The sequence below is a fragment of the Deltaproteobacteria bacterium genome, from assembly GCA_016875395.1.
Taxonomy (GTDB): Bacteria; Myxococcota_A; UBA9160; order UBA9160; family UBA6930; genus VGRF01.
Genome location: VGRF01000021.1, coordinates 1 through 52,654 on the forward strand (window position 1 = coordinate 1; position 52,654 = coordinate 52,654).

66 protein-coding genes, 1 tRNA gene and 2 pseudogenes (1 of these 69 cut by a window edge) are annotated in these 52,654 nt (G+C 70.2%); 41 read left to right on the plus strand and 28 right to left on the minus strand.

Annotated features, from left to right (window positions below):
- Positions 1-89: 89 nt before the first annotated feature.
- Both FJ091_15305 and FJ091_15310 read right to left on the minus strand, forming a co-directional pair.
- Complete coding sequence (locus FJ091_15305; protein ID MBM4384720.1) at positions 90-764, minus strand: ATP-binding protein; 675 nt, start codon at positions 762-764, stop codon at positions 90-92.
- Positions 765-766: 2 nt separating this feature from the next.
- Positions 767-1,849: a DNA cytosine methyltransferase gene (locus FJ091_15310; protein MBM4384721.1), complete on the minus strand. Its 1,083-nt coding sequence runs from the start codon at positions 1,847-1,849 to the stop codon at positions 767-769.
- A gap of 53 nt (positions 1,850-1,902) precedes the next feature.
- On the opposite strand from FJ091_15310, the gene hisH reads away from it, so the two are divergent.
- The 8 genes from hisH to FJ091_15350 all read left to right on the plus strand — a co-directional run bounded on the left by hisH (position 1,903) and on the right by FJ091_15350 (position 10,011).
- On the plus strand, positions 1,903-2,532 hold the full coding sequence (hisH, locus tag FJ091_15315) for an imidazole glycerol phosphate synthase subunit HisH (protein MBM4384722.1): 630 nt from the start codon (positions 1,903-1,905) through the stop codon (positions 2,530-2,532).
- Complete coding sequence (locus tag FJ091_15320; protein MBM4384723.1) at positions 2,529-3,155, plus strand: hypothetical protein; 627 nt, start codon at positions 2,529-2,531, stop codon at positions 3,153-3,155. Before hisH ends, FJ091_15320 begins: the two co-directional genes overlap by 4 nt.
- Positions 3,152-3,880 carry a 1-(5-phosphoribosyl)-5-[(5-phosphoribosylamino)methylideneamino]imidazole-4-carboxamide isomerase gene (gene hisA, locus FJ091_15325; GenBank protein ID MBM4384724.1) on the plus strand — a complete coding sequence of 243 codons (729 nt, stop codon included), beginning with the start codon at positions 3,152-3,154 and terminating at the stop codon, positions 3,878-3,880. The genes FJ091_15320 and hisA overlap by 4 nt, the downstream gene beginning before the upstream one ends.
- Positions 3,871-4,731, plus strand: a complete 861-nt coding sequence (gene hisF, locus FJ091_15330) for an imidazole glycerol phosphate synthase subunit HisF (protein MBM4384725.1) — start codon at positions 3,871-3,873, stop codon at positions 4,729-4,731. The genes hisA and hisF overlap by 10 nt, the downstream gene beginning before the upstream one ends.
- A gap of 292 nt (positions 4,732-5,023) precedes the next feature.
- On the plus strand, positions 5,024-5,221 hold the full coding sequence (locus FJ091_15335) for a 30S ribosomal protein S21 (protein ID MBM4384726.1): 198 nt from the start codon (positions 5,024-5,026) through the stop codon (positions 5,219-5,221).
- Positions 5,222-5,260: 39 nt separating this feature from the next.
- Entirely contained in the window at positions 5,261-7,036 is a 1,776-nt protein-coding gene (dnaG, locus tag FJ091_15340) for a DNA primase (protein MBM4384727.1), read from the plus strand.
- A gap of 62 nt (positions 7,037-7,098) precedes the next feature.
- Complete coding sequence (rpoD, locus tag FJ091_15345) at positions 7,099-8,949, plus strand: RNA polymerase sigma factor RpoD (GenBank protein ID MBM4384728.1); 1,851 nt, start codon at positions 7,099-7,101, stop codon at positions 8,947-8,949.
- A 420-nt stretch (positions 8,950-9,369) separates the two neighbouring features.
- Positions 9,370-10,011 carry a transglycosylase domain-containing protein gene (locus tag FJ091_15350; GenBank protein ID MBM4384729.1) on the plus strand — a complete coding sequence of 214 codons (642 nt, stop codon included), beginning with the start codon at positions 9,370-9,372 and terminating at the stop codon, positions 10,009-10,011.
- A 21-nt stretch (positions 10,012-10,032) separates the two neighbouring features.
- On the opposite strand, the gene FJ091_15355 is transcribed toward FJ091_15350, so the two are convergent.
- Both FJ091_15355 and FJ091_15360 read right to left on the minus strand, forming a co-directional pair.
- Positions 10,033-11,190, minus strand: a complete 1,158-nt coding sequence (locus FJ091_15355) for a phosphoribosylaminoimidazolecarboxamide formyltransferase (GenBank protein ID MBM4384730.1) — start codon at positions 11,188-11,190, stop codon at positions 10,033-10,035.
- 108 nt (positions 11,191-11,298) lie between these two features.
- A complete protein-coding gene (locus tag FJ091_15360; protein MBM4384731.1) occupies positions 11,299-12,654 on the minus strand; it encodes an FAD-dependent oxidoreductase in 1,356 nt (451 codons plus the stop codon).
- Positions 12,655-12,749: 95 nt separating this feature from the next.
- On the opposite strand from FJ091_15360, the gene FJ091_15365 reads away from it, so the two are divergent.
- Together FJ091_15365 and creD are read left to right on the plus strand one after the other, a co-directional pair.
- Entirely contained in the window at positions 12,750-14,441 is a 1,692-nt protein-coding gene (locus FJ091_15365; protein ID MBM4384732.1) for a hypothetical protein, read from the plus strand.
- Between the two features lie 114 nt (positions 14,442-14,555).
- Positions 14,556-15,968, plus strand: a complete 1,413-nt coding sequence (creD, locus tag FJ091_15370) for a cell envelope integrity protein CreD (GenBank protein ID MBM4384733.1) — start codon at positions 14,556-14,558, stop codon at positions 15,966-15,968.
- Positions 15,969-16,226: 258 nt separating this feature from the next.
- Here creD and FJ091_15375 read toward each other — a convergent pair whose 3' ends face one another.
- The 3 genes from FJ091_15375 to FJ091_15385 all read right to left on the minus strand — a co-directional run bounded on the left by FJ091_15375 (position 16,227) and on the right by FJ091_15385 (position 19,367).
- Positions 16,227-17,105 carry a hypothetical protein gene (locus tag FJ091_15375; GenBank protein ID MBM4384734.1) on the minus strand — a complete coding sequence of 293 codons (879 nt, stop codon included), beginning with the start codon at positions 17,103-17,105 and terminating at the stop codon, positions 16,227-16,229.
- A gap of 42 nt (positions 17,106-17,147) precedes the next feature.
- Positions 17,148-19,034: an amidohydrolase family protein gene (locus tag FJ091_15380; protein MBM4384735.1), complete on the minus strand. Its 1,887-nt coding sequence runs from the start codon at positions 19,032-19,034 to the stop codon at positions 17,148-17,150.
- 96 nt (positions 19,035-19,130) lie between these two features.
- On the minus strand, positions 19,131-19,367 hold the full coding sequence (locus tag FJ091_15385; protein ID MBM4384736.1) for a hypothetical protein: 237 nt from the start codon (positions 19,365-19,367) through the stop codon (positions 19,131-19,133).
- A gap of 66 nt (positions 19,368-19,433) precedes the next feature.
- Between FJ091_15385 and FJ091_15390 the strand changes: the two genes are divergently transcribed.
- The 6 genes and pseudogenes from FJ091_15390 to FJ091_15415 all read left to right on the plus strand — a co-directional run bounded on the left by FJ091_15390 (position 19,434) and on the right by FJ091_15415 (position 25,060).
- Complete coding sequence (locus tag FJ091_15390) at positions 19,434-20,084, plus strand: cyclase family protein (protein ID MBM4384737.1); 651 nt, start codon at positions 19,434-19,436, stop codon at positions 20,082-20,084.
- 62 nt (positions 20,085-20,146) lie between these two features.
- Positions 20,147-21,521 (plus strand): annotated as a pseudogene (locus FJ091_15395) (efflux transporter outer membrane subunit).
- Entirely contained in the window at positions 21,518-22,750 is a 1,233-nt protein-coding gene (locus FJ091_15400) for an efflux RND transporter periplasmic adaptor subunit (GenBank protein ID MBM4384738.1), read from the plus strand. The pseudogene FJ091_15395 and the gene FJ091_15400 overlap by 4 nt, the downstream one beginning before the upstream one ends.
- Positions 22,747-23,436: an ABC transporter ATP-binding protein gene (locus FJ091_15405; protein MBM4384739.1), complete on the plus strand. Its 690-nt coding sequence runs from the start codon at positions 22,747-22,749 to the stop codon at positions 23,434-23,436. Before FJ091_15400 ends, FJ091_15405 begins: the two co-directional genes overlap by 4 nt.
- A gap of 109 nt (positions 23,437-23,545) precedes the next feature.
- The gene (locus FJ091_15410) at positions 23,546-24,754 is read left to right on the plus strand and encodes an ABC transporter permease (GenBank protein ID MBM4384740.1); all 1,209 of its coding nucleotides are present in this window, start codon (positions 23,546-23,548) and stop codon (positions 24,752-24,754) included.
- A gap of 233 nt (positions 24,755-24,987) precedes the next feature.
- Positions 24,988-25,060, plus strand: a tRNA-Ile gene (locus tag FJ091_15415).
- A gap of 230 nt (positions 25,061-25,290) precedes the next feature.
- Here FJ091_15415 and FJ091_15420 read toward each other — a convergent pair.
- Together FJ091_15420 and FJ091_15425 are read right to left on the minus strand one after the other, a co-directional pair.
- Positions 25,291-25,890, minus strand: coding sequence for a hypothetical protein (locus FJ091_15420; protein MBM4384741.1), 600 nt, complete (start codon positions 25,888-25,890; stop codon positions 25,291-25,293).
- A 176-nt stretch (positions 25,891-26,066) separates the two neighbouring features.
- On the minus strand, positions 26,067-26,429 hold the full coding sequence (locus FJ091_15425; protein ID MBM4384742.1) for a hypothetical protein: 363 nt from the start codon (positions 26,427-26,429) through the stop codon (positions 26,067-26,069).
- A 217-nt stretch (positions 26,430-26,646) separates the two neighbouring features.
- On the opposite strand from FJ091_15425, the gene FJ091_15430 reads away from it, so the two are divergent.
- Together FJ091_15430 and FJ091_15435 are read left to right on the plus strand one after the other, a co-directional pair.
- Complete coding sequence (locus FJ091_15430; GenBank protein ID MBM4384743.1) at positions 26,647-27,198, plus strand: nucleoside 2-deoxyribosyltransferase; 552 nt, start codon at positions 26,647-26,649, stop codon at positions 27,196-27,198.
- Between the two features lie 280 nt (positions 27,199-27,478).
- On the plus strand, positions 27,479-27,679 hold the full coding sequence (locus FJ091_15435; protein MBM4384744.1) for a hypothetical protein: 201 nt from the start codon (positions 27,479-27,481) through the stop codon (positions 27,677-27,679).
- Positions 27,680-27,682: 3 nt separating this feature from the next.
- Here the strand turns inward: FJ091_15435 and FJ091_15440 are convergent, their stop codons facing one another.
- The 7 genes from FJ091_15440 to FJ091_15470 are packed head-to-tail and all read right to left on the minus strand — an operon-like array spanning position 27,683 to position 32,070.
- Positions 27,683-28,513: an AraC family transcriptional regulator gene (locus FJ091_15440; protein ID MBM4384745.1), complete on the minus strand. Its 831-nt coding sequence runs from the start codon at positions 28,511-28,513 to the stop codon at positions 27,683-27,685.
- A 60-nt stretch (positions 28,514-28,573) separates the two neighbouring features.
- Positions 28,574-28,984, minus strand: coding sequence for a hypothetical protein (locus FJ091_15445; GenBank protein ID MBM4384746.1), 411 nt, complete (start codon positions 28,982-28,984; stop codon positions 28,574-28,576).
- Positions 28,981-29,358 carry a hypothetical protein gene (locus FJ091_15450; GenBank protein ID MBM4384747.1) on the minus strand — a complete coding sequence of 126 codons (378 nt, stop codon included), beginning with the start codon at positions 29,356-29,358 and terminating at the stop codon, positions 28,981-28,983. The genes FJ091_15445 and FJ091_15450 overlap by 4 nt, the downstream gene beginning before the upstream one ends.
- 6 nt (positions 29,359-29,364) lie before the next feature.
- Entirely contained in the window at positions 29,365-30,114 is a 750-nt protein-coding gene (locus FJ091_15455) for a class I SAM-dependent methyltransferase (GenBank protein ID MBM4384748.1), read from the minus strand.
- A 25-nt stretch (positions 30,115-30,139) separates the two neighbouring features.
- Positions 30,140-30,847, minus strand: coding sequence for a hypothetical protein (locus FJ091_15460; GenBank protein MBM4384749.1), 708 nt, complete (start codon positions 30,845-30,847; stop codon positions 30,140-30,142).
- A gap of 12 nt (positions 30,848-30,859) precedes the next feature.
- A complete protein-coding gene (locus tag FJ091_15465) occupies positions 30,860-31,372 on the minus strand; it encodes an isoprenylcysteine carboxylmethyltransferase family protein (GenBank protein ID MBM4384750.1) in 513 nt (170 codons plus the stop codon).
- Positions 31,372-32,070: a hypothetical protein gene (locus FJ091_15470; GenBank protein ID MBM4384751.1), complete on the minus strand. Its 699-nt coding sequence runs from the start codon at positions 32,068-32,070 to the stop codon at positions 31,372-31,374. The genes FJ091_15465 and FJ091_15470 overlap by 1 nt, the downstream gene beginning before the upstream one ends.
- 152 nt (positions 32,071-32,222) lie before the next feature.
- On the opposite strand from FJ091_15470, the gene FJ091_15475 reads away from it, so the two are divergent.
- Complete coding sequence (locus FJ091_15475; protein ID MBM4384752.1) at positions 32,223-33,032, plus strand: hypothetical protein; 810 nt, start codon at positions 32,223-32,225, stop codon at positions 33,030-33,032.
- A 65-nt stretch (positions 33,033-33,097) separates the two neighbouring features.
- On the opposite strand, the gene FJ091_15480 is transcribed toward FJ091_15475, so the two are convergent.
- Together FJ091_15480 and FJ091_15485 are read right to left on the minus strand one after the other, a co-directional pair.
- Entirely contained in the window at positions 33,098-33,487 is a 390-nt protein-coding gene (locus tag FJ091_15480; GenBank protein ID MBM4384753.1) for a hypothetical protein, read from the minus strand.
- A gap of 23 nt (positions 33,488-33,510) precedes the next feature.
- Positions 33,511-34,125, minus strand: a complete 615-nt coding sequence (locus FJ091_15485) for a pyridoxamine 5'-phosphate oxidase family protein (protein MBM4384754.1) — start codon at positions 34,123-34,125, stop codon at positions 33,511-33,513.
- 89 nt (positions 34,126-34,214) lie between these two features.
- Between FJ091_15485 and FJ091_15490 the strand changes: the two genes are divergently transcribed.
- From FJ091_15490 to FJ091_15500, 3 genes and pseudogenes are all read left to right on the plus strand, one after another.
- A complete protein-coding gene (locus FJ091_15490; GenBank protein MBM4384755.1) occupies positions 34,215-34,580 on the plus strand; it encodes a VOC family protein in 366 nt (121 codons plus the stop codon).
- A gap of 3 nt (positions 34,581-34,583) precedes the next feature.
- Positions 34,584-35,282, plus strand: a pseudogene (locus FJ091_15495) (amino acid racemase).
- Entirely contained in the window at positions 35,279-35,773 is a 495-nt protein-coding gene (locus FJ091_15500; GenBank protein ID MBM4384756.1) for a GNAT family N-acetyltransferase, read from the plus strand. The pseudogene FJ091_15495 and the gene FJ091_15500 overlap by 4 nt, the downstream one beginning before the upstream one ends.
- Positions 35,774-35,776: 3 nt before the next feature.
- Here the strand turns inward: FJ091_15500 and FJ091_15505 are convergent, their stop codons facing one another.
- Entirely contained in the window at positions 35,777-37,030 is a 1,254-nt protein-coding gene (locus tag FJ091_15505) for a PD40 domain-containing protein (GenBank protein ID MBM4384757.1), read from the minus strand.
- Positions 37,031-37,127: 97 nt separating this feature from the next.
- Positions 37,128-37,331, minus strand: a complete 204-nt coding sequence (locus FJ091_15510; protein ID MBM4384758.1) for a hypothetical protein — start codon at positions 37,329-37,331, stop codon at positions 37,128-37,130.
- A 106-nt stretch (positions 37,332-37,437) separates the two neighbouring features.
- On the opposite strand from FJ091_15510, the gene FJ091_15515 reads away from it, so the two are divergent.
- The 4 genes from FJ091_15515 (at position 37,438) to FJ091_15530 (ending at position 39,971) form a co-directional block, all read left to right on the plus strand.
- Positions 37,438-37,911 carry a hypothetical protein gene (locus tag FJ091_15515; protein ID MBM4384759.1) on the plus strand — a complete coding sequence of 158 codons (474 nt, stop codon included), beginning with the start codon at positions 37,438-37,440 and terminating at the stop codon, positions 37,909-37,911.
- A gap of 98 nt (positions 37,912-38,009) precedes the next feature.
- The gene (locus FJ091_15520) at positions 38,010-38,891 is read left to right on the plus strand and encodes a hypothetical protein (protein MBM4384760.1); all 882 of its coding nucleotides are present in this window, start codon (positions 38,010-38,012) and stop codon (positions 38,889-38,891) included.
- 108 nt (positions 38,892-38,999) lie between these two features.
- A complete protein-coding gene (locus FJ091_15525) occupies positions 39,000-39,296 on the plus strand; it encodes a cupin domain-containing protein (protein MBM4384761.1) in 297 nt (98 codons plus the stop codon).
- 9 nt (positions 39,297-39,305) lie between these two features.
- Positions 39,306-39,971 (plus strand): class I SAM-dependent methyltransferase, encoded by a 666-nt coding sequence (locus tag FJ091_15530; GenBank protein MBM4384762.1) that lies wholly within the window; start codon positions 39,306-39,308, stop codon positions 39,969-39,971.
- Between the two features lie 47 nt (positions 39,972-40,018).
- Here FJ091_15530 and FJ091_15535 read toward each other — a convergent pair whose 3' ends face one another.
- On the minus strand, positions 40,019-40,486 hold the full coding sequence (locus FJ091_15535) for an 8-oxo-dGTP diphosphatase (protein ID MBM4384763.1): 468 nt from the start codon (positions 40,484-40,486) through the stop codon (positions 40,019-40,021).
- Between the two features lie 117 nt (positions 40,487-40,603).
- Here FJ091_15535 and FJ091_15540 point away from each other — a divergent pair, with 117 nt between their 5' ends.
- From FJ091_15540 to FJ091_15555, 4 genes are all read left to right on the plus strand, one after another.
- Complete coding sequence (locus FJ091_15540; GenBank protein MBM4384764.1) at positions 40,604-41,395, plus strand: DUF4184 family protein; 792 nt, start codon at positions 40,604-40,606, stop codon at positions 41,393-41,395.
- Positions 41,379-41,831, plus strand: coding sequence for a PH domain-containing protein (locus FJ091_15545; GenBank protein ID MBM4384765.1), 453 nt, complete (start codon positions 41,379-41,381; stop codon positions 41,829-41,831). The genes FJ091_15540 and FJ091_15545 overlap by 17 nt, the downstream gene beginning before the upstream one ends.
- Positions 41,832-41,934: 103 nt before the next feature.
- A complete protein-coding gene (locus tag FJ091_15550) occupies positions 41,935-43,161 on the plus strand; it encodes a hypothetical protein (GenBank protein ID MBM4384766.1) in 1,227 nt (408 codons plus the stop codon).
- 86 nt (positions 43,162-43,247) lie between these two features.
- Positions 43,248-43,412 carry an Rdx family protein gene (locus tag FJ091_15555; GenBank protein ID MBM4384767.1) on the plus strand — a complete coding sequence of 55 codons (165 nt, stop codon included), beginning with the start codon at positions 43,248-43,250 and terminating at the stop codon, positions 43,410-43,412.
- Here FJ091_15555 and FJ091_15560 read toward each other — a convergent pair.
- Positions 43,403-43,876 (minus strand): heme-binding domain-containing protein, encoded by a 474-nt coding sequence (locus FJ091_15560; GenBank protein ID MBM4384768.1) that lies wholly within the window; start codon positions 43,874-43,876, stop codon positions 43,403-43,405. The two genes, FJ091_15555 and FJ091_15560, sit on opposite strands and share 10 nt — an antisense overlap.
- Positions 43,877-44,027: 151 nt before the next feature.
- On the opposite strand from FJ091_15560, the gene FJ091_15565 reads away from it, so the two are divergent.
- The 3 genes from FJ091_15565 to FJ091_15575 are packed head-to-tail and all read left to right on the plus strand — an operon-like array spanning position 44,028 to position 45,465.
- The gene (locus FJ091_15565; protein MBM4384769.1) at positions 44,028-44,402 is read left to right on the plus strand and encodes a phage holin family protein; all 375 of its coding nucleotides are present in this window, start codon (positions 44,028-44,030) and stop codon (positions 44,400-44,402) included.
- A gap of 9 nt (positions 44,403-44,411) precedes the next feature.
- Positions 44,412-45,149, plus strand: a complete 738-nt coding sequence (locus FJ091_15570) for an HAD-IA family hydrolase (protein ID MBM4384770.1) — start codon at positions 44,412-44,414, stop codon at positions 45,147-45,149.
- 13 nt (positions 45,150-45,162) lie between these two features.
- Positions 45,163-45,465 carry an antibiotic biosynthesis monooxygenase gene (locus tag FJ091_15575; GenBank protein ID MBM4384771.1) on the plus strand — a complete coding sequence of 101 codons (303 nt, stop codon included), beginning with the start codon at positions 45,163-45,165 and terminating at the stop codon, positions 45,463-45,465.
- Here the strand turns inward: FJ091_15575 and FJ091_15580 are convergent, their stop codons facing one another.
- A complete protein-coding gene (locus FJ091_15580; GenBank protein MBM4384772.1) occupies positions 45,466-45,699 on the minus strand; it encodes a hypothetical protein in 234 nt (77 codons plus the stop codon).
- Between the two features lie 76 nt (positions 45,700-45,775).
- On the opposite strand from FJ091_15580, the gene FJ091_15585 reads away from it, so the two are divergent.
- From FJ091_15585 to FJ091_15605, 5 genes are read left to right on the plus strand one after another with little or no spacing between them, the layout of a single operon-like run.
- Positions 45,776-46,648, plus strand: a complete 873-nt coding sequence (locus FJ091_15585; GenBank protein ID MBM4384773.1) for a TIGR03619 family F420-dependent LLM class oxidoreductase — start codon at positions 45,776-45,778, stop codon at positions 46,646-46,648.
- An 11-nt stretch (positions 46,649-46,659) separates the two neighbouring features.
- Positions 46,660-47,094, plus strand: coding sequence for an MAPEG family protein (locus FJ091_15590; GenBank protein MBM4384774.1), 435 nt, complete (start codon positions 46,660-46,662; stop codon positions 47,092-47,094).
- Complete coding sequence (locus FJ091_15595; GenBank protein ID MBM4384775.1) at positions 47,091-47,366, plus strand: SelT/SelW/SelH family protein; 276 nt, start codon at positions 47,091-47,093, stop codon at positions 47,364-47,366. The genes FJ091_15590 and FJ091_15595 overlap by 4 nt, the downstream gene beginning before the upstream one ends.
- A 23-nt stretch (positions 47,367-47,389) precedes the next feature.
- Positions 47,390-47,791, plus strand: a complete 402-nt coding sequence (locus FJ091_15600; GenBank protein ID MBM4384776.1) for a DUF2255 family protein — start codon at positions 47,390-47,392, stop codon at positions 47,789-47,791.
- On the plus strand, positions 47,788-48,216 hold the full coding sequence (locus FJ091_15605) for a gamma-glutamylcyclotransferase (protein ID MBM4384777.1): 429 nt from the start codon (positions 47,788-47,790) through the stop codon (positions 48,214-48,216). Before FJ091_15600 ends, FJ091_15605 begins: the two co-directional genes overlap by 4 nt.
- 114 nt (positions 48,217-48,330) lie before the next feature.
- Here the strand turns inward: FJ091_15605 and FJ091_15610 are convergent, their stop codons facing one another.
- Genes FJ091_15610 through FJ091_15620 form a run of 3 tightly spaced genes read right to left on the minus strand, consistent with a single transcriptional unit; the run spans position 48,331 to position 49,816 of the window.
- On the minus strand, positions 48,331-48,825 hold the full coding sequence (locus FJ091_15610; GenBank protein ID MBM4384778.1) for a hypothetical protein: 495 nt from the start codon (positions 48,823-48,825) through the stop codon (positions 48,331-48,333).
- Complete coding sequence (locus FJ091_15615) at positions 48,822-49,031, minus strand: DUF2905 domain-containing protein (GenBank protein MBM4384779.1); 210 nt, start codon at positions 49,029-49,031, stop codon at positions 48,822-48,824. The genes FJ091_15610 and FJ091_15615 overlap by 4 nt, the downstream gene beginning before the upstream one ends.
- A gap of 8 nt (positions 49,032-49,039) precedes the next feature.
- The gene (locus FJ091_15620; GenBank protein MBM4384780.1) at positions 49,040-49,816 is read right to left on the minus strand and encodes an SDR family oxidoreductase; all 777 of its coding nucleotides are present in this window, start codon (positions 49,814-49,816) and stop codon (positions 49,040-49,042) included.
- A gap of 84 nt (positions 49,817-49,900) precedes the next feature.
- On the opposite strand from FJ091_15620, the gene FJ091_15625 reads away from it, so the two are divergent.
- Genes FJ091_15625 through FJ091_15635 form a run of 3 tightly spaced genes read left to right on the plus strand, consistent with a single transcriptional unit; the run spans position 49,901 to position 51,910 of the window.
- Positions 49,901-50,656, plus strand: coding sequence for an SDR family oxidoreductase (locus FJ091_15625; protein ID MBM4384781.1), 756 nt, complete (start codon positions 49,901-49,903; stop codon positions 50,654-50,656).
- A 44-nt stretch (positions 50,657-50,700) separates the two neighbouring features.
- Positions 50,701-51,315: a glutathione S-transferase family protein gene (locus tag FJ091_15630; protein ID MBM4384782.1), complete on the plus strand. Its 615-nt coding sequence runs from the start codon at positions 50,701-50,703 to the stop codon at positions 51,313-51,315.
- A gap of 13 nt (positions 51,316-51,328) precedes the next feature.
- Positions 51,329-51,910, plus strand: coding sequence for a hypothetical protein (locus tag FJ091_15635; GenBank protein ID MBM4384783.1), 582 nt, complete (start codon positions 51,329-51,331; stop codon positions 51,908-51,910).
- Here FJ091_15635 and FJ091_15640 read toward each other — a convergent pair.
- Complete coding sequence (locus FJ091_15640; protein MBM4384784.1) at positions 51,907-52,245, minus strand: MmcQ/YjbR family DNA-binding protein; 339 nt, start codon at positions 52,243-52,245, stop codon at positions 51,907-51,909. The genes FJ091_15635 and FJ091_15640 overlap by 4 nt on opposite strands.
- Before the next feature lie 29 nt (positions 52,246-52,274).
- Positions 52,275-52,654 carry the 3' end of a TonB-dependent receptor gene (locus FJ091_15645; protein MBM4384785.1) on the minus strand. 1,246 nt of this gene lie beyond the right edge of the window, so only the last 380 of its 1,626 coding nucleotides appear in the window; the start codon falls outside the window, past its right edge; it ends in the stop codon at positions 52,275-52,277.

Genomic DNA, 52,654 nt, shown 5'->3' on the forward strand with positions numbered 1-52,654 from the left:
CACAGCTCGTCGGGAATCCGCCAGCCCCGGTGAGCCTTCCCTCGTGCAGACACTTCACCCCCGGTCGCCAGTCGGAGGGTCACGGCTTGTCAATCATTAACACCCTGGGCGGTTTTCGGATAGGCTCTAAGGAGTTCGCTGCCATTGATGAGAACACTCATCGCGTTCGCGTCGATTGCGAAACGACGCGTCATGGAAGACAGGAATTGGTCTCCCGAGATGCTCCGTCGATGCTTTAGGCCGGAGAGCCTTATCCGCGTCCCGTGAGCGAGCGGTTTCCCGGTGATCGGATCCGTGACCGGATCGTCCGAACTAGAAGCCTCGACGACGTAATCCTTGTCGGGCGTCAGCTTTCTGATCGCGTCGTAGTCGAGGCGGAAGTGAGTCACAGAGTTGCAGCTCAACGTCGAGCACTCGAGAATTCTCGCCGTCCCGAACGCCGCGAGTTTCCCGATTCCCTTGCGCCCGTGAACGAGCCGTCCACCGCGGGATTTCACACCGGAGACGAGGCGACGCTTCCTGCCGACGACCAAATAGGCGTCTTGCGCTTCGTCCCGTGTCATCCCGTGACCGTTGTCCGTTACAACGATCTGGCTCCCGGGCGACCACTCTTCCGTGAGTGGAATCTCGACCCAGACCTTCGTGGCGTCTGCGTCCCAGGCGTTCGAGATGAGTTCCGCCACCGTGGCAGTCACGCTCGGATAAAGTTGCGCTCCTAGTTGCTCAACTAGGGACCCGCCGAACTTCAGCACCAAAGGGTCCACGGTTACTCCTTCGGAAGAAGTGTGGACGCTATCCGGCCGAGACTCTCGGCCAAGCGCACTGGCAGTGCATTCCCGATTTGCCGCTCGATCGACCCGTGCGAGCCCACAAACTTGTAGTCAGGCGGAAACGATTGCAGGAGAGCGGCTTCGCGCAGACTGATACCCCTGTGCTGTTCCGGATGGACAAAGGTCCCGCACGCCGGTGTCGTACATCGGCTAGTCAAGGTTGGGGCTGGCGCGTCCCACTTCATGCGTCCGTATGCACTAGTGGCGGTGCGGCGCCCAAGGCGCTCATGGCAGGCAAGGACGAACTCATCTGGTAGATCGAACCGATTTCCGCCGACGGGAATGCGTGAAATCCGAGCGAGCGTGTTCGCGGCTGGGGTCCGAAACCGCGCTGCGGCGTCACTTTGCGAAGCGAGAGGCAAGAGAGCGAACGCCCCTCGTACGGTCTTTGCACCCTCATCGACGCGGAGCCCTGCCGCTGCGGCGACAAGCGAAGTCGGAAGCGATGCCCTTGGAATACCGCGGACTCCGAGGATCACCAGCCGACGGCGCTTTTGGGGGACACCGAAGTCGTTCGCATTGATGACATACTCCCGCACGCCGTAGCCCAGGGCGCGGGCCTTCCGCAGAACGTCCGCGAGTCGCTGGTCTCGCAGCAGGCCCACAACGTTCTCAACGACGAAGACCCTTGGCCTCAGGCCGCGAATGAAGCGCCAGACTTCAAGAACGAGATCATTCCGAGCGTCGGCGGAGTCGCGAGTGCCCAACGACGAGAAGCCTTGGCAGGGTGGGCACGCCTTCAGCAGCGAGAGCTCGCCGCTTCGCAATCGGAGTTCGTCAAGAAGTGCTTCGATCTGGACTCTTCGAATGTCCTGGACGAAAACTCGTACCTCCGGGTGGTTGGCTGAGAATGACCTCGCGGCGTCACCATCGAGTTCAACTGCCGCGAGCACGTCATACCCAGCACGCTTGAGCCCGGTTGTCGCACCCCCGGCACCCGCGAACAGATCGATCGAGGTGGGTCGGGTGGCCGCGCGCTTTGCTGTTGCTCGTACGAACGCCTGCCGGAACTTGACCATGGCGGAATGATTGCCTCGTTGCTTCGAGCCTTGCGAGCTAGAAATTCCCCTTCATGCCCACCTCCCCCCGCATCGCCGTCGTCGACTACGGCGCCGGCAATCTGCGCAGCGTCGCGAAGGCGCTGGAGCGCTCGGCGCTTGCGGTGGAGGTGACTTCCGACGCGGCGGCGCTCGCGCACTACGACGCGATCGTGCTGCCGGGCGTGGGCGCGTTCGCGGATGCGATGGCGAGCCTGCGCGCCAAGGGGATCGGCGACGCGGTCGCGGCGGCGATCGCGCGCGGCACGCCGTATCTCGGGCTGTGCCTCGGCCTCCAGTTGTTGTTCGAGTCGAGCGACGAGCACGGCATGACTGCGGGCCTCGGCGTGCTGCGCGGGCGCGTCGAGCGCTTTCCGGCGAATCACGCGCTGCACGTGCCGCACATCGGGTGGAACCAGGTGCGCTGGTGCGGCACGCATCCCGTAGTGGCGAAGCTGCCGCGCGCGGACGCGTACTACTACGTGCACTCGTATCGCGTAGTGGGCGCGGACGCGGCGAACGTGGCGGGCGTGACCGACTACGGCGGCGAGTTCACCTGCGCGGTCGCGCGCGGCAACGTGTTCGCGGTGCAGTTCCATCCCGAGAAGAGCCAAGGCGCGGGGAAGCGCGTGCTCGACGCGTTCGCGGCGTGGGTGCGCGGATGACGCGCGCGCTCGCGCTGCTGCTCGCCGCACTCTTCGCGACCGCGTGCACCGAGACGGTCGCGACGCAGGCGCGGCCCGCGCTCGCGGAGCTCGCGGCGCCGATTCGGCGCGTGGCGGTGATTCCACTCGCGGTGTCGCCGCTCGTTCGTCAGGAGGCGCGCGGGACGGAGCCTCGCGTCGCGGCGCAGTTGGTGTCGCGCTACGTGGCGGAGGCGCTCGCGGCGCGCGGCGTCGAGGTGATCGCGCCCGAGGACGTGGCGGCGACGCTCAGCGGGGCGAACGCTTCGCGGCGCGCCGCCGAGGTGCTCGCAGAGAAGCACGGCGCGGATGCCGTGTTGTTAGGCGACGTGACGCGTTGGGAAGAGCGCGAGGGCGAGGCGTTCGGCGCGATGCACGCGGCGGCGGTCGGCTTTCGCGTCACGCTGCAGAGCGCGCCGAGCGGGCAGGCGCTCTGGAGCGCGGAGTTCGACGAGCGCCAGCAGCCGCTCGGCGACAACGTGCTGCGCGCAGGCCAGTACCCCGGCGGCGGCACGCGCTGGCTCACCGCCGAGGAGCTCGCGCGCTGGGGCGCGCAGGAGACGGTGCGCGCGCTGCCGCTCGAGCCCGTGCGGCGCACGCGATGACGCGCTTCGAGCTGATCCCCGCGATCGACTTGTTAGGCGGGAAGTGCGTGCGCCTCACGCAGGGCGACTACGCCGCGGCGACCGAGTACGACGCGGATCCGGGCGCAGTCGCCGCGCGCTTCGCGGCGCATCGCATTCAGCGCCTGCACGTCGTCGACCTCGACGGCGCGAAGCGCGGCGAGCCCGTGAACACGCACGCGGTGCGCGCGATTCTCGCCGCGACGCGCGGCATTCCACTCGAGCTTGGCGGCGGCATTCGCACGCTCGCGGGCGTCGAGACCTGGCTCGGCCTCGGCGTCGAGCGCGCGATCCTCGGCACCGCTGCGCTGCGCGATCCCGCGCTCGTGCGCGATGCCGCGAAGCGCTTCCCGGGGCGCGTGGGCGTCGGCATCGACGCGCGCGGCGGCAAGGTCGCCGTGCAGGGCTGGCTCGAGACGAGCGAGACCGATGCCCTGACGCTTGCGCGCCAGTTCGAGGACGCCGGCGTCGCGGCGATCGTCTACACCGACATCGCGCGCGACGGCACCGGCACGGGCGTGAACCTCGCGGAGACCGTCGCGCTCGCGCGCGCGATCTCGATCCCGGTGATCGCGTCGGGCGGCGTCGGCTCCCTCGACGACGTGCGGGCCGCGCGCGCGAGTGGCGTCGCGGGCCTGATCGTTGGGCGCGCGCTCTACACCGGCGCAGTCGACCTCGCGGCCGCGATGGAGATCGCATGCTCCTGAAGCGCATCATTCCCTGCCTCGACGTCGATCGCGGGCGCGTGGTGAAGGGCGTGCAGTACGTCGACCACGTCGACGCGGGCGACCCGGTCGAAGTGGCTCGGCTCTACGACGAGCAGGAAGCGGACGAGATCACGTTCCTCGACATCAGCGCGAGCCACGAGGGGCGGCGCACGCTGTTCGACGTGGTGGCGCGCACGGCCGAGACGGTGTTCATGCCGCTGTGCGTCGGGGGCGGCGTGCGCTCGGTGCAAGACATCCGCGACCTGCTGAACGCCGGCGCGGACAAGACCTCGATCAATTCGGCGGCACTCGACAATCCTGATCTCGTCGCCGAGGCGGCGCTGAAGATCGGCAGCGCGAACCTCGTGGTGGCGATCGACGCGAAGCGCATCACCGACCCCGAGGCGTTCGCGGCGCGCGCGGCCGAGCGCGCGAGAACGCACGGCGACCGCACGACCGCGCAGCCTCGCTTCGAGGCGTTCACGCACGGCGGGCGTCGCGCGACGGGCGTCGACGCGGTGGCGTGGGCGCGGCGCATGGCCGCACTGGGCGGCGGCGAGATCCTGCTGACGAGCATGGACCGCGACGGCACCAAGGCCGGCTACGACCTCGAGTTGACGCGCGCGGTGGCGGACGCGGTGCCGATCCCGGTGATCGCGTCGGGCGGCGGCGGCACCCCCGAATCGCTCGCAGCCGCGCTGAGCGACCGCCCTGACGGCGGCCACGCCCAGGCGGCGCTCGCCGCTTCGATCTTCCATTTCAAGGAGCAGACCGTCGGCTCGGTGAAGCGCCGGCTGCTCGACCTCGGGATTCCGGTGCGGGCGCCTTCGACCGGAAGCGAAGGCGGCTGACCCGTTTGTTTCGCGCGCAAGTCAAGGTTTTTCTCGCCAACGCGTTGACGCTGCGAAAAATCGTGCGCTAGCTTGCTTCGCCCGCGCCCATGGCCCCGAACCCCTCGAATTCACTCACTTTTTCGCCTGCCCGCACGCTTTTGCTCGGGGTCCTTCGCACCAGTTTTTTCGCCACCACCGCCAGGACTGCGCCACTTCCGCAGCGATCCCGGGGTGAGGCGTTCGTCGTGACGGGCGGCGCGGTCAACGATTTGCTGCGCGCGAGCGCTGCCTAACAAGCTCAGGAGGGCGAATGCCCATCGTCAAAGTTCGCGACAACGAGCCGTTCGAAGTCGCGATGAAGCGTTTCAAGAAGACCGTGGAGAAGGCGGGCGTGCTCACCGAGCTGCGCCGCCGCGAGTACTTCGACAAGCCGAGCGTGCGCCGCAAGAAGAAGGAAGCCGCGGCACGCAAGCGAGCGCTGAAGAAGGCAAAGCGGATGGCGCGCTAGGAGCACGGGCTCCGAGCGAGACCACCGGGGGCTAGCGCGATGAGCCGAATCCCCGACGACACGCTGAATGCGATTCGCGATCGGGTCGACATCGTCGACCTGATCGGTCGCCACGTCGGGCTGAAGAAAGCCGGCCGCACGTGGAAGGGCCTGTGCCCGTTCCACGGCGAGAAGACGCCGTCGTTCGTCGTGAGCCCCGACCGCGGCACGTACCACTGCTTCGGCTGCGGCGAAGGCGGCAACGTGTTCGGCTTCTTGATGAAGCACGACGGCATGACCTTCCCCGAAGCCGCGCGCTCGCTCGCCGCGGAGGTGGGCATCGAGGTGCCCGAGCTCGGCGGCGGCCCCGAGCGCGGCGTGCTCGACGAGATCTATCGCGCGAACAAGGCGGCGCGCGCGTTCTATCAGGCCGAGCTGCGCGGCCCGCGCGGCGCCGCGGCGCGCGAGTACGTGGCGAAGCGCGGGCTCACGGAAGAAGACCTCGCGCGCTACGGGATCGGCTACGCGCCCGAGTCGTGGGACGCGCTGGTCAACGTGATGCGGCGCGAGAAGATCGCGCCCGAGGCGGCGGAGCGCGCGGGGCTGATTCGCGCGCGCGAGCGCGGCGGCGGCCACTACGACTTGTTACGGAATCGCCTCGTGTTCCCGATCGAAGACGCGCGCGGCCGGACGATCGGCTTCGGCGGGCGCGCGCTCGCGAAGGACCAAGAGCCGAAGTACCTGAACACGCCCGAGAGCCCCGTCTACCGCAAGCGCGAGGCGTTCTACGGCCTCCCCTCGGCGCTCGAGTCGCTGCGCACGCGCGAGCGCGCGGTGATCGTCGAGGGCTACTTCGACCGCATCGCGATGGATCGCGCGGGCGTCGGCGAAGCTCTCGCGACCTGCGGCACCGCGCTCAGCGAGGATCACGCGCGCGCGCTGCGCCGCCGCGTGCGCGACGTCGTGATGTTCTTCGACGGCGACGAAGCCGGACAGCGCGCGATGCTGCGCTCGCTCGAGATGCTCTTGCCGCAGGGCCTGCGCATCTCCGCGGCGACGATTCCGGGCGGCCTCGATCCAGACGAGTTCCTCGCCGAGCACGGCGCCGAGGCGCTGCAAAAGCTGGTGGACGACGCCGAGTCGGCGATTCGCCTCGCGATGCGCCGCGCCGTCACGCCGGGAATCGCATCGCCGCAGCAGGTCTCGGCCGCCGTCGGCGCGATGGTTCCCATCCTTGCGCTCATCCCCGATCCAGCCGAGCGCGGCGAGTGGACGCGACTGCTCGCGATCACGACGAACGCCCAACGCAGCGACGTCGACGAGTCGATTCGCATTCAGCGCAAGGCCGCCTCGATGGGGCGCGACTCGGAGGAGGCGCCGGCCGTGCCGCCGCGCAAGCTCACTGCCGCCGAGCGCCACTTCTGCGACGCGCTGCGCATCCTCGTCGACCACCCCGCATCCGCGCGACTCGTTACTGGCGATCAGCTCGCGGGCCTCGTCTCCGACGAAACGCTGCGCTCCCTCGCGTTCGCGGTGCACCGCGTGTCGCTCGCGGGGCGAAGCCCGAGCGAGCTCGTCGACGCGCTCGAGGGCGATGCGCGCGGCCGCTTCCTCGCGCTGGTGAGCGAAGCGCGGCCCGATCTCGAGGACGAGGCGAAGGCCGAGCGCATCTTCCGCGACGAGCTCGTGTGGCTCGCGCGCGAGCAGCAACGCGAACGTTCCCGTGCGCTGACCCAGAGCGTGATCCTGGGCAGCACCCCCACCGAAGACCTGATCACCCTGAAGCAGCGCGAGCTCGAACAGCGCCGCGCTGCGCGAGGATTGCCGCCGGGCTGAGTCGCCCGCACCCGTTTCCTAACAACTCGCAGCCGCAGCCATCGTAGGAGCGCCCCCCCCCCATGACCTCGACGGTTCCCCCGCGCCGCACGACCCCGCACAAGAACGGCCATGCCGAGCACGCCAGCGGGCTCGCGAGCCCGCCGCCCGCGACCGCAGGCGCACGCGGCCGCACCGCCGTGCAGATCCACAGCGCCGAGCGCGCGCAGACGGTGCAGCGCCTGCTCGCCCTCGGTCGCCGCAAGGGCTACGTGACGGTGCAGGAGCTGACGGGCGCGTTCCCCGGCGAGCCGCTCTCGCAGCAGCAGCTCGACGAGGTGATGCAGGTCTTCGGCGAGAACGACATCCACGTCGTCTCGTCGCCGAGCCAGGCCGCGCGGATGCGCGAGTCGCGCTCCGCCGCGCAGGCCGACGAGGGCGGCAGCAACGACCCGGTGCGCATCTACCTGCGCGAGATGGGGCAGGTGTCGCTGCTCACGCGCGAGGGCGAAGTCGCGCTCGCGCAGCGCATCGAGGCGGGCGAGCACCGCATGCTCTACGCCGCGCTCGGCACGCCGCTCGGCATGCGCACCTTCCTCGCGATGGCCGACGAGCTGCGCCGCGGCCAGCACGAGCCCAAGTACATGCTCGCCGGGCTCGACATCGAGGAAGAGGACGGCGCGACCGAGGATCCCGAGCTGCGCAAGCAAGCGTTCATCGAAGCCGTCACGCAGGTGAAGCGGCTCACCGGCGAGACCGCGAAGCGCGAGGCGGCCCTCAACAACTCGCGCACCGGCGCAGAGGCGCGCGCGCGCATCGAGGACGAGCTGCGCGCGCTCTACAAGCAGATGGTCGATCTCTTCATCGCGCAGCGCGTCGTGAAGGCACGCTTCACCGACGTGAGCAATCGCGTGCGCGAGGTCGCGGACCAGGCGCTGCAACACGAGCAGGCCGCGAACAAGGCGGCGCGCGCGCTTGGCGTGAAGACCGCCGAGCTGCGCGAGCTCGCGCCCCTCTCGCGCAAGAAGAGCCGTATCGCGCGCGAGGCGCTCGTGCGCCTGGGCGGCGACGAGGCGAGGATCGCCGACGTCGAGGCGAGCGTCTCCGCGATCGACGCGCTGCTCCACGAGATCGAGAGCGACGCCAAGATGAGCCTCGCGCAGCTGCGCCGCGCGGTGCACGAGCACGCCGATGCGAGGGAGGAGGCGCACCGCGCGAAGTGCGAGCTCACCGAGGCGAACCTGCGCCTCGTGATCTCGATCGCGAAGAAGTACACGAACCGCGGCTTGTTGTTCCTCGACCTGATCCAGGAGGGCAACATCGGCCTGATGCGCGCCGTCGAGAAGTTCGAATGGCGCCGCGGCTACAAGTTCTCGACCTACGCCACCTGGTGGATCCGCCAGGCGATCACGCGCGCGCTCGCGGACCAAGCGCGCACGATCCGCATCCCGGTGCACATGATCGAAACGATCAACAAGATCGGCCGCGCCACGCGCAGCCTCGTGCAGGTGTTGGGCCGCGTGCCCACGCCGGAAGAGCTCGCCGAGAATCTGCTGATGCCGCTCGAGAAGGTGCGGATGGTGCTGAAGATCGCGAAGGAGCCGATCAGCCTCGAGTCGCCCATCGGCGAGGAGGAGGACTCGAGCCTCGGCGAGATGCTCGAGGACAAGAACGCGGTGAACCCCGCCGACGCGGTGTTTGAGCACAGCCTCACCGATCAGACGAGCCGCGTGCTGGAGACGCTCTCCGAGCGCGAGGCGCGCGTGCTGCGCATGCGCTTCGGCATCGGCGAGGCCGGCAATCGCACGCTCGAAGAAGTCGGCCAAGACTTCGAGGTGACGCGCGAGCGCATCCGCCAGATCGAGGCGAAGGCGCTGCGCAAGCTGCGCCACCCGAGCCGCAGCAAGATGCTGAAGGGCTTCATCGAGAACTGAGCCCGCGCTTCTCGAGCTCGCGGCCGCGCGCCTTGGGTGGTGCGCGGCCGCTTTGCTTTGGCCGCGCGCCGGGCTCGCGCGGGATCCTTGGGTGATCGTCGCGTGGCTGCTTGCAAGGGAGCCGCGCGGGTGGGGCGGGCGCGGGGCGGAGGGTCGCGACTCCGGGCCTCGGCTTGTTGGGTGTGCCGGGTTGGGTGGAGGCGAGCGCGCTGCACTCGGGCACGCTTTCGCGCTCACACCGCGCGCAGTGGCAGCGAGGCGTGCGGCGTGTTTGCCCCGTACCGGCCCTCCGCTGCGACGCCCGTCCGCCCCGCGCCCACCCCACCCGCGCGGCGCGGTGCGCAGTTCTCTGCTTGGGAACCGTGATCTCCGCGGGGTATCGAACCCCGCGGAGATCACTCCCTCAGCGAGGTGTGCGCGATGCGGTGGCTTCGTTGGGTGCTGGGAATCGTCGCTTGCGTTGTCGGACTCCTCTCGCTCGCGCCGCTGGCGCTCTATCTGCACTGCGTGCGCTTCGCGAACACTGAGCTCGCGCCGGCGGAAGCAGAGCAGTTTCCGCGCGCCGCGCTGGAGCTGATGGCCAGCGACTGCGGATGCGACGTGATCGAGCCGATGACGGCGCTGAACCCATACACGTACTTTTCGCGGGGGATCGAGGGCGACTGCAGTGAGCGGATCTCGAGCCGCGCTGCTCGGCTGATGGTTCCGAGGAACATCTGGCAGCTCCGCTACACGGCGACTTGGATCTCGGCGACGATCTGGGTCTCGCGGCACTGGACGACCGAGGAGGCGCTCGCGACGGGTCTCGCGCGCGCTCACTTCTCGCCGGACTCGCCCGGCCTCGAAGCGGCTGCCCAGCTCTACTTCGCGCGGAGGTCGAACGATCTCACGCGCGAGGAGATCGCGCAGCTCATCGCGACGAGTCGATCGCTGACCCGCTTCAACCCGTGGTGCGAGCCCACGCGAAACCGCGCTCGCGCGAACCACCTGCTCGGCCGCGACGAAGACTCCCCGATCGAATCACGCCTCGCGCCGGCTCCAGCCGGCTACTGCGCGAGATGACGAGAGCGATCGCGGTCTCGCTCAGTGATGAAACAGCCTCAGCTTCGTGTGCACGAGCGCGATGCCGTACTCGCGGCAGGCGTCCTCGACATCCTTGTCTCGCGTCGAGCCGCCGGGCTCAGCGATGAAGCTGACGCCGTGTTTCGAGGCGTGATCGATGTTGTCGCGGAACGGGATGAAGCCGTCGCTCACGAGCGAGACGCCGCTGAGTCGCTTGATCCACTCGCGCCGCTCGTCGTCGCGTAGCGGACCCTGGGGCGCGTCGAGCGCGTCGCGCAGCGCGGCTTCCTCGAAGCGCGTGAGGTCGCCCTCGATGTATCGCACGCGCCAGTTGATGCGATCTTGCTTCTTCACGCCCTTCTTGAAGCGCAGGCCGAGCACCTTCGGGTGCGTGCCGAGCCACCAGAGGTCGGCCTTTGCGCCGGCGAGCTTGGTGCAGTCCACGCGCGACTGCTGACCCGCGCCGATGCCGATCATCTGGCCGCCGAGCGCGTAGCCGACCGAGTTCGACTGCGTGTACTTGATCGCGACCAGCCCTAACAAGAGATCGCGCCGCGCCTCGGGCGTGAGCTCGCCGCACACCACTTCCTTCAGCTCCGCCTCGCTCACCTGCCAGTCGTTGCGGTCCTGCACCATCTCCATGCCGAACACTTCGCGGCGCTCGCGCTGCGGCGCGCGGTAGGCGTCGTCGGCCTCGATCACGATGAACGCGCCGTTCTTCTTCTGCTTCAGGACTTCGAGCGCCGCCGGCTCGAAGCCGGGCGCGACGATGCCGTCGGAAACGACGCCCTTCAGGAACTCCGCGGTCGCGACGTCGACGACGTCCGAGAGCGCGGCGAAATCGCCGAACGAGCACTTCGGATCCGCGCCGCGCGCGCGCACGTAGGCGAGCGCCGCGGGCGTGAGCTCCTTGCCTTCCACCTCGTACGCCTTCGCCAGCTCGGGCGAGAGCGGCACCGCGACGGCCGCGCCCGCTGGCGAGACGTGCTTGAACGACGCGGCAGCCGGGAGACCCGTCGCGATCTTCGCTTCGCGCACGAGCTGCCACGCGTTCAGCGCATCGAGGAAGTTGATGTAGCTCGGCGTCCCGCTGAGCACGCGAATCGGCGCGCGGCTCGGATCGAGCGGCTCGATCGTCGCGTGGGCCTGATGCGGGTTGTTGCCGTACTTGAGCTTCACTGCCTCACCCCCCAAAACGAACCGGCGCACTCAGAGTTGACTCCGCTCGCCTTCAACTCGCTGCGCGCTTCGCTCGGCGCGCCGGTCCCTAACACTTGGCTGGATGGATCAGGCAAAGCCCGGCGGCGTCACCTTCTCGAGCCAGCTCTTTACGTCGCCCGTGTAGCCGACCGCCTGCTGGCGCTCGCGAACTTTGCGCTGGATCGCGTCGAGCGTGCTCTGCGACGGCGCCGCGGCCTTGCCGATCGCGGCGGCGATCTTCGCGGCCTGCTCGCTCACCGCGGTGTTGCCTGCGAGCGCGGCCTCGGCTTGATGCCCGTCGCCGCTCACGCCGAGGTACGACTCGAGCGCCGCGTCGTACACCTCCGAGGCGTGCTTGCGCGAGGCCACGATGTTGCCTTTGCCCGTAACGACATTGCCGACGCTGAACAGGCTCGGGTAGCCGTCGATGCGGCCGATGTCCCAGTCGGCGAATGCGAACAGCTCGCCCTTCATCGGCAGCCCCTGGATCGGCTCCGGGATCGAGCCGATCGAGCTGATCACGTAGGGCCCGCGCCGCTCGTAGATCTCGTCCGTGTTCACGAGCTTCGTGCCCTCGAACTTCGTGCGCCGCAGCTTGAGACCCACGACGCGCCCGTTCTCGACCACGAGCGCCTCCGGCGCCGAGAGCGGCTCGACCTTGAAGCCGTACTTCTCCTGCGCCTTCTCGAGCAGGCGCTTCCGCGCGCCGAGGATCTTCTCCTTGCGCTTCTCGTCCGCGTCGTCCGGGATCTCGGCGAGCGGCATGTCCTCGGGCCGGCGGCGGTAAAAGAGCGTGCAGCCCGTGAGCCCTAATTCCTGCCACTTGATGCCGTGCTTTTCGAGGCTCTTCGGGATGCCCTTCACCTCGAGCTCGATCATGTCCTGCTGGATGCCGCGCGCGCGCAGCTTCGCGCGCGTGGTCTCGAGCATGTGCACCTTCGCGACGTCGATCGAGGCGAGCCCGCCGCCCACGATCAGCGCGCCGTCCGCGGGCTCGTACTGCTCGCCCGCGTAGCCCTGCTCCTCGAAGTGGTTGAACCAGATGATGAACGGGTTCTGGTAGATGAGGCCCTTGCCGACGTACTGCTCGGCGCCGTCGACCGGCAGCGGGCGATCGCGCCACGCACCGTTCGCGAGGATCACCGCCGAGAAGCCCCACTCACGCGCGATCGCCTCCCACGCGATGTCGCGGCCGATCTTGGTGTTCGGGACGTACGCCACGTTCGCGTGCCCGAGCTTCTCCGCGATCGTCTCGTACTCCTTGTGCCGCAGGCCCTCGTGCCAGCGCGGCAGGCCGTCCTCGATCTTTCCGAACGGGCGCGGGTTCATCTCGAAAACGACGACGTGGTGGCCCGCCTCGGTGAGGCGGCTGGCCACCTCGGCGCCGGCGGTGGCGCCCCCGATCACGGCGACGATGTGCTGCGAAGAATTGGGCGTGCTCATAGGTGCGGCATTGTGGCCAAGCGGCGCGCGCGGAGAAAGGGCTGGATGACTCGGCACCGACGGGCGCAGAATGCGCGGGCGCCAGGAGGTTCACGATGAAGGGTTTCGGCTCTCGTGTTCTCGCGCAGTCGCTTGCGTTCGCCCTGCTCGCCGCGCTTGCGTGCACCGGCTCGGGCCCCGGCACCGCACCGGCAACGGCCACGAGCACCGCTTCGGGAGCGCCGAGCGATGCGCCGCCGCTGCTCGAGCTCGGCGCGCACTCGTTCCCGATCTCGTCGAAGGTCGCCCGCGCTCGGTCGTACTTCGACCAGGGCCTCGCCAACACGTACGGCTTCAACCACGCCAAGGCGATCCGCGATTTCGCGTACGCCGCGAAGCTCGATCCGCAGTGCGCGATCTGCTCCTGGGGCGTCGCCCTCGCGCACGGGCCGAACATCAACGTGCCGATGGACACCGAGAACGCGAAAGCGGCGTGGGGCGCGCTACAGGAAGCGCAGGCGCGCGCCGCGAATGCGAACGCGCTCGAGCGCGATCTGATCGACGCGCTCGCGAAGCGCTATGCCGCCGACGCGCCGGCGGACCGCGCCGCGCTCGATCGCGCTTACGCGGACGCGATGATCGCGCTGCGCGAGAAGCATCCCGACAACGTGGACGTCGCCGTGCTCGCGGCCGAGGCGATCATGGACCTCATGCCGTGGAACTACTGGGACGAGAAGCTCGCGCCGCGCGAGCTCACGCCGAAGGTGGTCGAGTATCTCGAGTTCGCGATGCAGCGCTCGCCCGATCACGTCGGCGCGCTGCACTACTGGATCCATCTGCAGGAGCTGCCCGCGCCCGAGAAGGCCGAGGCCGCGGCGGATCGCTTGCTGCCGCTCGCGCCGGACGCCGGGCATCTCGTGCACATGCCGAGCCACATCTACTACCGCGTCGGGCGCTTCCAGGATGCGGTGCTCTCGAACGTCAGGGGCGCGAAGTCCGACGAGTCGCTGTTCGCGCTGTGCTTCCCTAACAACTACCCCATCTACAGCGCGCTCTACTACCCGCACAACGTGCACTTCCTCACGGTCTCGGCAGCGGCGCAGGGCGACAGCGCGATGGCGCTCGCGGAGGCGCGCCGGCTCGCGATGGTTTCCGAGGACAAGGTCGCGATCTTCCCGCCGGTCGAGGACTTCCTCACGTATCCGCTGCTGATGATGGTGCGCTTCGGCAAGTGGGACGCCGTGCTGGCCGAGCCCGCGCCGCCGGAGGGGCGCATCTATCAGGGCGGCATCTGGCGCTTCGCGCGCGGCATGGCGTTCGCGCGGCAAGGGAAGCATGCCGAGGCAGCCGCGGAGCTCGAGGCGCTGCGCGCGATTGCGGCAGACCCGAAGGCCGCGGCGCTCAGCGCGAACGGCGGCACCACGAACACCGCCGTACTGCTCTCGGTCGCGGCGGATCAGCTCGACGGCGAGCTCGCCGCGGCGAAGGGTGACACTGTGGACGCGATCGCCGCGCTCGAAGCCGCCGTCGAGCGCCAAGACGGCATCCGCTACACCGAGCCGCCGCCGTGGTTCATGCCCACGCGCCAGGCATTAGGGGCGGTGCTGCTGCAAGCCGGCCGCGCAGCGGAAGCCGAGGCGGTGTACCGCGAGGACTTGAAGCACTACCCGAAGAATGGCTGGTCGCTCTACGGCCTCGCGCAGGCGCTGAGCTCGCAAGGCAAGCGCGACGAAGCGGCATGGGCGGAGCAAGGCTTCGCGCAGGCGTGGAAACACGCGGACGTGAAGCTCGCGGCGTCGAGGTTCTGAGAGCACGCTGCGGTCAGAGACTCCGCACCCGCGGCTCCGGTTCGCTTCCATAACAACTGAGGAACTTCTCCGCGCGCACGGGCGTCCGTGCTGCAAATCGCGGAAGGAGTCTCCTTGCAATCCGCCTCGTGGTTCAGCTCGCTCCAGCGCTCTCAGGGCCTGCGTCTGCTCGTGCTCGGCTTTCTCGCACTGCTCTTGTTGATCCCCGTCGGCATGGTGCGCGGCGTCATCTACGAACGGCAGGCGCGGCGCGACGAAGCCGTGCAAGGCGTGGCGCAGAGCTGGGGCGGCGCGCAGCGCATCGCCGGGCCGCGGCTCGTGGTGCCGTTCATCGTGCGCTGGCGCGAGCCGCTCGCAGACGGGAAGAGCATCGAGCGCGAGCGACACGATGTCGCCGTGTTTCTCCCGAAAGCGCTCGACGTGAACGGTGTGCTCGACAGCGAAACGCTGCATCGCGGCATCTTCGACGTGCCGGTGTATCGAGCGCAGCTCGCGCTCACTGGCGAGTTCGAAGCGCCGGACTTCGCGCCGCTCGGCGTCACGCCCAGCGAAGTGCTGTGGGATCGCGCGGAGCTCGTCGTGGACGTGAGCGAGGTGCGCGCGATCGACGAGATCGCGCTCACGTGGGAGAAGACGCCGCGCGCCTTCGAGGCTGGCGGTGGACGCGCGCTGCCCGCAGCGAATGCCGTGCACGTCCCGCTCGGCGCGCCCGCCGCTCTCGGTGGCAAGTTCGCGGTCACGCTGAACGCGCGTGGCAGCACGGCGCTCGCCGTCGTTCCGCTGGGCGCCACGACGAGCGCGAAGCTCTCGTCGACTTGGCGCTCGCCGAGCTTCGTGGGCGCGTGGCTGCCCGCGGAGCGCGAGATCGACGCGAGTGGATTTCGCGCGAGCTGGGTCGTGTCGTCGCTCGGCCGCGGCTTCCCGCAGAGCTGGCTCGCGGAAGATGAGCCCGTGCGTGGTGTGCAGGTGAGCGCCCCCGCAGTCGACGCGGGCTTCGCGGAGCCCGCCGCCGCGGTGCACGCCGACGCCGTCGACTTCGGCGTGCGCCTGCTCTCGCCCGTCGACGCGTATCGCATGGCGGAGCGCAGCGCGAAGTATGCGGTGCTCTTCATCGCGCTCACGTTCGCGACGCTCTGGCTCTTCGAGGTGCTCGCCGCCGCGCCGCTGCACTCGGTGCAGTACTTGTTAGTGGGCGCCGCGCTGTGCCTGTTCTTCCTGCTCGAGATTTCGCTCGCCGAGCACGTCGGCTTCGGCCTCGCCTACGCGCTCGCGAGCGGCGGCATCGTCGGTCTGATCGGCGGCTGCGCCTGGGCGGTGCTGCGCAGCGCCGGCCGCGCGGGCGTGGTGGGCGCCGTCGTCACCACGCTCTACGCCTACCTGTTCGTCGTGCTCACGAACGAGGACTACGCGCTGCTCGCCGGCGCGCTCGGCCTCTTCGCTGCGCTCGCGGCCGTGATGTGGCTGACCCGGCGCGTGGATTGGCGCGACGTGGGCGCGAAGGAGCCCCTCGCACCGGCCGCGAGCTGACCTCGACGATCACCGGCGCGTGGCCTAAACAGCCGCGCGCCCGCACGACGCGCGGCTAACACGGAGACGACATGGCAACGAGCAAGAACAAGCAGAAGCGCGTCCGCCACAAGCGCGCGGTGCAGCGCAAGCATCGCGCCGAGCGCCAGAAGGCCGCGAAGAAGGCGGAGAAGGCGTCGCGCCGCTAGCTGCGACCCGCTTCCAACTGAGAAGCGCCCGCGAAGTGAAACTCGCGGGCGCTTCGCTTTTGTGGCCGACTCAGCTCCCGCGAGCCGCCTTCGCCAGCCGCTCTCGCGCGAGCCTCTTCACCGCCTCGTCCTCGACCTCGAAGCCCGCTCGCGGGGTGAGCGAAGCGACGCGCTCGAGAATTGCGTGCGCCTCGCCGGCGCGCGCGGGCGCGAGATCCTGCAGCGTCATCGCGAGCAGCACCTGATTGCCCGGGTGCTGCGGCGCGATCGCGAGCGCGCGTTCCGCCGCGGGCAGGGCGAGCTTGCGATCCACCCAGCTCGTGAGCAGCGGCACGCGCGGCAGGATCGTGTGCATGCGCGCCCACAGCCGGTAGGGACCGCCGTCGTAGGCGTTCGGCGCGAGGTCGATCGCGACGCGCGTGTAGCGATCGAGGCGATCGGTGACGCCGCCACGCACGGCGTCGAGCAGGCCCGTCTTCTCGCTCCACGCGCCCACCGCGACCGCGCTCCAGAAGTAGAGCTCGCCGGCATCCTGCGCAGCCACGCCCGCGCGCGCGAGCTGGGCGCGGCGCGCCTGTGGCGACAGCGCGTCGAGCCGCGCTGCGCCGACGCGGCTCGTCAGCCGCGCGAGCGCGTCCTCGCCGCGCGCCATCGCGCGCGCGAACACCTCGCGCTGCGCGCGCTCGCCGTGGGTCGCTAACTCGCCCAAGTAGTGGAGCGCGCGCACCTCGCGCCAGCGCAGCGCGATGTCGTCGGGCGCGGCCTTGGCCGCGGTCTCGGCGGCGCGCACCGCGAAGCGTGCGGCCTCGAGGGCCGCGTGTTCGCCGCTACGGCCTTCGCTGCGCAGCGCGTAGGCGGCGTCCACTGCGACGAGATCCGCGGCGAGCGCGCTGCTCGCAAGGAGCAACGCGCCCAGGGCTGCGAGCGCTCGGCGCCTGAGTCGGGTCATGCGACCGGAATCGGCTGCGGGCAGCGAGGACTGAAGCGCGCTTTACGACTTCGAGACGATCTCGCCGCGCCGCGCGTCCGTGTACCCGTCCTTCTCGGTGTAGGCGAGCGCGCCGCCGATCACGACGGAGTCGATGCCCACCGCAGGGCGCGTCCAGCGCATGCCGCCGCTCGGGAGATCGTGCACCGCGACCTCGGGGCCGCGATCGATCGTGTCCTGGTCGAACACCACCACGTCGGCGGCATAGCCGGGCCGTAACAACCCGCGCTGGCCGAGGCCCCAGATCGCGACGGGGTCCGAAGTGATCTTCTTCACCGCGTCCTCGAGCCGCAGCGCCTTCGCCTCGCGCACGAACTTCGAGAACAGGTACCCCGTGTCGCCGTAGGTCGCGAAGGCGCCGATGTGCGCGCCGCCGTCGCCCGCGCCGATCTGCACGAGCGGATGCGCGAGCATCTCGCCCACTTCCTTCACGTTGCGGTGGCCCACGTGAATGCGGCCGAACCAGGTGTGGAGGTCGTCGGCGAGCGCGAGGTCGATCATCGCCTCGGCCGTGCCCGTGCCGCGCTCGGCCGCGACTTCGCCGAGCGTGCGGCCCTCGTACTGCTTGGCGTGATTGCTCTGGCGCACGATGGTGTAGCCGAAGTCGCGGCGGAACGCAGCCGGCACGTTCGGATTCGGCGACGCCTCGGCGACCGCCTTCGCGCGCGTCGCGGGATCCTTGAACGCCGCGATCTTCGCGGCGCGATCGGGCAAGAGCGAGATCTGGTACCAGGTCGGCATCGCGAGATAGATCAGGCTGCGCGTGCCGAGCGTGAAGCTGATGTCGATCGGCCGCGTTTGCACCTGCGGCCACACGCGCGCCCCGCGCGCCCATTGCTCTTCCACGCGACCGAGCACGCGCGGAACCATGTCCGGGAACGCCTCGTTGTGGAAGAGCGGCGAGAGCGTGGTGGTGATGCCGTGCTTCAGCGAGAGCTCCGCGAGCTGGTCGACGCGCGCGATGGTGAGCTCGGTGTCGTAGAACTCGTGAACGATCTGCAGGATCTTGTTATGGCGCGCGAGCACCTTGCAGAGCGCGTCGAGCTCCGACGCGTGGCCCCAGCGGCTCGGCACGGGCTTCAAGCTCTCGTCGATGTCGACGAACGAGGTGCTGAGGCCGACGGCGCCGCCGACCAGCGACTCGTCGAGCACGCGGCACATCGCGGCGATCTCGTCGGCGGTGGCGACGCGCGACTGCGCCGCGTCGCCCATCACGAACATGCGGATCACGCTGTGACCCGCGAGCGGCGCCACGTGAATGCCGAGCCCCTTCTTAGTGAGGTACTCGGTCCACGAGGGGAAGCTCTCGCCCCACGCCCAGTCGACGCCCACGCCGAAGTCCTCAGCGGGCATCTCCTCGATCTGGCGGAACATCTTGATGAAGGCGTCGCGCTGACCCGCGCGCAGCGGCGCGAGCGAGAGCGAGCAGTTGCCGGGCACGATCGCCGTCACGCCGTGCTCGACCGAGGGCTGCGCGAAGGGGTCCCAGCAGAGCTGCGCGTCGAAGTGCGTGTGCGGGTCGATGAAGCCCGGCGCCACCACCCGGCCGCGCGCATCGATCGCGCGCGCGTTCGTCGCGCCGACGTTCCCCACCGCGACGATCTTGCCGTTCGCGATGCCGACATCACCGCGGAAACCGGGCATCCCCGAGCCGTCGACGACGAGGCCGTTCTTGATGACGAGATCGAGCATGCGAATTCTCCTGATGCGTGTGGATTCGAACGCCGCGATGCCGAGCGAGTCAGGCTCCGTTCGGAGTCGGAGCGGGCAAGGCGGGCGCCAAGATATCCCAGGGTTTCCCGACCAAATCCTCGATGCGCAGCACGCCTGCAGCCTCGAGCACGGGCTCCGCGGCCTCTTCGTCGAGCCGCACGCGCGCGCTGGCGCCATTCGCGTAGGCGACCACCACGACGAGCTCCGCGCGCCCGTCGTGCCCGGCCGAGAGCACGGCCTCGGTGATGCGCGGCGACGCCTCGGCCACCTGGGTCACGCCCGGGGCGCGAGCGGGGGCTCGAGGTAGACGACATCGCTGCCGAGCAGCGAGCCGGGCGGGAGGTTGCCGAGGGGGCGAATCGCGAGGTGCAGGTTCCAGCTCGTGAGCTGCCGGATCGCATCGTCGGGCGGGAGGGTCGGGAGCTCGCGGGCCGCGACCGAGGCGAGCGTGTCGCCGGGCTGCGGGCTGGTCCAGCGGCGCTGGTGGGAGAGGGAGGAGGAGGCGGTCATGAGGATGGGAGCTTCGCGCAGGCGCGCGGAGCGGGGCAAGCGCAGCTCGTGTGCGACCCTCGCCCGATGCCGCTCGTCGACCTCAGCCACACGATCCGCGACGGGCTCGTCACGTACCCCGGCCTCCCGGCGCCGCGCATCTCGGACCATCTCTCGCGCGCTGCTTCCCGCGAGCGCTACGCGGCGGGCACCGAGTTCCACATCGCGAAGATCGAGCTGGTCGCGAACACCGGCACCTACCTCGACGCGCCCTCGCATCGCTGGGCGGATGGCGCGGATCTCTCGGGCGTCGCGCTCGAGAAGCTGGCGGAGCTGCCGGCCCTCGTGGTCGACCTGCCGCCGGGCGCGCGCGCGATCACCGCGCGCGATCTGCCGAGCGGCGTGCGCGGCTGCGCGGTGCTGCTGCGCACGGGCTGGAGCGCGCACTTCGGGACGCCGCGCTACTTCGAGCCGCACCCGCACCTCAGCGCGGACGGCGCGGAGGCGCTCGTGTCCGGCGACGCCGCGCTGGTCGGCATCGACTCGCTCAACATCGACGACATCGCGGGCGGTGAGCGCCCCGTCCACTCGCTGCTCCTGCGCGCCGGCATTCCCATCGTCGAGCACCTGACGAACCTCGCGGCGCTTCCCGCGAGCGGCTTTCGCTTTTTCGCGCTGCCGCCCAAGATCGCCGGGATGGGCACCTTCCCCGTGCGCGCGTTCGCCGCTTTGCCGTGATGCAAACCGAATCCTGGCCTCGCGTGTCCAACGCAAGCTCGCCGCTCCGGAGCTGATCTCGCTTGAACCTGCGCTGCGCCCTAATCACTCTCGCGAGCCTCCCCCTCGCGGGCTGCCTCGTCGGGCCCGACTTCGAGCCGCCGCCGAGCGCTGCACCGGACGCGTGGCGCGCGCCGCTCGCGAGCGGGCTCAGCAGCGACGCGCCCGCGGACGACGAGATCGCGCGCTGGTGGGAGGCGCTCGGCGATCCGCTGCTCGTGGAGCTGGAGCAGCGCGCGGCGGCGGCGAACCGCGACATCGCCTCCGCGCAGGCGCGTCTGCGCGAGGCGCGCGCGCAGGAGCGGCGCGCGTGCCGGGCTCTTCCCGACGAGCCGCGGCACTGCCACCGCGTCGCAATCCGACGGCAGCGGTGCGCTTTCGGCCGGCATCGACCTCGGCTCGCGCGAGCTCTACGACGTGAGCTTCGACGCGAGCTGGGAGATCGATCTGTTCGGAGGCCTACGCCGCGGGCTCGAAGCCGCGAAGGCCGATCTCGCGGCGAGCGCAGCGAACCTCGCCGGCGTGCGCGTGAGCGTCGCGGCGGAAGTCGCGGATGCGTACGTGACGCTCCGCGCGCAGCAGCGGCGGCTCGCGCTCGCCGAGGAGAACGCGCGCGCGCAGGCGGAGACGCTGGCGCTGACGCGCTGGCGCAGCGACGCCGGCCTGACAACCGAGCTCGACGTCGAGCAGGCGCGCGCGAACCTCGCGCAGACGCGCGCGGCGATCCCGCAGCTGCGCACCGCCGTCGCGCTGAACGAGACGCGCCTCGCTGCGGCGGGTCCGGTGCCCGCGCCGCCGGATCGCATCGCCGTGGGCGTGCCCGCTGCCGCACTCGCGCGCAGACCCGACGTGCGCGCCGCAGAGCGACTGCTCGCCGCGGAGACCGCGCGCATCGGCGTCGCGAAGGCGAGCGCGCTGCCGCGCCTCACGCTCACCGGCTCCGTCGGCGTCGAGTCGCTCGCGACGGGCGACCTCTTCACGAGCGCGGCGAAGGCGACCTCGATGGCCGCCGGCGTCTCGCAGGTTCTGCTCGACTTCGGCCGCGTGAAGGCGCAGATCGACGCGCAGAAGGCCGTGCGCGATCGCGCGCTCGCCGAGCTCGAGGGCACGCTGCTCGGCGCGCTCAAAGAAGTGGAGGACGCGCTCGTGTCGTTCGCGCAGGAAGAGGCGCGGCGCGATGCGCTCGCCGAAGCGGCGGAAGCGGCGCAGCACGCGGCCGCGCTCTCGCGCGATCAGTACGCCGCGGGCCTCGTCGACTTCGAGGCCGTGCTCGCGGCCGAGCGCGCGCTCTTCACGTCGCAGGATCAGCTCGCGGCGAGCGAAGGTGAGTTCGCCGCAAACTTGGTGCGCGTCTACAAAGCGCTGGGCGGCGGCTGGCAGAGCGAGGAGGCGCAGTGAGCGAGGCGAGACAGAACATCGTGCAGCGCGCGCTCGCGGCGCTGCGCACGCCGCGCGGCCTCGGCATCGCAGCGGGCGCGCTCGCGCTGCTGCTCGTGCTGCGCAGCTGCGGCGGCGGCTCGGAGATCGTGTTCGAGACGGAGGAAGTTTCGCGCGGCGATCTGGTCGTGCGCGTGACGGCCACGGGCACGCTCCAGCCCATCAACCAGGTCGACGTCGGCAGCGAGCTCTCCGGCACGATTCGCGACGTGAAGGTGGACTTCAACAGCGTGGTGAAGAAGGGCGACGTGCTCGCGCGGCTCGACACGCAGCGGCTCGAAGCGCAGGTGCTGCAGAGCGAAAGCGCGCTCGCGGCGGCCGAGGCGCGCATCGAGGAAGCGAGCGCGAGCCGGCTCGAAGCCGACGCGCGCCTCGCGCGGCTCGAGCGCGTGCACGAGATGAGCGGCGGCAAGGTGCCGAGCGCGGCCGAGCTCGACGGCGCGCGCGCTTCCGCTGCGCGCGCGAAGGCCGAGGTCGCGAGCGCGAGCGCCGCCGCCAAGCAGGCGCGCGCCACGCTCGACACGCAGCGCACCGATCTCTCGAAGGCAGAGATCCGCTCGCCGATCGACGGCGTGGTGCTGAAGCGCCTCATCGAGCCCGGCCAAACCGTCGCTGCCGCCATGACGACGCCAATCCTGTTTACGCTCGCCGAAGACCTGCGCGCGATGGAGCTGCTCGTCGCGATCGACGAGGCCGACATCTCGAACGTCGCCGAGGGCCAGCGCGCGGACTTCACGGTGGACGCGTGGCCGGGCCGCACGTTCGAGGCCGAGGTGGTGCAGGTGCGCTACGGCGCGGATGCGGCCGAGGGAGTTGTTGCGTACGGAGCGCTCTTGCGCGTCGCGAACCCCGAGCTGCGCCTGCGCCCCGGCATGACCGCGACGGCGGAGATCGTGGTGAAGCGCGTCGACGGGGCGCTGCTCGTGCCAAACGCGGCGCTGCGCTTCAGCCCTCCCGAGATCGAAGACACGAACCTGTTCGAGTCGATGATGTCGCGGCCGTGGTGGAACCGGCCGAAGAACGCGGCGAAGAAGGGCGTCGAGCAAGTCGTGCACCGCGAGAAGAAGGGCGCGCTCGAGCCCGTGGCGATCACGATCGGCTCCACCGATGGCGTTCACACCGAGGTGGTGAAGGGCGAGCTCGCGCCCGGCGACGCGCTGGCCGTCGCCGCGAAGCCGGCGGCGTCGTGAGCGCGCCGCTCGCCGCGTTCGAGCGCGTCGAGAAGACCTACGGCGCGGGCGAGACCGCCGTGCACGCGCTGCGCGGCATCGACCTGCGCATCGAGGCGGGCGAATTCGTGGCGCTGATGGGCCCGAGCGGCTCGGGCAAGTCCACGTGCATGAACCTGCTCGGCTGCCTCGATACGCCGACCGCGGGCACGTACCGCTTCGAGGGCACCGACGTCGGCACGCTCTCGCGCGACGAGCGCGCGCTGCTGCGCCGCCGCGCGATCGGCTTCGTGTTCCAGGGCTTCAACTTGTTGGGTAGAACGAGCGCGCTCGAGAACATCGAGCTGCCGCTCGTGTACCGCGGCACCCCCGCGGAGGAGCGGCGCGCGCAGGCCGAAGCCGCGCTCGCCGCGGTGGGCCTCACCGGCTGGGAGGATCACACCCCCGCGCAGCTGAGCGGGGGCCAGCAGCAACGCGTCGCGATCGCGCGCGCGATCGTGACCACGCCGCCGCTGCTGCTCGCCGACGAGCCCACGGGCAACCTCGACTCCGCGCGCGCGCGCGAAATCATGGAGCTGATCGCGCGGCAGAACCGCGAGCGCGGCATCGCGGTCGTCGTCGTCACGCACGACGCCGCCATCGCGCGCTGGGCCTCGCGCACGATCCACTTCTTCGACGGCGAGATCGCCGAGGCGGAGCCCACCTGATGCAAGCGAAGCGCGCAGCGAGGCGAAGCCGAGCGAAGCTCGAACAGTGGCCTCGGTGTTTGCCGAAGTCGCCGTGTGCGCTGACCGCGCATCCCGATGGAGGAGCGTGATGCTCGGCCCCATGCTGCGCCTCGCGCTCCAGGCGATCCGCCGCAACGTGCTGCGCTCGTCGCTGACGGTGCTCGGCATCGTGATCGGCGTTGCGAGCGTGATCATCATGGTCACGCTCGGCGCCGGCGCGACGCAGCGCGTGACGAACGATCTGCAGAAGCTCGGCACGAACACGCTGATGGTGCGGCCCGGCCAGTCGTTCCACGGCGGCGGCGGTGCGCGCGGCATGGCGGCGATGCTGAAAGTCGAGGACGCCGAGGCGATCGAGCGCGAGATCGCGGGCGTCGCGGCGGTCGCGCCGATGAGCCAGCAGCAGATGCAGGCGATCGCCGGCAGCCAGAACCGCTCGACCAGCGTGATCGGCAGCACCGCGAGCTACCTCGCGGTGCGCAACTGGGCCGTTTCGAGCGGGCGCGCGTTCAGCGACGCAGAGGAACGCGCGGGGAAGGCCGTGTGCTTGTTAGGCGACACGGTGCGCCGCGAGCTGTTCGGCGCGCAGAGCCCGCTCGGGCAGCGCGTTCGGCTCGGGCAGCTCTCGTGCGCGGTGATCGGCGTGCTCGAAGCCAAGGGCGAGAGCGCGTTCGGCAGCGACCAAGACGACTTCGTGCTCGTGCCGCTGCGTTGGTACCACCGCCGCGTGGCCGGCAACACCGACGTGGGCACGATCCACCTCGCGGCGCTGCCGGGCGTGTCCACCTCCACGGTGCAGCGCGACACGGAGCGCCTCATGCGCGAGCGCCGGCGCACCGGAAACGGCGACGACGACTTCTCGGTGCGCGACATGAAGGAGATCGTGAGCGCGTTCACCACGACCACGCGCGTGCTCACGGGGTTGTTAGGGGCGGTGGCCGCCGTGAGCCTGATCGTGGGCGGCATCGGCATCATGAACATCATGCTCGTGAGCGTGACCGAGCGGACGCGCGAGATCGGCATCCGCCTCGCGATCGGCGCACTCGAGCGCGAAGTGCTGACGCAGTTCCTGGTGGAGGCCGTGGTGCTCTCCTCGCTCGGAGGCGTGGTGGGCATCGGCCTCGGCCTCGCCGCCGCGGCGGGCGGCGCCGGCGCACTCGGCGTGCCGTTCGTGCCCGAGCCCTCCGTCGTGCTGCTCGCGTTCGCCTTCAGCGCCGCGATCGGCGTCGCGTTCGGCTACTGGCCCGCGCAACAGGCCGCGCGGCTCGATCCGATCGAGGCGCTGCGGCACGAGTAGAGCGGGGCGCGGTGATCGAACAGGCGAGGTGAGACGTTTCGGCCGGGCCGAAATGTCGCAGGGCTGCAGTGCAGAGCGGCCTGATTGCGGCTCTCGCTCGTCCGGCTCGCCGAGTCGCCCTCGCGCGATCCCCGGCGCCCGCAGCGCGTCGCTCCAGCGGCTCGCGGAACGCGCACTTCGTTGCGCGCGCGCTGCCGCGCGGCGCCGATCTGCGCGTACTCTCCGCACCTCGCGGGCCCTTAGCTCAGCGGTCAGAGCACCCGGCTCATAACCGGAGAGACCCTGGTTCGAATCCAGGAGGGCCCACGCGTAGGCCTGCGGAGTTGTTGGGTCGTTCGCGAAGTCTGAGGTGCCCGCTTGTCGCCATTGCGTGAGTCGGGAAGCCGCGAACAGTGACTCCGCGAACTCGCACGGCGGCATTCGTCGTCGGGCGGATGCGAATGCGCGATCAGCTCTCACGTCCGCGCGTTGTCGATGTCGCCGCCGGCCCCGCGCTCCCCGGCGCGGGCTCCCGAACACCGCGGCCGCTCGGATGTCTAGCGCGTCGACGTACGTGCGGTCTGCGATAGCAATGCCCGAGCCGCGCGCTGCGGGCGATACTCGTCGCCACCCGGAATGCCGCCGAGCAGCTGCTCCAACCGACCGCGCGCCTGCGCCTCGTCGCTGCGACCGCGAGCGAGCCGGAAGAGTTCGGTCGCTGCCGACAACTGATCGACGAGCGCTCCGTGCGCGCCGAGCAACTCCTCGGCCTCGCGAAGCTCGAACTCCGCAGTCGCAACGTCGCCTTGCGCGAGCATCACCATGCCCACCGCGTTGCCGCTCGCGACGAGCGCGCGCACCTGCGCGTGGCCGCGCAGCATGTCGCTGTCTCCACCGACGAAGTAGCCGTTCGGGTGCTCGGTGAACTCGATCGGGCACGGCGCGTGGTACGAAGCCGTGAGCGCGACCGAGCCGTTCGGATAGAGCGGGCACGGGAACACCCACACCGGCGCGCGCGGCATCGTGCCAAGCGCGATCGCCAGCGTGACGAGGAGCGGGGCGACACTGATCGCGATCAACGCCGGCGGATTGCGGCGCAAGCGATCGAGAAAGTCACCGAACCTGTGCGGCTCTCGCTCCGGCTGCTGCTGCTTCACGGGCGCTCTCGGCGTGAGACCCGTCGATGCTATGCGCGCAGCCAGCGCCAAAGATCGTCAAAGTGCGGGGGCCCCGAACTTTGTGACAAGCGCGCTTGCGCCGGTCGGAGCGCGCTTGTTAGGCAAGCACGCTTGCGGAGTGGAGCAGCGGGATCGCACCAACGGACCGAACTCACTCACCGCGCCTGACCGCCCTTTGCCGTGCGCGCGAGCCACGCGTTGAGCGAATCGACGATCTCCTTGGCCGGAGGAAAGCCGCCCTTCGGGAGCGTCACCCACTTCGCCGCGTGCGGCGCGTCGGCGTGGAGCCTGGCGTAGGCCGTTTCGTTTTTGCCAAGCCTCACCACCTCGAAGCGAGCGATCCAATCGCGCGGCAAGACGCGCTCGCTCAGCGGCCAGCGCTTGACGAGGAGTACGCGCTCCGTGGCGCGGATCCGCGGGGACCACGGGGTGAGCTTGACCATCGACCAGAGCGCGGCGCCGAGCACGCAAACCCCGAGGAAGCGGGCTTCGGCCTGGTCGGCGCCCTGCACGGACATCGCCCACGCTCCGAAAGCGACGTACACGAGCACCTCGAACAACGCCTGGCGACGCGCAGGCTTGTACTCGAGCAGCACGCGCGCGCCGGCCTCTCCGTAGGGCATCGGAACCTCGCGGGGCGCGCTCCTCCTCTCTACACCCGCGCCCGCGCGGGAACAAAGGAATTATCAGGCTGCGCCGCGCCCTCATGCCTCGGCGTAGATTGCAGCCATGCGCATGCTCTACCTCGCCGGCCCCGACGTCTTTCTCCAGAACGCGATCGAGATTGGCGCGCGCAAGCGGGCGATCTGCGCGAAGCACGGCTTCGAGGGCCTCTACCCGATCGACCCCGACGTCGAAGCGAGCGCCGACCCGGAAGCGATCTTCCGCGCCAACTGCGCGCACATGCAGCGCGCCGACGCCGGCCTCTTCAACCTCACGCCCTTCCGCGGCCCCAGCGCCGACGCCGGCACGCTCTTCGAGCTCGGCTTCATGTTCGCGCTGGGCAAACCCGTCTACGGCTACGCGAGCCGCGCGGGCGCCTACGCCGCCCGCGTGCGCACTCACTACGGGAAGCTCGCACGCAGCGGCGGGCGGCTGTGGGACCCCAGCGGCCACGCGGTCGAGGACTTCGGCCTGCACGAGAACCTAATGATCGTGCGAGCACTCGCGGCGTCGGAGCGCGAGCTGGTCGTGGTACAAGAGCGAGGAGCGCAGGCGCTCGCGGCGATGCGGGCGTTTGAGAAATGCGTTGCAGCGCTAGCGAGGCGGCGCACGAAGCGCTCTTGAACCGAGGTACCCGTGGCCGACGACGACGCGACCGACAGTGCGCCCCGCTTGCCCGAGGGCCAGTTCAGAATTCTCAAGGTCGAAGACTCGGCCGACCCGCAGAACTTCAACATTGAGCCGAAGCGCGACGGCGATGCTGTTCCGCAGGATCAGGCCGCGTTGAATCATCTCGTCTACAGCACCTGGGGCGTGCTCAAACTGCTCAAGGAACAGGGCGTGTTCCCGGAAGGCCGGCAGCCGAACTACGACGGCCTCGGAGATCGAGCCGACGATCCGCGCAGTGTTCGTCGCTCTGCTGGCGATTGCGGTCGCCCTTCTTCTCGATCAAGGCGCCATCAAGATCTGGCTCGGCGGCACGGACCTCGCGCTCTTCGATCGCAATGCATCGATCGCGGTCCTGCTCGGCATCGTGGCCGGCGTGAGCGAGCGCGCACTTTCGGTGCGCGTGCTGCAGCGCTTTAGCGGGTACGTCGCGAAGTAGCGCTCACCCCTTCACCGGCACCCACACCTCGAGCCCGCCGTTGCCCGTGCGCGGATCGAACGCCTCGTCGTAGCGCTCGAACATCGGCTCGTGCAGCGGCTCGAGCTTCGCCTGCGCGAGGCCGTGCGAGAAGATCGCCGCGCACGTCGCGCCAACGCTCGAAGCGTGGCCGCGGTGCGGCCACACCGCGTAGCTGCGCGCGGGCAGCTCGATGCGCGCGAACTCCTTCGGCTGCGCCGGGAACGCGCGCACCTCCACCGCGCAGGCGTAGGTGAAGTTCACGCCGCTCTCGTCGGAGTCGTACATCACGCCGTAGGTCACGTTCCCGATTTGCTCCGCGATCGCGCCGAGGTGCGGCACGAAGCGATCCCACAGCGTGGGAATGCCGGCGTTGCCTTGGCAGCGCTGCGCAAGGCCGAAGAGCCGCCGCGGCCCGTCGCGCACGATGCGCGGGGCTTCGAGCTTCGAGCTGTTAGGGACGCTCATGCGAAGGGCCTCCTGAAGTGCGAGTCCGTGGGTGCTCTTGCGCGCGCGCACCTGCTCGGGCGTCGTGCCGAACTGCGCGCAGAACGCGCGCGTGAACGCTTCGTGCGAGCCGTAGCCAGCGGCGAGCGCCACATCGAGAATGTTCTCGGCGCCCGCAGCGAGCGCGAGCGCTGCGTGGCTGAGCCTCCGCGCGCGCACGTAGCCGCTGATCGTCTGCGCCACGGTGAGCGAGAACGCGCGCGAGAGGTGGAAGCGCGAGACGCCGGTGGCGAGGGCGATCTCATCGAGCGAGAGCTCGTTCGAGAGATGGCTCTCGATGTACCAGAGCGTGCGCGCCGAGATGCTCACGGGGCGGAATCTAGGAGCGCGGCGCGGAAGGCGGCTTGATCGCGGTTGCGGAAGTGAGGCTTACACGCCCGCGACGACCGTCGGGTGTTGGCGGCCTGGACCCGGCCGGAACGTGCTGCCGCAGCGCCTGCAGCCGAGCGCGTGCGCGATGCCGATGTGCCCGGCTTCGAGCGTCGCCGTGCCGCACGCCGGGCATGGCCTCGCGGGGGTCTCCGGAAACGACGCGAAGTGCGAGATTCCGCTCCCGCGCCGCTCCACCGCCGGAAGGGAAGCGTGAAGCCACACGCCCTCGCAGCTTCGGCACACGGGCGCCCAGAGCCGAAACTTGCGCGCCCATGCGAACGCGCCGCCGCAGTCGGGACACGTTGCGACCGGCAGCGGATCGCTCGGCTCCGCCTGGCGCCCCAACAACCACAGTGCACCGCCGAGGCCCGCCAGCGCGAGGAAGCCGGCGAGCCACATCGTGCTCATCGCCGCGTCACCCACCACTGCGCAGCTGCACCACCCAGCTCCGTCGCCACGAACGCCCACATCACATCCGGCAGCGACTCGGTGGCGAGATACCACGCGATCAGCGCGGCGACGGCGACGCGCCCCATCGCGTCGGCGCGCGCGAGGAAGCGTTCGGGGCGCGCGAGGCGCACCGCCGCCCACAGCACGCCGAGCATGCCCGCGAGGTTGGTGAAGAACGCGCCGAGCTCGCTGAGCTGCGGCGTTGCGAGGTTGCCGCCGAGCGCGCGGTCGAGCGCGTAGAGCGTGGCGACGAAGATCTTCGCGCTGAAGGGCAGGGCGAAGAGGCCCGTAACAACCAGGTCGAATGCGGCGCAGGCGCGGATCACGAGCATGCGGCGCTACTCCGGGCGGCGGAAGCGGAAGACGAACTGATCGGTCTTGCCGCGGATCGCTGGGTCGAAGACGCCGAGCTCGAGCGTGTCCGCGGGGTTGCGCAGCGCTTCCGACTCGCCGTCGTACACGAAGCCCGCGGCTTCGAGCTCGCTGCGCACGATCGCGGGGTCGATGCGGTGCAGCGTGTCGGCAACGCTGACGTCCGCGCCCGCCTTCGCGCGGTGATCGACCACGACGTACACGCCGCCAGGCTTCAGCGCGGCGAAGACTTGCCGGTTCACGGCGGCCCAGTCGAGGTTCAGCCGCGCGAGATGCAGGTCGTGGTAGTTCTGCGCGGTGAAGATCGCGTCGACCGGCTCGGGCACGCTGAGCGTCGCGAAGCTCTGCTGCACGACCTCGACGTTCGCGTACTCGGCGGCGACGGCGCGGATCGGCGGATCCGTTTGCTGCGCGCCGGGCGGCGGGATCAGCGCGTAGACCCTGCCGCTCGCGCCCACGGCCTCCGCCAGCACGCGCGTGAAGTAGCCGCCGCCAGGAATGAAGTCGGCGACGCGCTGGCCCGGCGCGACGCCCGCGAACGCGAGCATCTCGGCGGGCTTGCGATCGGCGTCGCGCGCGCGATCGGCCTCGGGCCGCTTCGCGTGCGCGACCGCGGCGACGATGTGCGGCGAGGCCGCGGTGATCGCGGGCGCTTCGGGTTGCGAGGTGCACGCCAGCGCGAACGCAGCGGCGGTGATCAGGGCGCGGGCTCTCATCTCGTCTCCTTCGCGAGTGCGAGCTTCACACGCTCGCGCGCGCCGTGCTCGGCGCCGGCAAGCGGCGCACGAACAGGAACATCCCCGCCGCGCTCGCGGTCGAGACGGCGTAGAGCGCGAAGTGGCCGGGTGTGGTGAACGCGTCGCCGAACCAGAGCGCGGTGGCGGTGAACCAACTCGCGACCATCGCGGTGTAGGCGCCCCAGATCAGCGGCGACGTGCCGGCGCGCGTGCCGCGCCTGACGACCATCGCGGCTGCGAAGGGCGGGCCGATCAGGTTCGCGAGGTGGAAGTAGTTGATGTAGAGCGGATCGCCGATCCACTCCTTCACCAGCTCGAAGCCCAGGGCCATCGTGCCGAGCCACGCCAGCACGAGCGCCGTGAACTGCGGCTGCGTGAGGCGCGGCGCGAACTCCTTGCGCCCGAAGCGCAGCGTGAGCCACAGGAACACGAGCTCGTTGATCACGGTGAGCACGAGCGCGGCCCAGAACAGCTTCACGTACCAGTGGTCGATCTCGACGAACCAGCGCTCGTAGCGCGCCACCATCGAGGCGTCGCCCGCGAGCCAGAAGAGCGTGCAGAAGATGGGGATCGGCACCGTCTGATCGCGCAGGCCTTGGCGCACGGCCGCGATGAACCAGGTGTAGTTGCACGCCATCGCGAGCCCGCACAGCGCGAGCACCTTCCACATGTTCTCGTCGAGCGCGGCGAGCACGGGCGTGGAGTCGTACATCGGCGGCGCTCCCTAATGACTCGCGCGCGGCGGCGTCCAGGGCGTGGCGCGCGGGATGACGCGCGGCACGTTCGCACAGTACTCGCGGTAGGCGGCGCCAAAGCGGCGCGCGAGCTGCGGCTCTTCCGCGATTGGCAGATAGATCGCATTCAGCGTGAGGAACGCGGCGGCCCGCGCCAGATGCGGCAGCGAGAGCAGCACGAGCGCCTCGGCGAAGAGCGTCAGGACCACGCCCGAGATCATCGGGTTGCGCACGTAGCGATACGGGCCTGCGACGACGAGCTCGCGCGGCGGATCCCACGGCGCGAGCGTGCCGTGTCCTTCGCTCGCAAAGCGCCGCAGCGAGGCGACGAACAGCGTGAGCCCGAGCGCGAGCAGCGCCACGCCCACGACCTGCGCCGCCACTACGGCCGCCGAGTCGCCGAGCGCGAGCACGACCCCGTTGCGCCGCACGAGCCAGAGCGGAACGAGCACCGCGACCGAGAACGGAAGCAGCGCAATCGCCGCGAGATGGCGCAGCCACATCACGACCTCGCGCGCGCCAGCCAGCGGAACACGAGCACGTGCCCGAAGAGCGCGGCCTGAACGAGGAACGCGGGCAGCCACACGTACGGGAACGTGGTCACGATCGTGTTCGCGGGCTCGTTCATGAACACGCGCAGTGGCGTTGGCGCGGAAAGAAACGCGACGGTGACGATCGTCGCGAGCAGCGCGCAGCCGAGCACGTTCCACGCCGCGACGAGCGCGCGGGGTGCGCGCCCGCGCGCAGCGAGCGCAGCAACCACGAGCGCGCTCACGCCCGTCACGACGTCGAAGTTCATCCCCGACCAGGTCATCTGCACGGGGATCAGCCCTTCCTCGTAACTCTCGTGCAGAATGATCTCGACCGGGATGCGAAACGCCTGATAACCGACCAGCCACGCGAGCGGAGCGCGCTCCACGAGCTGCGTGCCGAGCGGCGAGAAGGCGAGCGCGATCGTCGCCGCGGCGTAGCCGAGCACCATCAGCGCGAACGGCGGCGGCATGCGCGAGAGCTCCGCAAGCACGCCGCTTCGCGCGAGCGCACCCGCGACGCCGAGCCAGAGCGCGACCACGACGACGCCGCGCATGCGATGGCCGAGGCGCGCCTGCGTCACGACGAACAACGCGGCGACCGCAGCCACCAACATGAGGAAGCTCTGCTCGAGGAACGTGGAGACTGGCGGCATCGCGAACTCCGGCATCGAGGCTCCGTGAGGCTTTGGCGCGAGGCCCTCCGTCCCCGCAACACCGGCGGCGGCTCGAGCGGCCGGTGGCGTGGACCGCCCTACTCGCATCTCGAGAAAGCCTGCCACGCAGCGGAGAGGACGAGCCACCTCGGACATAGGAGGCTTGCATGCAGACCCTTCCGGCGTTCCTCTTGTTCGCGCTTTCTGGGGCCGCTTCCGCCTCGACCCTCTACATCCAAGGCACCGCGCCAGCCGCGACCGATCCCCAGCAGGGCGTCACGCTCGGCACGCACCTACTCGCGAACGACCCCAATCACCCGTCGGTCGCCGGCGTCGGCGGTGGTGGGATCAGCGCGGCCGGCACTGCTCTCGACGGGTATCGCACCTACATCTACGACCTTGGCGCCCAAGCCGACCTAACCGACGGCGTCGCGAACCGGGGTGATCCGGGCTTCGCGATGATGATCTGGGACATGGGGCAGGCCTTCGACAGCCTCCGCCTCTACACGCACCAGGATCACTACTCCGGCGGGCCGATCACAAGCAATTTCACCGCCCAGGACGTGATGGAGTACAGCGTCTGGGGCAGTCACGACGGCGACAACTTCATCCTGCTCTCAGACGTAGTCGACTTCGACCTGCTCGGAGGCGGCGTCGGCTTGCCCACGTACACGTTCGTCGGAACCGCGCCCTCGGTCGTGTATCGCGGCGGTAGTGCAGAGTTCGGCGTCACGAATGCCTACACGCGCGAGTACGTGTTCAGTCAGGCGTATCGCTACTACGGCATCCGCACGAGCCAGGTGTCGTTGACGATCCCCGGTGGCGGCGTCGATGCCGATCCCGAGATCGACGGCGTGGGCGCGTTCAACATCAGCACGAGACCGCCCGGTACGCCCGGCGTGCCCGAGCCGAGCCTCGCGGCGCTGCTCGGTGTGGGCGCCATGGGGCTCGCGGCTGCGCGCCTTCGCTGGCGCTAGCGCTCGTATCGAGCCAACTCGCGGCAGCGTCGGCACGCGCGCGTGCCCGAACGCCGCCGCGCTGCCTAAGAGCGTCGCAGGCGCGCCGCGATCCACGGCGCGAGCGCCAGCACCAGCATGCCCAGCGCGAGGTAGCCGCCGCGACGCGGATCGTAGTCCTCGGTGATGCGCTGCCACTCGTAACCGAGGACGAGGCGGCCGAGTGCGACCTCGAAGGCGATCGTGAGCGCTACCCACGACGCGCCGACTTGCAGTTGCTCACGCGCACGGCGCGCAGCCAGCCAGCGCGAGCCGAGCGTCGCGACGGCGAGAATCACGAGCGCGCCCGTAACGACCGAGAGCTGGCGCGCGCGCAGGTCGCCGAGTGCGGGGCGCAGCAGCCACTCGCGCAGCGTGCCGTGCGCCGACTCGGCCGCGATGATCGCGAGCCAGAGCGCGAGCGCGCGGCGCCACATCGCAGGCAGCTTCGCGCGCTCGGTCAGTGCGCGCTCTCACAGCTCGCGAGCTTGGCTTCCAGCTCGGCGACGCGTTCGCGCAGCGGCTTCACCGCGCGCTCCACCTCGTCGAGCGTGAAGCGCGGCGTGATGTGCTGCGGGCAGTTCCAGTCGAAGCCCGCGACGCGCACTTCCACGACGCTCTCCAGCTCGCCCTTGTAGCCCGGCACCGCGAGGCGCTGCGCGAGGCCGTCGTCTTCGCCCGCGCGGCGCACGCGCGCGGTCCCTAACACCTTGAGCCGCCGCCGGTTCGCGTAGTCCATCAGGATCAGCGCGACGCGATCGTTGCCGGCGAGGTTTCCGGTCGACACGTACTGCCGATTCCCGCGGAAGTTCGCCCACGCGAGCGTCTTCGAGTCCAGTACGCGCAGAAAGCCGGGCGCGCCGCCGCGGAACTGCACGTACGGCCAGCCGGTTTCGCTCACGCTCGCGAGATAGAAGCCGTCGCGCGCGTGGATGAAGTCCGCCTCCTTCGCGGTGAGCACGTCGTTCCACGGCTCGCCCTCGAGGAAGCGCAGGTAGTTGTTGCGAGAGCCGTAGCGCTCCTGCTCGGCCTGAACGGCGGGGGTGAACGCGATCTCGGCGAATCGGTTGCCCATGGGGCTCCTCGTTGGTGACGCGCCTGTCTTGGATGCCCCGAGGTTACGCGCACCTCGCCCGCGCCAGATTCCGCTGCCACCTTGCGCCCATGCACCACGTCGTCCCAACGCTGCGCGTCGCGAAGCTGGCCGCGAGCCGCAGCTTCTACGAGCGCGGGCTTGGCTTTCGCGTCGACTGGGAGCACGCGAACGACGCGGGCGAGCGGTTCGCGCAGCTCTCGCGCGAGGGACTGCTGCTGTATCTGAGCGAGCGCGCGGAGGACGGCCGCGGGGGCGCGCTCGTCCATCTCTACGTGCCGAGCGTCGACGCCTGGCATGCCGAATTCTTCGAGCGCGGCGTGGACGCGCCCTTGCCCCTCGACATGCCGTGGGGGAACCGCGAGTTCCGCGTGCGCGACCCCGACGGCAACCAGCTTTGCGTGTGCACGCCGCTGCACCGCATCGGAGCGAGGTGACCGATGCCCAGCGCGAAGCACGTCGGCATCGTGGCGGTGAGCGCCGAGGGCGCGGCGCTCTGTTACCGAACGCTCTGCGTGGAAGGCGCGGAGCTGTTAGGTCCGCACGCGCATCCCGAGGTCTCGCTGCACACGTTCCCGCTCGCGGCGTACATGGAGCACTGCAATCGCGGCGACTGGGCCGCGGCGGGCGAGATGCTGCTCGACTCCGCCGCGAAGCTCGCGAAGGTCGGCGCCGAGCTCCTGGTCTGCCCTGACAACACGCTGCACTAATCGCTCGATCTCGTGCGCGCGCGCTCGCCGCTCCCGTGGCTGCACATCGCCGAGGAGGTCGCGCGCGTGGCGAAGGAGCGCGGCGTCAAGAAGCTCGGCGTGCTCGGCACGAAGCTGCTGATGGAGGGCCCGGTGTACGAGCGCCCGCTCGCCGCGGTCGGCGTCGAGCGCGCGATCCCGAATGCCGACGACCGCGCGAAGATCGACGAGATCATCTTCACGGAGCTCGTCTACGGCCGCTTCGAGAGCGTCTCGCGCCGCTTCTTCCAGCGCGCGAACCGGCGTCTCGAGAAAGCGGGCTGCGACGCCGTGGCGCTCAGCTGCACCGAGATCCAGCTGCTCGTCGGCGAAGCGGACTCGCCGCTGCCGGTGATCGACTCGACGCGCACGCTCGCGCGCGCAGCGCTGCGGGAGGCGTGCGCGCGTTGAGCCTCGTCCTGCGCCCGGCCGGGCCGACCGACTTCTCCGCGATCCTCGCGCTGAACGCAGAGTCGGTGCATTTCCTGAGCCCGCTCGATGCCGTGCGGCTCGCCGCGCTGCATCGCGAAGCGGCGCTGCGCCTCGTCGCGTGTCGCGCCAACGAAGTCGCGGCGTTCTTGCTCGCGTTCCGCGAAGGCGCGGCCTACGACAGCGAGAACTACCGCTGGTTCGCGGCGCGCTATCCGCGCTTCCTCTATGTCGATCGCGTCGTCGTGAGCGCCGCGCAACGCGGCCAGCGCATCGGTGACGCGCTGTATGCCGCGCTCTTCGCACACGCGCGCGAGAGCGAAGTCTCGACGGTCGTGTGCGAGTACGACCTCGACCCGCCGAATCCCGCGTCGCAGCGCTTCCACGCGAAGCACGGATTTCGCGAAGTGGGCACGCAGCTCGTCGCGGGCGGGAAGAAGCGCGTGTCGATGCAGCTGCTGGAGCTGTGCTGATCCTCAGCGCGAGGCCGAGAAGTAGAGCTTGTCAGGCGTCGCGGAGCTCGTGCTCCAGCTCGGCATGCTCTCGGCCCAGCCGCCGCTCGCACCCGCGGTGACGTTGATCTCGGTCGTTACGGACGGCGTCGCGCCCGCGAGGTTCAGGTCGAACACCCACACGTCGGTCGCGTCGCCGCTCGCGATCGTGGAGTCGATCGACCAGAGCGCGAGGCGATTGCCCGCCGCGTTCCAGCGCGGGAAGAAGTCGGCGATCGTGGCGTCGGGCAGCAGGAACGTGAGCGAGGAGTCCGCGGGCTGCGCGGCGTCGCTGAAGCGGCCGACGAACACGTCCCAATCGCCGAACGGGCCGGGCGTGTTCGTGAGGTGGCGGTAGCTCGCGACCCAGTTGCCGTCCGGCGAGAGCTGCGCGTCGTAGTCGCCCGGCGGGAAGAAGTTCAGCGTGCCCGGAGCCGGATTCGTGCGCTGCGTGACGTTCTCGAGTCGCCAGTTGCTGCGGTTCAGCGTTGCGGTGTAGAGCCGGCTCGCCTTGGCGCCGCTCGTGATGCGCTCGCGCTTCCAGACGACGCGGTCGTTCGCGCTCCAGTGCGGGTCGCTGTCGAGCTCGTCGCTCGCGGGCGCGTTGCTCTGGTAGGTGAGCTGCCGCTTGTCGTCGCCGTCGCGCTCCATCACGTAGAGACGCAGCTGGCCGCCGCCGTTGTTGTGGCGATCCGACGCCCAGATCACGCGCGTGCCGTCGGGTGACCAGTGCGGCGTCACGTCGATCCAGCCGTTGTTGACCCGCGCGCCGGAATCGTCGAAGTCCGTGAGCAGGCCGGGGCGGGAGCCATCCAGATTCATCAGCGCGATCGCGCTCGCCGTGAAGTCTGCCTCGTCGAAGTCGCCGTCCGCGTTCACGTCCTGCAGGTACGTTTGGTAGAGCAGCACGCCGCCGTTGTTAGGCGCCTGCACGATGTGGTTCTCCTGCATGCGCGTCGCGACCAGCTGCGTGCGGCCCGTGCCGTCCACGCTCTGCGTGAACACCGCGTGCTCCGTGGGCGGCAGAACGTCGCTCGTGCGCGGGCGCGGATCGGCGCGGTCGTCCATGCCGTCGTTGTCGGTGTCGGTGTCGCGCGGGTTGGTGAGGAACACGAACGCTTCCTCACCATCCCACACGCGATCGTTGTCGGTGTCGACGTCGTCGGGGTCGGTGCCGAAGTCGCGCTCCTCGCTGTTGAAGAGCCCGTCGCCATCGTCGTCGTCATCGTTGAACTGCACGCTGCACGCCGCGCTGAGAAGCGCACAGAGCAGCGCGAGTGCAGATACACGCCGAGCGGTCGCGACACTTCTCATATCTGACCTCGAACCCGCGGCTTCAGGGCCGGTTGCGTTCCGCATCGGCCTGGCTGCCGAGCAGCGCGGTCCCAAGACCGAGCAGGATCTCGTCCGCGAACGGGATCAGGTCCGGCACGACGAGGTCGAGCGCGAAGAGCGCCGCGGTGATCGCGAACAGGCGCGGGAAGCGCAGCTGCGCGATGCGAGACACGAGCCAGCCGATCAAGAGCGGTCTTGCTGCCATCATGGGCGAGTCTACGCCGCAGTCCTCAAAGCGTTCGGCGCCGCAAGCGGCGATTCGCCGCGCGCAGCGAGGCAGGGCCGAGCCGAGGCAGAACGGGAGTGCTCGCATGCGACGTGTGACGGAGCGCACGAGCCGCAAGAAGTCCGCGCGGGAGGCGCTCGCGTTCGTGCGCAAGCACGGCGTGGTGCTGATGTCGGCGCGCGGCGACGTGCCTTCGCTCGCGGCGTGGATCGCGGGCGAGCCCATCCGCGGCAGCTGGTGGGCGCACCCGCGCGCGCACGAGATTTACGCGATCGAGTGCGCGCTCGCGGAGTCGCCCGACGTGGTCTTCTGCAAGCTCGTCGCCGGCAAGCGCACGCTCGTGCACCGCCGGCTCTGGCCCGCGCTCGCGCGCGTGTCGGATCGCTTCGCGGCGAAGGCGCTCGCGCGCGTCGTCGAGCAGCACACCGAGCGCGGCAATCACGCAGCGCGCGAGATCGCGCTCGAGGAGTGGCTCCCCGCGGCCGCGCGCGCGGCCTCTCGGAAGCTCACGCCCGAGGCTGCGCTCGCCCAGCTCGCAGCATGCGGCGTGAGAGGATGAGCCGCGCGGAAAGTTCGGCGCTCTTCAGCGCGCTTTGACGTTCTTTGCCGGCGGCGGCGCGCATAGGCTCGGGCTCCCCTAATCACTCGGAGGATCCCGTGCACGAGCTCCCGTTCCGCCGCGAAGAAACCCCTCGTTCCGTCCGAACGCTCTCGCTTCCCGAGCCGCGCAGCTGCGATGCCTTCGTAGGCAGCGCCCTCGCGACGCGCCGGCTGCGCGAGCAGCTTGCGAGCGCCGCAGCGCTGAGCTGCCCCGTGCTGATCGCGGGCGAGCCCGGCTCCGGCCGCACGCGCGCCGCGCTCTGGCTGCACGCGCAGCGCACGCCGCACGCGTCCTTCGTCGCGCTGCACGGGCTGCCGCCTCGCGCAGGCTCGCTGCTCGGCGGCGCCACGCTGTTCGTGCCCGAGCTCGACAGCGCGGCGCTCGTGGTGCAGCAAGAGTGGCGCGGCTGGCTCGAGCACGTGCCCGACGGCGTGCGCGTGCTCGCGAGCGCGCGCAGCGCGGCGCCGATCGCGAACGCCGACGGCGCACTGTTCGCGGAGCTGCGCCGCTTCGCGCTCGTGGTGCCGCCGCTGCGCGAGCGCGCCGAAGACTTTGCGGCGCTCGCCCACGACATCGCGCGCGAAGTCGCGCGTGATCGCCGGCGCGAGGCGCTGACGCTCACTGCGGGTGCGGTCGCCACGCTGCGCCGCGCGCCGTGGCTCGCCAGCGCAGCGGATCTGCGCCGCGCGCTCGAGTGCGTCGCGGGCTACGTGCCGAACGGGCAGCCCGTCACGCGCTCGCGCGCCGCCGCCGCGCTCGCTGAAGTACGCCCGAACGTGGCGGCGCTGCGCGAAGCCGAGCAGGCGCGCGAACGCGACGAGCTGCTCGCCGCGCTGAGTAGCGCTCGCGGCAACCTCGCCCGCGCGGCCGCGTTGTTAGGGCGAAGCCGCGCCGCGGTGTATCGCCTGCTCGAGAAGCACGGCGTGGCGCTGCGCTGAGCGCGCGAGGCGAGAGCGGAGTCCGGCGGAGCCCGCGATACGCTGCGCGCACAGAGGAGGAGCGCCGTGGCGGGCGACGACTGGAAGGCGTTCGAGCTCGAACGAGAGATCGAGAACCAGCAGGCGACGGGACGCCCGTATCGCGAGTTCCTGCGCGTGCCTGCGCTCTCGTGCGGCATCTACACGCTGCCCACCGGCGCGAAGGATCTGCAGTCGCCACACGACGAGGACGAGGTCTACCTCGTGGTGCGCGGCAAGGGCCGCATGCGCTTGGGCGGCGAAGAGCGCAAGGTCGGCCCCGGCTCGCTGCTCTACGTGCGCGCGACTTCGCAGCACTCGTTCTTCGAGATCGAGGAGGAGATCACGCTGCTCGTGTTCTTCGCCTCGGGCGGCCCTGCTCACTGACGATTCGCGATGGAGCGCGTTCCCGAGCCGGAGCTGATGGACGACGCCGCGCAGGCGCTCGCCTATGCGCGCGCGGACTTCGCCGCGCCGCACGACCGCTTCGTCGCGCTGCTGTGCCAGCGCACGCACGCGGCCGAGCTGCGCGGGCGTGCGCTCGATCTCGGCTGCGGGCCAGGCGACATCACGTTCCGCGTGGGGGCGGCGCTGCCGCAGCTCGCGATCGACGGCGTGGACGGAGCCGAGGCAATGCTCGCGCTCGCACGCGAAGGCGCCGCGAGGCGCGGCCTCGCGGCGCGCGTTCGCTTCGCGCGCGCGTACCTGCCCGACGACGCGCCGCCCGCGCGCGACTACGCGCTCGTCTACTCGAGCTCGCTGCTGCACCACCTGCGCGAGCCCGCGGCGCTGTGGGAGAGCTCGAAGCGCTTCGGCGCACGCGGCGCGCGCGTGTTCGTAGGCGACTTGTTACGGCCCACGAGCGAAGCGGAAGCGCGCGCGCTCGTTGCGCGCGAAGCGAGCCACGAGCCCGACGTGCTGCAGCGCGACTTCTACGCCTCGCTGTGCGCCGCCTACCGCGAACCTGAAGTCCGCGCGCAGCTTGCCGCTGCCGGCCTCGGTCACTTCGCGCTGGAGGTGGTGTCGGACCGGCACTGGATCGCGTGGGGTGAGCTGCCGTGAAATGGCGGAATCGTCCCTTTCGGGGTCAGACCCGAGAGGGGCGATTCTCAGTGGAGCTCGATCGCCCAATCGAGCAGCTCGTCGCCGTCGAAGAGAAAGCGCCCTGCGAACGCGCGGCCGGCGAGGAGGTGCGGGAGCCAGAGCGCGTCGTCCTCCCACATCTCGGCGTACGGGATCGCGTCGAGTCGCGCCCAGAACGGGTCGGCCTCGGGCGTCGCCGCGGGCGTGCCCTCGAGGCCGCTCGCGCGGAAGACGTGCACGTCGGTCGCATAGCCTTCCGCGAACTGAAAGCGCGCGCGGCCGGCAGCTTCGAGGCCGAGCGGCGCGGCGCGCACCTCCTCGCGCACTTCGCGCGCCGCCCCGGCGAGGGGTGTTTCGCCGGCGTCGATCTTGCCGCCTGGGCCGTTCACCTTGCCCGCGCCGAGGCCGCGCTTCTTGCGGATCAGCAGCACCTCTCCGCCGCGCACGACGAACACGAGCGTGCACGGCACGCCGGTCCAGCGAGCCCAATCGATGTCTGCGAGTGTGCGCGGCGCGGTCACCCCCGCATCGTCCCCTGCGCCTTCGCCGTGGGTCAACTGCGCTCCGCGAACAGCCGAGAACTTCGGGTCGCGCGAGGTTATCCCCACCACATGCCGTTCACGCTGTCGCACGCCGCTGCTGCCGTCCCGCTGAAGCGCGCGCTGCCGTGGACCGTGCTCTCCGCGCTCGTGATCGGCAGCATGACGCCCGACTTCCCCTACTTCGTCGGCGGCGGCGATCTGCGCTGGCACACGCACACCTTCCTCAGTGTTCTCACCTTCAGCCTGCCAGTCGGCAGCGCGATCTACTTCGCGTTCCGGCGCTGGCTGCGCGCGGCGTGGATCGATCTCCTGCCGGCCGCCTTCGCCGCGCGCATTCCGCGCCGCGGCACGCAGGCGTCACTCGCCGCGATCTGTGCTTCGGTCGCGCTCGGTGCGTTCACCCACGTGGCGTGGGACTCGTTCACACATGAGCACCAAGCGGGCGTGAACCTCGTGGCGCCGCTGAACCTCGTGCTGTTCGAGCTGCTCGGCTTCCCCGTGCGCGGCTTCAACTTGCTTCAGCACGTGAGCACCGCCGTCGGTGCGCTGCTGCTCGCGTGGTGGCTGCGCGGCTGGCTGGCGCGTACCCCGCGCGGCGAGCTGCCGCCGACTTGGATGCGTGCGGCGACCGTGCGCCGCCTCGCGCCGCTCGTCGCGTTCGGCGGGATCGGCCCGCTCGCGACGATCGCGGCGGCGATCGTCGCTCCGCCGAGCGCGCGGCTGGTCGACATCCGCGCGTTCATCGGCGCCGCCGTCGTCGTTGCGATGAGCGCTGCGCTCGCGCTGCTCGCCGCCTACACGGTGTGGTGGTGGAACGCGCCGAGTCCGCGGTCAGGAGTTCGCAATGCAGTCGCCGAGTGACGTGTTCGTCTCGAAGCGCGACGGCTGGCTCGTCGCGGTGATCTGGATCGCGAGCGCGGTCGGGCTCGCGGCGCTGCTCCCCGCGCTGTGGGTCTCGCAGCGAGAGCCGCTCGGCTTCTGGGTCGTGCTCGCGACGATCCTCGCGCTCGGCCTCGGGCCGTGGGTGCTCTACAGCACGCGCTACGCGATCGAAGCGAGCGAGCTGCGGATCGTCAGCGGCCCGTTCCGCTGGCGCGTTCCGTTCGCCGAGATTCGGAGCGTCGAGCCCAGCACGAACCCGCTCTCGAGCCCCGCCTGCTCACTCGACCGGCTCCTCATCCAGTATGGGAAGCGGCGCATCATGATCTCGCCCCTCGACCGGGCGGGCTTCCTGCGCGCCCTCGCCGCCCGCTGCCCCCAGCTCCGGACCGACGGCGAGTGCCTGCGCCCGGCCTGACCTGCAACTTTGCGGCAACGTGACGGCGCGCACAGGGCAGGAGCCGCCGTTGAATAGGCTCCGCCCTCCGGCGCGTCTCTACGCGCAGCAGGAGGTCGCGACCATGCGCGGCTCGGTTCGCAAGCTGGCTCTCAGTGCTCTTCTGATTGGCGCCACCGGCGCGCTCTCGGCGTGCGTCGTCACGGGCGACTCGTACGGCCAGGGCGGCGGCTACTACGACGACGATTACGACTACCCGCCGCGCTCGCCGCGCCACGGCTACCGGCACTCCTACAACAGCGGCGTCACGCTGATCTTCGACTCGGGCCTCGGCCTCTACAGCGTGTTCGGGCATCCCGACTACTACTTCTACGACGGGTACTTCTACCGCTGGCACTCGGGCTACTGGAATCGCTCGCGCTACTGGAACCGGCGCTGGGAGCGCTGCGACTCGCGCTACTGGCCGCGGCCCGTGTACTACGTGAATAACAACTACTACGTGCACGGCCGGCGCCCGCGCTACGACTGGGACAACGACCGACGCGATCATCGCGACCACCGCGATCGCGACCGGCGGCGCGACGACCGCGATTGGCGCGACCGAGATCGCGGCGACCACGATCGCCGCGACCGGGATCGAGACTGGCGGGATCGCGACGGGCACGACCGGCGCGACGGCCCGCACGGCAGCCCGACGCCCGGCGGCCCGCCGGGCGACCGCGATCCCCGCGGCGACCGCGGCGAACCCCGAGAGCGCGGCGAACGTGGCGGCCACAACGGCTGGGAGGGACGCGAGCGCCCGCAGCAAGGTCCGCCGGATGAGAGCGGCGAGGGCCGCCGCGAGCGCGGTGAGCCCGACATGGGTCGCGGCCGCGAGCGCCAAGAAGAGCGGCGCGACGAGCCCCAGCGCGAGCCGCGCGAAGAGCGCCGCGAGCGCGGACGTGGCCGCGACCGCGGCGAGCACGTCGACGCGGCCCCGCCGGGCTGGGCCGGGCGCGTCGCCGACGATGGCGCCTTCGAGCGTGCGCGGCGTGAGCAACGGGCGCGCGAGGTCGAGTCGCGCCGTGAGGGTGGGCGCGACGAGGCGCAGATCGCCGCGCAGCGCGAAGCCGCGCGCGAGATGCGCGCGCAGCAAGCACGCGCGCACGCGGAGCGCGCGGCGATCGAGCAAGCCGCGCGCAATGCGCGCCGCGACGAGCGACCGCGCGACGACGGCTTCGAGCGCGCGCGGCGCGAAGAGAGCGCGCGCCCCGAGCCCCAGCGCGAAGCGCGCAGCGACGACGGCGGCGGACGCGAACGCGCGCGCGAAGAGCACGGCGGTGGCCGGCGCGGGCGCGGCTGGGAGCGCTAGCCTCTGGCAATAACAACTCGAGGCGGCGCGTGAAGATCGAGATCGAGTACTGCGTTCGTTGAAACTATCTCGGTGAGGCCACCAGGCTGGCGGCCGCGATCGAGCGCGAGACGGGGACGAAGCCCACGCTGATTCGGGGCGATGGCGGCGTCTTCGAAGTCACCGCGGACGGCGCGCTCTTGTTCTCGAAGAAGAAGGCGGGCCGCTTCCCCACGGAAGCCGAGGTGCTGAAGGCGCTGCGTCAGTCGTGATGCGCCTCGTGTTCCTCGCCGCCTCCATCGCCTGAGCTCGCGCCGAAGCTCTGGCTCCACGCGCGCAGCACGGCCTTGTCCGCGTCGCTGAGCTTCGCTTCGGGATGCAGCAGCAAGTACGGCGGCAGCGGCATCTCGCCGTCTTCCACCTCTTCCCACATCTCGCGCGCGTTCTCCGCCTGCTTCTTGGCGGAGCGCTCACCCCAGGTCGAGAGATTCAGGTGCTCGCGGCCCTCGAGCGTGTCGTACACGACGAGCCACGAGGCCGGCGCGACGTACGCGTACCAGGGCCACTTCGTCGCGTGCGAGTGGCAGTTCATGCACGCGCGGTCGAGCACGGCCTGCAGCTCGGGCGGCGCGGCGAGCGGCGCCGTCGCCGGCGGATTCGTGCGCGGGATCGGAATCAGCTGAATCGCGATGAGCGCGACCGCAGCGCCGACCAAGAGCTTGCGACCTCTCGTCATGGGAGCCTCCGCGATGGTTGGCTTCGGCGAAAAGCTCCGTCACCTGCACACCCCAGCGCAAGAACCGCGACGCCACGATTTGCGCCCCAGCACCGGGGCAGCGCGCCACCGCCCGCGCCGTATGCTGCGCCTCGCGCCGATCGGAGACGTGATGAAGGGCTTCCTGCTGCGCTGGGCGATCTCGGCCCTCGGTCTGTGGCTCGCCGACTTGTTATTGGACGGGCTGTCTTTCGACTCGCCCGGAACGCTCGCCGCTGCCGCGCTCTTGCTCGGCATCGTGAACGCGATCGTGCGACCCCTCGCGGTCGTGCTCACGTTCCCGTTCACACTCGTTTCGCTCGGCCTGTTCCTGCTCGTGATCAACGCCGCGATGCTCGGGCTCGTGGCGTGGCTCCTCGACGGATTCCACATCGCGAGCTTCTGGTCCGCACTCGGCGGCTGGGCGATCACGTCGCTCACGGGCTGGTTCGCAGCGGGCTTCGTCGGCGAGCGCGGCAGAGTCGAAGTGATCGTGGCGCGGCGGTAGGGGACTCGAGTGCCCGCGCGCTTGCCCCTCGCCGCGCTCGACACGCTCTTCCTCGACGCCGGCAACACGCTGATCTCGATCGACTTCACGATCGTGGCGCACGAGTTCGCAGCACACGGCGTGCGCGCGGAGTCGAGCGAGATCGCGCGCGCTGAAGCCGCCGCGCGCCCCGCGCTCTCGCAGTGGCTCTCGGGCGGCGCGTCGCAGCAGGGCGCGGACACGCACTTCTCGTTTCTGCGGAACGTGCTCGATCACCTGCCCGCGGGCCGCGCGCTGCCGCCGCCCGAACGCGCGCGCATCGCCGAGGCCGCGAGCGCGCGGATCTATCGCCCCGGCGCGTCGGATGAGCTCTGGAACGTGCCCCTGCCCGGCGTCGCGGACGCGCTCGCCGCGCTGCGCGCCGCAGGCCTGCGCCTCGTCGTGGTGAGCAACGCCGACGGCACCGTCGAGCGTGGGCTCACGCGCGCCGGCTTGCGCGGGCTGCTCGACGTCGTGATCGACTCGCACGTCGTCGGCTTCGAGAAGCCGGATCCGCGCATCTTCGCGCATGCGCTCGCCGGGTCCGGCGCGTCTCCTGACAACACGCTGCACGTCGGCGATCTCTACGCCGCGGACGTCGTCGGCGCGCGCGCCGCCGGCGTGCACGCGCTGCTGCTCGATCCGCACGACGACTGGCCACCCGTCGACTGCGCGCGCCTGCCCGACGTGCCCGCGCTGGCGAGGGCGATCCTCGCTGCCCGCTCGTAACAAGGAGTCTGTCGTGGTCCTCGTGATCTTCCGCAACCGCCTGCGCGGCGAGAATCCGCCAGGCTACGAAACCGTGGCGAACCGCATGGTCGCGCTCGCGCAGCAGCAGCCCGGGTTCCGCGCGATCAAGACCTTCACCGCGGACGATGGCGAGCGCGTGACGATCTCCGAGTTCGATTCGATCGAGGCGGTGAACGCGTGGCGCGCCAACGTCGAGCACCTCGAAGCGCAGCGCCGCGGGCGCAGCGAGTTCTACGCGGAGTACTTGCTGCAGACGTGTGAGCTGCTGCGCGAGAAGAAGTTCAGCGCGAGGTAGTCAAGCCGCGCGCTCGAGCTCGCGAGGACGCGCCAGCGCGATGACTTCGCCGCGCGGGAGCGGCGCGCGCTGCGGCGTCGGATCGGGCGTCAGCTCGGGCTCGCCGGGCGGCGCCACGTTGCGCTCGCGCCAAAGCGTGAGCACGCGCTCGCGCGAGCGCCACATCCAGCGCGCCATGCGCGCACCGAGGAACATGAACACGAGCTCCCCGCCGTAGAGGATCATGAGCGGCATCTCGTCTCCTCCGCCTCGCGGCGCGCCGCGGAATCGAGTAGCAACGGTCTACTCATATCACCGCCGGAGGCCACCCATGCGCTTCACGTTCGCCGAATCGATGTGCGAGCCCAAACAGCTGCTAACGCTCGCCGTCGAAGCCGAGCGCTGCGGCTTCGACTCGTTCACGGTGCCCGAGTCGATCATGTACCCGAAGCATTCAGACTCGAAGTACCCGTACACCGCGACGGGCGGACGCGAGTTCCTGGAAGGCAAGCCCTTCATCGAGCCGTTCGTGCTGATGGGCGCGCTGAGCGCGATCACGCAGCGGCTGCGCTTCACCACCTTCGTCGTGAAGCTGCCGCTTCGGCACCCCGTGCTCACCGCGAAGCAGGCCACTTCGGTCGCGGTGCTGAGCGACAACCGCTTCGGCTTCGGCGTCGGCCTCTCGCCGTGGCCCGACGACTTCCGCGTGATGAACACGCCGTGGGAGGGCCGCGGCAAACGCCTCGACGAGTGCATCGAGATCATCCGCGGCCTCTCCACGGGCGAGTTCTTCGAGTACCACGGCGAAGTCTTCGACGTGGAGCCGATCAAGCTCTGTCCCGCGCCGACCAAGCCGATCCCGTTCCTGATCGGGGGCCACACGGACGCCGCCTACAAACGCGCGGCGAAGCTCGGCGACGGCTGGATGCACGGCGGCGGCGGCGAGGCGGCCGACCTCGATGGCGCGATCGCGCGCATCCAAGCGCTGCGCCGCGAGCACGGCACGGACAAGAAGCCGTTCGAGATTCATGCGATCTCGCTGAACGCCTACTCGGTCGGCGGGATCAAGAAGCTCGAGGACCAAGGCGTGACGGACGCGATCGTCGGCTTCCGCAACGCCTACGAGCCCGACACCATGCCCCTGCAAACCAAGATCGATGCGCTGAAAGGCTATGCGGACCGCGTGATCGCCAAGGTCCGCTGACGAGGCACACGATGCCGTTCACGACGCTCGCCTGGAAGCTGTGGGCGCTCTCGGTGCTCGCGCTCGCGCTGAAGATGCTCGTGCTGGCGCTCCTCACGAGCCGCCAGCGGCTCGCGAAGCGCGTGTTCGCGTCGCCCGAGGACTACGCGACGCAGGGCATGGCGGAGAAGCGCGAGCGCGATCCCGACGTCGAGCGCTATCGGCGCGCGCACCGCAACGACCTCGAGAACATCCTCCCGTTCTTCGTGGTCGGCGCGATCTACGCCGCGACGCAGCCGAGCGCGCTCGGCGCATGGCTCTGCCTGCCTGGCTTCGCGCTCGCGCGGGTGCTGCACACCGTGTTCTACCTGCGCGGCGCCATGCCGCATCGCACGCTCGCGTACGGGTACGCCTACTTCGCGACGCTCTGGATGATCCTCGCCTCGGCGTGGAGCCTCGTCGCATGAAGCCGCGCGTCAGCATCACGTACTGCGCGAAGTGCAGGTTCCTAACGCGCGCGGCGTGGATGGCGCAGGAGCTGCTGACGACGTTCGCGGACGAGCTCGGAGAAATCGCGCTCGTGCCGGGCGATGGCGGCGTGTTTCAGGTGCGCGTCGCGGAGGAGCTGATCGCGTGCCGCGTGCGCGACGGCGGCTTCCCGGAGCTCGCGGAGCTGAAGCGCCGCATCCGAGACCGCGTGGCGCCGGGCCGCGAGCTCGGACACAGCGATCGCCCGTAACAACTCGCCCGCGGAGAACTCCCATGACCCGCCTCGCCTCGCTCACCGCCGCAGTGCTCCTCACCTTCGCCGCTGCTTCAGCGCCCGCCCTCGACTGGAGCGCGCACGCGAGCGCCGACACGGTCGTGATCGCGACGACGGACGAAGGCGGCGCCGCGCGCGACACGACGATTTGGTTGTGCGTCTCGAACGGTCAGGGCTACGTGCGCGGTGGCGGTGGGCAGTGGGTGGCGAACGCACTGCGCGACGGTGCGGTGACGCTGCGCGTGGGCGATGCGCATCTCGCGCTGACCGCGACGCGCGTGACCGACGCCGCCGAGATCGAGCGCGTGACCGCGGACTTCCGCGCGAAGTACGGCTTCAGCGACACGCTCGCGACGCTGATCCGCGGCGAGCCCACGATCTTCCGCCTGACGCCGCGGTGAGCGCCGCGCTCTTCAGCTACGGCACGCTGATGCTCGCGCCGGTGCGCCGCCTGCACTCGCGCCGCGCGTTCGCGACCGAGCCGGCGACGCTCGCCGGCTTCGCGCGCGTGGCGCTTCGCGGCGCGAGCTACCCCGGACTCGTCCCCGATGCGCGCGGAGTCGTTACGGGCGTGCTCGTGCGCGGCATCGCGCCTGCGCTGCTCGCGAAGCTCGATCGCTGGGAGGGCGCGGAGTACACGCGCCAGCCCGTGCGCGTCACGCTCGCGAGCGGCGAGAGCGCGCCCGCGTTCGTCTACGTGCGCGCGCCGCGCGCGCGCAGCCGCGCACTCGCGCAAGACTGGGAAGCGAGCGCGTTCGAGCGACGTGATCTCGCGCGCTGGCTGAAGACCGCGCGCCATCGCAACGCGAAGGAGTCTCCCCGATGACCGACGCGGAGAAGTTCCTCGCGCGCTCCCGCGTCTTCGCGCCGGGGCTGGAGCGGACGAAATGAAGTGCGACCGGCCGGCCTCAATTGATCCGCTGGATGGTCGCGATCGCTCTCAGCGCTCTGCGCACACGAAGACCGCCGCTCCTTCGTGAGCCGCCGTTGCGACATCGGGCAACCGGTGCGCGTAGAGGTCGCGAAAACCCGAGTCGTCGAAGTGCCACCGCGTGACTTCCTCGAGGCGGATCTCGTTCGCAGCAAACAAGCCAGCGGCGATGGCGTCGAGCGTCGGCTTGAGGAAGTTCTCGATGTCGAGCGGTCGGTTTCCATGCGACGCGGCGTGGAATGTGAAGCCGAGTGAGATCGCGATGCGCTGCTCGCTGATCCAAGGCGCCGGCCCGCGCTGCGCCTTGACGACGCCCGCAACCGCGAGTTTCCAGCTCTTGGTTCGGTTCGCCCCGGGCTTCGATGTCGTGACCGAGTTTCCAATCAGCGCGCTGGCGAACGCGGAGAGCGTTCGAGCGCTCCGAGCGAACGCGACGACAGGCAAGGTCCACCCGCCGATCCGCTCGAATCGAAGCTCGAGGCCATGCGTGGTCCCCGAGATCATTTCATCCGCTCGATCAGCTGCATCACGAGCGTGACGATCGCGCTCAGCAGGATGCAGCTCGTGATCGGGAAGTAGAGCGCTAAGCCGTCGCGCTCGAAGCGGACGTCGCCGGGAAGCTTGCCGAGCAGCGGGATGTGCGGCGCGAGTGAGACCAGCAGCCCGAGCGCGACGAGCGCGGCGCCGATCAGGATCAGCGTGCGGCCGATCGAAACGCCTAGAGCCCACTCCCCCACGGCGTGAACTGCGCCGTGCCCGCGAACACGCCGCCGTCGACCGGCACGATCGCGCCGTTCACGAAGGACGCCGCGGGCGAGCAGAGGAACACGAGCACCGCGGCGATCTCTTCCGCCTCGCCCCAGCGGCCGAGCGGGATGTGGCGGCGCAGCTCGTCGTGCACGGGCTGCAGCTGCCGAATCTCCTTCGTCATGCCGGTGTGCGTCGGACCGGGGCAAACCGCGTTGATGCGGATTCCTTGCTTGCCGAGCTCGAGTGCCGCCGAGCGCACGAAGTTGACGACGCCGCCCTTCGCGGCGTTGTAGGCCCACAGGCCCGGGTCGCCGCCGAGGCCGGAGACCGACGCGGTCACGGCGACCGCGGGTGCGTCGGCTTTGCGCAGCGCGGGCAGCGCGGCGCGCACGCCGAGCACTGCGGCGCGCAGGTTCACGGCGATCACGCGGTCGAAGGTCGCCATGTCGAGCTGGTCGATCGCGCCGTTCGCGGGCAGGCCCGCGTTCAGCACGAGCGCGTGGAGGCCGCCGAGCTCCTGTGCGAGCGCCACCGCCGCGGCGTTCGTGCTCTCCTGCGTGACGTCGCCCGCGAGCTTGCGCACGTTCGCGCCTTCGAGCTGTGCGAGGCCCTTCTCTTCGAGATCGACCGCGACCACGCGCCCGCCGAGCGCGAGCACGCGCCGCGCCGCTGCGAGGCCGATGCCCGAGCCCGCGCCCGTGATCACCGCCACGCGCCCCGTCCAGTCGTATCCGAGATTCGCCACTCGCTCTCCTTCACGCGCCGGCGGACCAGCCTATCACCCGTGATACGCTCGCTTCTTCCCCAATCTCGATGAAGGAGAACTGCGATGGATCTCGGCCTCAAGGGCAAGAAGGCGATCGTTACGGGCGCGACCAAGGGCATCGGGCGCGCGATTGCGGAGACGCTGGTCGCGGAGGGCGCGGAAGTCGCGATCTGCTCGCGCAGCGCGGAGTCGGTCGAGGCCGCGAAGAAGGCGCTCGAGCAGCGCGGCGGCAAGGTGTTCGCGAAGGCTGCCGACGTGGGAAAGAGCGACGCGCTGGTCGCGTTCATCAACGAGGCGGCGGCGGCGATGGGCGGCATCGACATCTTCGTGCACAACCCGAGCGGCGGGAACGGCATGGACGAGAAGGCCTTCCGCGCAAACTTCGAGGTCGATCTGCTGGGCGCCGTTCACAGCGTGAACACCGCACTCCCGCACCTCGAGAAGTCGAAGGGCGCGGTGATCTTCATCAGCACCACCGCGGCGATCGAGACGTTCATCGGGCCGACGTCGTACAATGCGATCAAGGCCGCGCTGATCCGGCACGGCAGCGGCCTCGCGCAGGCGCTGGCGCCGAAGGGCATTCGCGTGAACACGGTCTCACCGGGCCCGATCATGATCGAGGGCGGCTCCTGGGACATGATCAAGACGCACCGCAAGCCCATGTACGACGCCACCGTCGCCGGCATCCCAGCCGGCCGCATGGGCACCGCGCAGGAGATCGCCGATGCCGTCGCGTTCCTCGCGAGCCCTCGCTCGGGCTTCACCACGGGCGTGAACCTCGTGATCGACGGCGGCTTCACGAAGCGCGTCGACTTCTAAAGGCAGGCGGCGCGACCCCCTAACAATCACCGAGGAACTCAGTCATGAAGCTCTACGACTCGATCGGGCCGAACCCGCACATGGTCCGCATGTTTGCGGCGGAGAAGGGGTTCGCGTTCAAGGACGTGGTGAAGATCGACATCATGAAGGGCGAGAACCGGCAGGCGCCGTTTCTCGCGAAGAACCCGGCGGGCGGCATGCCGGCGGTCGAGCTCGAAGACGGGCGCGTGATCGCGGAGACGATCGCGATCTGCGAGCTGATCGAGGAGACGAAGCCGACGCCGGCGCTGATCGGCGCCAACGCCGCGGACCGCGCGGAGACGCGCATGTGGGTGCGGCGCGTCGAGTGGAAGATCATTCAGCCCATGACGGACGGCTTCCGCTTCGCCGAGGGCCTGCCGATCTTCAAGTCGCGCATGTACACCGCGCCCGAGGCGGCGCCGGCTCTCAAGGCGATCGCGCAGGAGGGCTACAAGTGGCTCGACGCGCAGCTCGCCGGCCGCGACACGATCGTGCCCGGGCGCTTCTCGCTGGCGGACGTCGCGCTCTACGCGCTCGCCGCTTTCGGCGCGACCGTCGGCCAGCCGATCGCCCCTAACAACACGAACGTGCTGCGCTGGTTCGAGGCGACGAAGGCGCGGCCCAGCGCGAAGGCGTAACGGCGGGAGCGCGATGACCGACGAGCGCGCGCCGTTGCCGTTCGAGGCGACGATGCCGCCGCGCCGCTGGATGGGCGCGGCGGCCCTCGTCGGCGCGCTGGCGTATGTCCCGCTCCTCGTTCGCTTCAACCTCACCGAGTCGCTCGCCTCGAGCCATCTCGCGTTCACGTTGCTCGACCTGGCCTTCCGCGCGGGTCTCGTCGTTTTGCTTGCCGCCAATTCGTATCTCGCGTTTTCCCAAGGCCTCGGTGCGCTCGCTCCCTGGACGCTCCGCATCACGACAGCCCGCCTCGAGTACGTGCCTCCCGCATGGTGGAGCCGCTGGCCGGGGTGGGGCGCGACCTTCGGAATGACGATCGATGCGGCCGACGTGCGGCGCCTCGCTTGGGACGGCTACGACAACATCGGCATCGAGCTGAAGAGCGGGCAGATCATCCCGATGTACTTTCGGAATCGGATCGCGAAAGACCAGCACGCAGCATCGCGTCTCGCTGTTCTCGCCTTCGTCTCACAGGCGAGCGGAAATCCGCTCCCAACCCCGCCACTCGACGTCGCGCCCTGGGTTGTGAGGGATTCTTCGCGCGTTCGCAGTTAGTCCTCATCGCGCACGGGCAACTTCGCCACGAGCTTCCGCGGCGCGACGAGCCGCCAGCTCTGCTCCACGAGCGCGGCGACCTGCGCCCACGGCACGCGGCCGTCGAGGTAGACGCCGACCCAGCCGGCACGTCCGACGTACGGCGGCACGAAGTAGCGGCGCGGGTCGTAAGCGACGAGCGACTCCTGCGCGCCGGGCGGCGCCTTCAGCCACGCCGTGAGCCGCGCGTCCTCGCTGCCGCACAGCGCGAACATCTTCTCGCGCACGCGTAACGTGGGCACGTCCCAGGTGAGCTTCTCGCGCGCTTCGGGCAGCGCGAGGCAGAGCGCGCGCATGCGATCGAGTGGCGTGCGCGGCGCGCGCCTCACTCGTTTCGCCACGCAAAGCCCACGCGCACGCCGTACGTACGCGGCGGAAGCAGGCCGATCGATGCGGGGAACGAGCCTGAGAACTCGCCCGTCGTCGTGTTGCGCGCGTAGACGATCTCGTTCTCGAGGTTCTCGGCGAACACTTCGAGCGTGAGGCGCTCGCTCGCGCTGCGCCACACGAGGCGCACGTCGGTGCGCGTGAATGCGTCGACTCGGTCGCTGGCGAGCGCGTACGGGCGCAGGAAGTAGTCGCTCGTGTAGGCGAGCTTCACGACGGGCGTGAGCGTGCCGCGCGCGCCGAGCTCGACCTGATAGCTGGCAAAGAGGCTCGCCTTCCACTTCGGCGCGTCTTCGAGGCGATGGCCCGCGAGGTTGC

Bases quoted from the DNA above. Each gene is read 5' to 3' on its own strand.
- FJ091_15385 (MBM4384736.1), bottom strand. From the start codon at position 19,367: ATGACCGCCTCCTCCTCCCTCTCCCACCAGCGCCGCTGGACCAGCCCG.
- FJ091_15560 (MBM4384768.1), bottom strand. From the start codon at position 43,876: ATGACGAGAGGTCGCAAGCTCTTGGTCGGCGCTGCGGTCGCGCTCATC.
- FJ091_15380 (MBM4384735.1), bottom strand. From the start codon at position 19,034: ATGGCGCCAGCGCGCGCGTGCGGCTCGACGAAGAGGCCGCGGAGCCCG.
- FJ091_15595 (MBM4384775.1), top strand. From the start codon at position 47,091: ATGAAGCCGCGCGTCAGCATCACGTACTGCGCGAAGTGCAGGTTCCTA.
- FJ091_15410 (MBM4384740.1), top strand. From the start codon at position 23,546: ATGCTCGGCCCCATGCTGCGCCTCGCGCTCCAGGCGATCCGCCGCAAC.
- FJ091_15640 (MBM4384784.1), bottom strand. From the start codon at position 52,245: ATGCGCGCGCTCTGCCTCGCGCTGCCCGAAGCGCGCGAGAAGCTCACC.
- FJ091_15480 (MBM4384753.1), bottom strand. From the start codon at position 33,487: ATGTGGCGCCGCGCGCTCGCGCTCTGGCTCGCGATCATCGCGGCCGAG.
- FJ091_15365 (MBM4384732.1), top strand. From the start codon at position 12,750: ATGAAGGGTTTCGGCTCTCGTGTTCTCGCGCAGTCGCTTGCGTTCGCC.
- FJ091_15490 (MBM4384755.1), top strand. From the start codon at position 34,215: ATGCACCACGTCGTCCCAACGCTGCGCGTCGCGAAGCTGGCCGCGAGC.
- FJ091_15465 (MBM4384750.1), bottom strand. From the start codon at position 31,372: ATGTGGCTGCGCCATCTCGCGGCGATTGCGCTGCTTCCGTTCTCGGTC.
- FJ091_15375 (MBM4384734.1), bottom strand. From the start codon at position 17,105: ATGACCCGACTCAGGCGCCGAGCGCTCGCAGCCCTGGGCGCGTTGCTC.
- FJ091_15530 (MBM4384762.1), top strand. From the start codon at position 39,306: ATGGAGCGCGTTCCCGAGCCGGAGCTGATGGACGACGCCGCGCAGGCG.
- FJ091_15445 (MBM4384746.1), bottom strand. From the start codon at position 28,984: ATGAGCACGATGTGGCTCGCCGGCTTCCTCGCGCTGGCGGGCCTCGGC.
- FJ091_15425 (MBM4384742.1), bottom strand. From the start codon at position 26,429: ATGTCCGTGCAGGGCGCCGACCAGGCCGAAGCCCGCTTCCTCGGGGTT.
- FJ091_15475 (MBM4384752.1), top strand. From the start codon at position 32,223: ATGCAGACCCTTCCGGCGTTCCTCTTGTTCGCGCTTTCTGGGGCCGCT.
- hisH (MBM4384722.1), top strand. From the start codon at position 1,903: ATGCCCACCTCCCCCCGCATCGCCGTCGTCGACTACGGCGCCGGCAAT.
- rpoD (MBM4384728.1), top strand. From the start codon at position 7,099: ATGACCTCGACGGTTCCCCCGCGCCGCACGACCCCGCACAAGAACGGC.
- FJ091_15590 (MBM4384774.1), top strand. From the start codon at position 46,660: ATGCCGTTCACGACGCTCGCCTGGAAGCTGTGGGCGCTCTCGGTGCTC.
- FJ091_15625 (MBM4384781.1), top strand. From the start codon at position 49,901: ATGGATCTCGGCCTCAAGGGCAAGAAGGCGATCGTTACGGGCGCGACC.
- FJ091_15350 (MBM4384729.1), top strand. From the start codon at position 9,370: ATGCGGTGGCTTCGTTGGGTGCTGGGAATCGTCGCTTGCGTTGTCGGA.
- hisA (MBM4384724.1), top strand. From the start codon at position 3,152: ATGACGCGCTTCGAGCTGATCCCCGCGATCGACTTGTTAGGCGGGAAG.
- FJ091_15635 (MBM4384783.1), top strand. From the start codon at position 51,329: ATGACCGACGAGCGCGCGCCGTTGCCGTTCGAGGCGACGATGCCGCCG.
- FJ091_15360 (MBM4384731.1), bottom strand. From the start codon at position 12,654: ATGAGCACGCCCAATTCTTCGCAGCACATCGTCGCCGTGATCGGGGGC.
- FJ091_15610 (MBM4384778.1), bottom strand. From the start codon at position 48,825: ATGATCTCGGGGACCACGCATGGCCTCGAGCTTCGATTCGAGCGGATC.
- dnaG (MBM4384727.1), top strand. From the start codon at position 5,261: ATGAGCCGAATCCCCGACGACACGCTGAATGCGATTCGCGATCGGGTC.
- FJ091_15600 (MBM4384776.1), top strand. From the start codon at position 47,390: ATGACCCGCCTCGCCTCGCTCACCGCCGCAGTGCTCCTCACCTTCGCC.
- FJ091_15310 (MBM4384721.1), bottom strand. From the start codon at position 1,849: ATGGTCAAGTTCCGGCAGGCGTTCGTACGAGCAACAGCAAAGCGCGCG.
- FJ091_15320 (MBM4384723.1), top strand. From the start codon at position 2,529: ATGACGCGCGCGCTCGCGCTGCTGCTCGCCGCACTCTTCGCGACCGCG.
- FJ091_15455 (MBM4384748.1), bottom strand. From the start codon at position 30,114: ATGAGAGCCCGCGCCCTGATCACCGCCGCTGCGTTCGCGCTGGCGTGC.
- FJ091_15510 (MBM4384758.1), bottom strand. From the start codon at position 37,331: ATGGCAGCAAGACCGCTCTTGATCGGCTGGCTCGTGTCTCGCATCGCG.
- FJ091_15515 (MBM4384759.1), top strand. From the start codon at position 37,438: ATGCGACGTGTGACGGAGCGCACGAGCCGCAAGAAGTCCGCGCGGGAG.
- hisF (MBM4384725.1), top strand. From the start codon at position 3,871: ATGCTCCTGAAGCGCATCATTCCCTGCCTCGACGTCGATCGCGGGCGC.
- FJ091_15550 (MBM4384766.1), top strand. From the start codon at position 41,935: ATGCGCGGCTCGGTTCGCAAGCTGGCTCTCAGTGCTCTTCTGATTGGC.
- FJ091_15335 (MBM4384726.1), top strand. From the start codon at position 5,024: ATGCCCATCGTCAAAGTTCGCGACAACGAGCCGTTCGAAGTCGCGATG.
- FJ091_15565 (MBM4384769.1), top strand. From the start codon at position 44,028: ATGAAGGGCTTCCTGCTGCGCTGGGCGATCTCGGCCCTCGGTCTGTGG.
- FJ091_15390 (MBM4384737.1), top strand. From the start codon at position 19,434: ATGCCGCTCGTCGACCTCAGCCACACGATCCGCGACGGGCTCGTCACG.
- FJ091_15460 (MBM4384749.1), bottom strand. From the start codon at position 30,847: ATGTACGACTCCACGCCCGTGCTCGCCGCGCTCGACGAGAACATGTGG.
- FJ091_15485 (MBM4384754.1), bottom strand. From the start codon at position 34,125: ATGGGCAACCGATTCGCCGAGATCGCGTTCACCCCCGCCGTTCAGGCC.
- FJ091_15450 (MBM4384747.1), bottom strand. From the start codon at position 29,358: ATGCTCGTGATCCGCGCCTGCGCCGCATTCGACCTGGTTGTTACGGGC.
- FJ091_15580 (MBM4384772.1), bottom strand. From the start codon at position 45,699: ATGCCGCTCATGATCCTCTACGGCGGGGAGCTCGTGTTCATGTTCCTC.
- FJ091_15430 (MBM4384743.1), top strand. From the start codon at position 26,647: ATGCTCTACCTCGCCGGCCCCGACGTCTTTCTCCAGAACGCGATCGAG.
- FJ091_15585 (MBM4384773.1), top strand. From the start codon at position 45,776: ATGCGCTTCACGTTCGCCGAATCGATGTGCGAGCCCAAACAGCTGCTA.
- FJ091_15540 (MBM4384764.1), top strand. From the start codon at position 40,604: ATGCCGTTCACGCTGTCGCACGCCGCTGCTGCCGTCCCGCTGAAGCGC.
- FJ091_15630 (MBM4384782.1), top strand. From the start codon at position 50,701: ATGAAGCTCTACGACTCGATCGGGCCGAACCCGCACATGGTCCGCATG.
- FJ091_15470 (MBM4384751.1), bottom strand. From the start codon at position 32,070: ATGCCGGAGTTCGCGATGCCGCCAGTCTCCACGTTCCTCGAGCAGAGC.
- FJ091_15545 (MBM4384765.1), top strand. From the start codon at position 41,379: ATGCAGTCGCCGAGTGACGTGTTCGTCTCGAAGCGCGACGGCTGGCTC.